At 59.3% G+C, this 57,671-nt stretch carries 46 protein-coding genes (1 of these 46 running past the window's edge); 31 read left to right on the top strand and 15 right to left on the bottom strand.

Annotation, left to right across the window (positions count from 1 at the left end; genetic code table 11):
* Window positions 1-135: 135 nt before the first annotated feature.
* On the bottom strand, window positions 136-576 hold the full coding sequence (locus AB4Z35_RS12675) for an Lrp/AsnC family transcriptional regulator (RefSeq protein WP_108231117.1): 441 nt from the start codon (window positions 574-576) through the stop codon (window positions 136-138).
* A gap of 139 nt (window positions 577-715) precedes the next feature.
* Here AB4Z35_RS12675 and AB4Z35_RS12680 point away from each other — a divergent pair, with 139 nt between their 5' ends.
* The 15 genes from AB4Z35_RS12680 (at window position 716) to AB4Z35_RS12750 (ending at window position 17,935) form a co-directional block, all read left to right on the top strand.
* On the top strand, window positions 716-3,763 hold the full coding sequence (locus AB4Z35_RS12680; protein WP_442097454.1) for an aminotransferase class III-fold pyridoxal phosphate-dependent enzyme: 3,048 nt from the start codon (window positions 716-718) through the stop codon (window positions 3,761-3,763).
* A gap of 203 nt (window positions 3,764-3,966) precedes the next feature.
* The gene (locus AB4Z35_RS12685) at window positions 3,967-4,755 is read left to right on the top strand and encodes an ABC transporter substrate-binding protein (RefSeq protein ID WP_442097367.1); all 789 of its coding nucleotides are present in this window, start codon (window positions 3,967-3,969) and stop codon (window positions 4,753-4,755) included.
* A gap of 63 nt (window positions 4,756-4,818) precedes the next feature.
* Window positions 4,819-5,466 (top strand): amino acid ABC transporter permease, encoded by a 648-nt coding sequence (locus tag AB4Z35_RS12690; RefSeq protein WP_108231120.1) that lies wholly within the window; start codon window positions 4,819-4,821, stop codon window positions 5,464-5,466.
* A 10-nt stretch (window positions 5,467-5,476) separates the two neighbouring features.
* Entirely contained in the window at window positions 5,477-6,136 is a 660-nt protein-coding gene (locus AB4Z35_RS12695; RefSeq protein ID WP_442097368.1) for an amino acid ABC transporter permease, read from the top strand.
* Window positions 6,133-6,900, top strand: coding sequence for an amino acid ABC transporter ATP-binding protein (locus AB4Z35_RS12700; RefSeq protein ID WP_442097369.1), 768 nt, complete (start codon window positions 6,133-6,135; stop codon window positions 6,898-6,900). The genes AB4Z35_RS12695 and AB4Z35_RS12700 overlap by 4 nt, the downstream gene beginning before the upstream one ends.
* A gap of 447 nt (window positions 6,901-7,347) precedes the next feature.
* Complete coding sequence (locus tag AB4Z35_RS12705) at window positions 7,348-8,688, top strand: GntT/GntP/DsdX family permease (protein ID WP_442097371.1); 1,341 nt, start codon at window positions 7,348-7,350, stop codon at window positions 8,686-8,688.
* 43 nt (window positions 8,689-8,731) lie between these two features.
* Complete coding sequence (dsdA, locus tag AB4Z35_RS12710; protein ID WP_442097372.1) at window positions 8,732-10,084, top strand: D-serine ammonia-lyase; 1,353 nt, start codon at window positions 8,732-8,734, stop codon at window positions 10,082-10,084.
* A gap of 161 nt (window positions 10,085-10,245) precedes the next feature.
* Window positions 10,246-11,214, top strand: coding sequence for a DNA-binding transcriptional regulator DsdC (gene dsdC / locus AB4Z35_RS12715; protein WP_442097374.1), 969 nt, complete (start codon window positions 10,246-10,248; stop codon window positions 11,212-11,214).
* Between the two features lie 317 nt (window positions 11,215-11,531).
* Window positions 11,532-12,512 carry a quinone oxidoreductase family protein gene (locus AB4Z35_RS12720; RefSeq protein ID WP_442097375.1) on the top strand — a complete coding sequence of 327 codons (981 nt, stop codon included), beginning with the start codon at window positions 11,532-11,534 and terminating at the stop codon, window positions 12,510-12,512.
* 13 nt (window positions 12,513-12,525) lie between these two features.
* Complete coding sequence (locus AB4Z35_RS12725; protein WP_442097376.1) at window positions 12,526-13,374, top strand: TauD/TfdA dioxygenase family protein; 849 nt, start codon at window positions 12,526-12,528, stop codon at window positions 13,372-13,374.
* A 78-nt stretch (window positions 13,375-13,452) separates the two neighbouring features.
* Complete coding sequence (locus AB4Z35_RS12730; protein WP_442097378.1) at window positions 13,453-14,505, top strand: 3-keto-5-aminohexanoate cleavage protein; 1,053 nt, start codon at window positions 13,453-13,455, stop codon at window positions 14,503-14,505.
* 109 nt (window positions 14,506-14,614) lie between these two features.
* Window positions 14,615-15,946: an MFS transporter gene (locus tag AB4Z35_RS12735; protein ID WP_442097380.1), complete on the top strand. Its 1,332-nt coding sequence runs from the start codon at window positions 14,615-14,617 to the stop codon at window positions 15,944-15,946.
* Window positions 15,943-16,605 (top strand): DsbA family oxidoreductase, encoded by a 663-nt coding sequence (locus AB4Z35_RS12740; protein WP_442097381.1) that lies wholly within the window; start codon window positions 15,943-15,945, stop codon window positions 16,603-16,605. Before AB4Z35_RS12735 ends, AB4Z35_RS12740 begins: the two co-directional genes overlap by 4 nt.
* Window positions 16,602-16,928, top strand: coding sequence for a Rieske (2Fe-2S) protein (locus AB4Z35_RS12745; protein WP_442097382.1), 327 nt, complete (start codon window positions 16,602-16,604; stop codon window positions 16,926-16,928). The genes AB4Z35_RS12740 and AB4Z35_RS12745 overlap by 4 nt, the downstream gene beginning before the upstream one ends.
* Window positions 16,925-17,935, top strand: coding sequence for a YeiH family protein (locus tag AB4Z35_RS12750; protein WP_442097384.1), 1,011 nt, complete (start codon window positions 16,925-16,927; stop codon window positions 17,933-17,935). The genes AB4Z35_RS12745 and AB4Z35_RS12750 overlap by 4 nt, the downstream gene beginning before the upstream one ends.
* 269 nt (window positions 17,936-18,204) lie before the next feature.
* Here AB4Z35_RS12750 and AB4Z35_RS12755 read toward each other — a convergent pair whose 3' ends face one another.
* Window positions 18,205-19,224, bottom strand: coding sequence for an AraC family transcriptional regulator (locus AB4Z35_RS12755; protein ID WP_442097385.1), 1,020 nt, complete (start codon window positions 19,222-19,224; stop codon window positions 18,205-18,207).
* A gap of 258 nt (window positions 19,225-19,482) precedes the next feature.
* On the opposite strand from AB4Z35_RS12755, the gene AB4Z35_RS12760 reads away from it, so the two are divergent.
* The 9 genes from AB4Z35_RS12760 to AB4Z35_RS12800 all read left to right on the top strand — a co-directional run bounded on the left by AB4Z35_RS12760 (window position 19,483) and on the right by AB4Z35_RS12800 (window position 34,053).
* A complete protein-coding gene (locus AB4Z35_RS12760; protein WP_442097386.1) occupies window positions 19,483-20,037 on the top strand; it encodes an RBBP9/YdeN family alpha/beta hydrolase in 555 nt (184 codons plus the stop codon).
* A 111-nt stretch (window positions 20,038-20,148) separates the two neighbouring features.
* The gene (locus tag AB4Z35_RS12765; RefSeq protein WP_442097387.1) at window positions 20,149-22,020 is read left to right on the top strand and encodes a DUF1302 domain-containing protein; all 1,872 of its coding nucleotides are present in this window, start codon (window positions 20,149-20,151) and stop codon (window positions 22,018-22,020) included.
* Between the two features lie 39 nt (window positions 22,021-22,059).
* Window positions 22,060-23,415: a DUF1329 domain-containing protein gene (locus tag AB4Z35_RS12770; protein ID WP_442097388.1), complete on the top strand. Its 1,356-nt coding sequence runs from the start codon at window positions 22,060-22,062 to the stop codon at window positions 23,413-23,415.
* A gap of 111 nt (window positions 23,416-23,526) precedes the next feature.
* Window positions 23,527-24,600 (top strand): WD40/YVTN/BNR-like repeat-containing protein, encoded by a 1,074-nt coding sequence (locus tag AB4Z35_RS12775; RefSeq protein ID WP_442097389.1) that lies wholly within the window; start codon window positions 23,527-23,529, stop codon window positions 24,598-24,600.
* A gap of 31 nt (window positions 24,601-24,631) precedes the next feature.
* The gene (locus tag AB4Z35_RS12780) at window positions 24,632-27,199 is read left to right on the top strand and encodes an efflux RND transporter permease subunit (RefSeq protein WP_442097390.1); all 2,568 of its coding nucleotides are present in this window, start codon (window positions 24,632-24,634) and stop codon (window positions 27,197-27,199) included.
* A gap of 6 nt (window positions 27,200-27,205) precedes the next feature.
* Complete coding sequence (locus AB4Z35_RS12785; protein ID WP_442097391.1) at window positions 27,206-28,984, top strand: acyl-CoA dehydrogenase C-terminal domain-containing protein; 1,779 nt, start codon at window positions 27,206-27,208, stop codon at window positions 28,982-28,984.
* A gap of 17 nt (window positions 28,985-29,001) precedes the next feature.
* Complete coding sequence (locus AB4Z35_RS12790; RefSeq protein ID WP_442097392.1) at window positions 29,002-30,645, top strand: fatty acid--CoA ligase; 1,644 nt, start codon at window positions 29,002-29,004, stop codon at window positions 30,643-30,645.
* Window positions 30,646-30,698: 53 nt separating this feature from the next.
* Window positions 30,699-32,810 (top strand): 3-hydroxyacyl-CoA dehydrogenase NAD-binding domain-containing protein, encoded by a 2,112-nt coding sequence (locus tag AB4Z35_RS12795; protein WP_442097393.1) that lies wholly within the window; start codon window positions 30,699-30,701, stop codon window positions 32,808-32,810.
* A 55-nt stretch (window positions 32,811-32,865) separates the two neighbouring features.
* Window positions 32,866-34,053: an acetyl-CoA C-acyltransferase gene (locus AB4Z35_RS12800; RefSeq protein ID WP_442097394.1), complete on the top strand. Its 1,188-nt coding sequence runs from the start codon at window positions 32,866-32,868 to the stop codon at window positions 34,051-34,053.
* Between the two features lie 916 nt (window positions 34,054-34,969).
* Here the strand turns inward: AB4Z35_RS12800 and AB4Z35_RS12805 are convergent.
* From AB4Z35_RS12805 to AB4Z35_RS12815, 3 genes are read right to left on the bottom strand one after another with little or no spacing between them, the layout of a single operon-like run.
* Complete coding sequence (locus AB4Z35_RS12805) at window positions 34,970-36,028, bottom strand: NAD(P)-dependent alcohol dehydrogenase (RefSeq protein ID WP_442097395.1); 1,059 nt, start codon at window positions 36,026-36,028, stop codon at window positions 34,970-34,972.
* A 59-nt stretch (window positions 36,029-36,087) separates the two neighbouring features.
* Entirely contained in the window at window positions 36,088-37,545 is a 1,458-nt protein-coding gene (locus AB4Z35_RS12810) for an acyl-CoA reductase (RefSeq protein ID WP_442097396.1), read from the bottom strand.
* A gap of 4 nt (window positions 37,546-37,549) precedes the next feature.
* On the bottom strand, window positions 37,550-38,989 hold the full coding sequence (locus AB4Z35_RS12815) for a hypothetical protein (RefSeq protein WP_442097397.1): 1,440 nt from the start codon (window positions 38,987-38,989) through the stop codon (window positions 37,550-37,552).
* 366 nt (window positions 38,990-39,355) lie between these two features.
* Between AB4Z35_RS12815 and AB4Z35_RS12820 the strand changes: the two genes are divergently transcribed.
* From AB4Z35_RS12820 to AB4Z35_RS12830, 3 genes are all read left to right on the top strand, one after another.
* The gene (locus tag AB4Z35_RS12820; protein ID WP_442097398.1) at window positions 39,356-40,507 is read left to right on the top strand and encodes an iron-containing alcohol dehydrogenase; all 1,152 of its coding nucleotides are present in this window, start codon (window positions 39,356-39,358) and stop codon (window positions 40,505-40,507) included.
* Entirely contained in the window at window positions 40,504-40,941 is a 438-nt protein-coding gene (locus AB4Z35_RS12825) for an acyl-CoA thioesterase (RefSeq protein ID WP_442097399.1), read from the top strand. The genes AB4Z35_RS12820 and AB4Z35_RS12825 overlap by 4 nt, the downstream gene beginning before the upstream one ends.
* Before the next feature lie 82 nt (window positions 40,942-41,023).
* The gene (locus AB4Z35_RS12830) at window positions 41,024-41,692 is read left to right on the top strand and encodes a TetR/AcrR family transcriptional regulator (RefSeq protein WP_442097401.1); all 669 of its coding nucleotides are present in this window, start codon (window positions 41,024-41,026) and stop codon (window positions 41,690-41,692) included.
* Window positions 41,693-41,759: 67 nt separating this feature from the next.
* Here AB4Z35_RS12830 and gabD read toward each other — a convergent pair whose 3' ends face one another.
* The 3 genes from gabD to glaH form a co-directional block, all read right to left on the bottom strand.
* Entirely contained in the window at window positions 41,760-43,208 is a 1,449-nt protein-coding gene (gene gabD, locus AB4Z35_RS12835) for an NADP-dependent succinate-semialdehyde dehydrogenase (protein WP_442097402.1), read from the bottom strand.
* 13 nt (window positions 43,209-43,221) lie between these two features.
* Complete coding sequence (lhgO, locus tag AB4Z35_RS12840) at window positions 43,222-44,490, bottom strand: L-2-hydroxyglutarate oxidase (RefSeq protein ID WP_442097456.1); 1,269 nt, start codon at window positions 44,488-44,490, stop codon at window positions 43,222-43,224.
* 95 nt (window positions 44,491-44,585) lie between these two features.
* A complete protein-coding gene (glaH, locus tag AB4Z35_RS12845; RefSeq protein ID WP_442097403.1) occupies window positions 44,586-45,563 on the bottom strand; it encodes a glutarate dioxygenase GlaH in 978 nt (325 codons plus the stop codon).
* Window positions 45,564-45,755: 192 nt separating this feature from the next.
* On the opposite strand from glaH, the gene csiR reads away from it, so the two are divergent.
* A complete protein-coding gene (csiR, locus tag AB4Z35_RS12850; protein ID WP_442097404.1) occupies window positions 45,756-46,454 on the top strand; it encodes a DNA-binding transcriptional regulator CsiR in 699 nt (232 codons plus the stop codon).
* A gap of 150 nt (window positions 46,455-46,604) precedes the next feature.
* On the opposite strand, the gene AB4Z35_RS12855 is transcribed toward csiR, so the two are convergent.
* From AB4Z35_RS12855 to AB4Z35_RS12880, 6 genes are all read right to left on the bottom strand, one after another.
* Window positions 46,605-48,032: a GGDEF domain-containing protein gene (locus AB4Z35_RS12855; RefSeq protein ID WP_442097405.1), complete on the bottom strand. Its 1,428-nt coding sequence runs from the start codon at window positions 48,030-48,032 to the stop codon at window positions 46,605-46,607.
* Between the two features lie 784 nt (window positions 48,033-48,816).
* A complete protein-coding gene (gene alr, locus AB4Z35_RS12860) occupies window positions 48,817-50,046 on the bottom strand; it encodes an alanine racemase (RefSeq protein WP_442097406.1) in 1,230 nt (409 codons plus the stop codon).
* A gap of 190 nt (window positions 50,047-50,236) precedes the next feature.
* Window positions 50,237-50,662 (bottom strand): GNAT family N-acetyltransferase, encoded by a 426-nt coding sequence (locus AB4Z35_RS12865; protein WP_442097407.1) that lies wholly within the window; start codon window positions 50,660-50,662, stop codon window positions 50,237-50,239.
* A gap of 275 nt (window positions 50,663-50,937) precedes the next feature.
* Window positions 50,938-51,993: a YkvI family membrane protein gene (locus AB4Z35_RS12870; protein ID WP_442097409.1), complete on the bottom strand. Its 1,056-nt coding sequence runs from the start codon at window positions 51,991-51,993 to the stop codon at window positions 50,938-50,940.
* A 96-nt stretch (window positions 51,994-52,089) separates the two neighbouring features.
* Window positions 52,090-52,470 (bottom strand): RidA family protein, encoded by a 381-nt coding sequence (locus AB4Z35_RS12875; protein ID WP_442097410.1) that lies wholly within the window; start codon window positions 52,468-52,470, stop codon window positions 52,090-52,092.
* Window positions 52,471-52,497: 27 nt separating this feature from the next.
* Window positions 52,498-53,634, bottom strand: coding sequence for an NAD(P)/FAD-dependent oxidoreductase (locus tag AB4Z35_RS12880; protein ID WP_442097411.1), 1,137 nt, complete (start codon window positions 53,632-53,634; stop codon window positions 52,498-52,500).
* A gap of 184 nt (window positions 53,635-53,818) precedes the next feature.
* On the opposite strand from AB4Z35_RS12880, the gene AB4Z35_RS12885 reads away from it, so the two are divergent.
* Entirely contained in the window at window positions 53,819-54,433 is a 615-nt protein-coding gene (locus AB4Z35_RS12885) for a helix-turn-helix domain-containing protein (protein WP_442097412.1), read from the top strand.
* 3 nt (window positions 54,434-54,436) lie between these two features.
* Here the strand turns inward: AB4Z35_RS12885 and AB4Z35_RS12890 are convergent, their stop codons facing one another.
* Entirely contained in the window at window positions 54,437-55,906 is a 1,470-nt protein-coding gene (locus AB4Z35_RS12890; RefSeq protein WP_442097414.1) for an efflux transporter outer membrane subunit, read from the bottom strand.
* Between the two features lie 82 nt (window positions 55,907-55,988).
* Between AB4Z35_RS12890 and AB4Z35_RS12895 the strand changes: the two genes are divergently transcribed.
* Together AB4Z35_RS12895 and AB4Z35_RS12900 are read left to right on the top strand one after the other, a co-directional pair.
* On the top strand, window positions 55,989-56,612 hold the full coding sequence (locus tag AB4Z35_RS12895; RefSeq protein WP_442097415.1) for a TetR/AcrR family transcriptional regulator: 624 nt from the start codon (window positions 55,989-55,991) through the stop codon (window positions 56,610-56,612).
* Window positions 56,613-56,733: 121 nt separating this feature from the next.
* On the top strand, window positions 56,734-57,671 hold the 5' portion of the coding sequence (locus AB4Z35_RS12900) for an efflux RND transporter periplasmic adaptor subunit (protein ID WP_442097416.1). 262 nt of this gene lie beyond the right edge of the window; only the first 938 of its 1,200 coding nucleotides appear in the window; it begins with the start codon at window positions 56,734-56,736; its stop codon lies off the right edge, out of view.

Here is a 57,671-nt window from a genome sequence, read left to right on the forward strand (position 1 = left end):
GCGTCAGCCGGACTCACGACTGCTATGCAGCCGAACGCAGCCTCGCGGGCTCGGCAGCTGCTACAAAGGGTGTCGCGGTGGCTGGCATTAGGGCTTTGGCGGGGAATCGGTCTCAAGACTTCTCCCCCAGGCACATCAGGAACTCTGCCGATCGATATCGCGCCGCAGAACGACAGCGGTGGTGATGTCTTCAACGGATTCGTGACTGGCGACTGCATCTCTGACCCGGTTCAGATCATCGATGGTTCGCGATTCGACCTCAATGACCAGGTCGAGCTGGCCACTGACCGAGGAGATGCGTCGTACCTGCGAGTTTTGCGCCAGAAGGTCCAGCAGGCCCATTGCAGGTGTGCGTTTGAGGCATACAAGAAGGATTGCGCGAATCACGTTGGCATCGATTTCGCCGATATCAGCCCGGTAGCCCCTGATCACGCCGTTGCGTTCCAGGTTGATGACCCGCTCGCTGGTAGCACTTCTTGAAAGCCCGATTCTCGCTGCCAGGGCCTTCAGGGCAATTCGAGCTTCTTTGGAAAGAATTTCGAGTATTTCGCGATCTTTCGTGTCCAGGTCGCGCATCAGAACTCCCTAATTTTGCTGCCGAAATTGTGCCGGTCGATTCCGACAATATGCAGGCGAAAGGCGACCGCATACCTACTGCCGTCCAAGGCTTTGCGTGCCAAGCTATCTGAAAAAAATGGCTTGGAAAACAACTACCATGACAAATCTTTCCCATCCTGCCCCCCGGTTCTCGACAGGGGATGCCGAAAAACTGAGTGAGCAGCTTTTCAACGTAGTCGGTACGGCCACGCCTCTGGATGGCGAGCGCGATCGTAACTACCGGCTGAATACAGGAACCGATGCAGGATGGATTCTGAAAGTCGTCAACTCGAGTGAACCGCGAGTTGAAAGCGAGTTTCAGACGGCCATTCTCAGTCATCTCGCCAGTTACAGTCCCGAGCTTACCGTGCCTTCTCTCAAGAAAAGCCTTGCGGGTGAATATCTGGCCTCTGCGGTAGCGCCCACCGGCGAAACCCATGCGGTCCGCCTGGTGAGCTGGTTGCACGGAACGCCGCTTGCCGAGGTCAAGCGTACGTTCGAATTGATGCGCAGCCTTGGCCAATCGTTCGGTGAAATAGATCGTGCACTTCAGGGCTTCATTCATCCAGGCGCGGTACGTGATCTCGACTGGGATTTGCGTCACGCCGCACGTTCGCGATCACGCCTGCACTTCGTGAAGGATCCTGGCAGAAGGGCCATTCTGGAACGGTTCATTGAGCGTTTCGAAACAACGGTTCAACCGAAGCTTTCGCGTCTGCGTGCACAAGTCATTCACAATGACGGCAATGACTGGAATATCCTCGTCGACTCGCGCAATCATCAGAAAGTCTCAGGCGTCATCGATTTTGGCGATGCGGTCCATACGATCCTGATTGCCGAAGTAGCCATTACCTGCGCCTATTCCATTCTCGACATGGAAGATCCAATCGGCGCGGCCGCGGCCCTCACCGCCGGTTTCCATGAGAGGTACCCTCTGCAGCCGGAGGAGCTTGACGTCCTCTTCAATCTCATTGCGATGCGCCTGGTCACAAGCGTCACCTTGTCGGCGTCGCGATACGACCGGACGCAAGACAATCCCTACCTTGGCATCAGCGAAGCGCCGGCCTGGCGCCTTCTGGAGAGGATGGATCGCATGAACCCTCGACTGGCGACGGCGATCCTGCGCAAAGCCTGTGGTTTTGACGCGATCGAAGGCGCTGGTGCGGTTCGCCGCTGGGTTATCGAAAACAGCAAGTCCTTCGCCGATATCGTGCGTCCATCGGCTGCAACCATGAACAAGGTGATTGCCCCGTTCGGAGATGCTTCGCATGTGATGACCATCGCTTCAGCCGAGCAGCGCCCAGCCGAGGCAGCGAAGTGGTGGAATGATTTTTCTGCCGAGCACAAGGTGCCGCTCGGCATCGGGCCATGGGGTGAGGAAAGAACCATCTACACCGACACGGCGTTCGAGTCGCGATTCATTGAAGGGCAGCGTCGGATCATTCACGTCGGTGTCGACTTGATCATGCCCGCTGGAACGCCTCTCTATACGCCTGTTGCCGGTGTGGTGCAGAGCGTCGAGGTAGAGCATGAGCCGCTTGGCTATGGTGGTTTGATCATGCTCGAGCACTCGCCACAAGGTTGCCCGCCATTCCTGACGCTGTGGGGGCACATGGCTCATGAAGCCCTGGCGCGCCTGAAGCCCGGTGACCGCCTGGAGGCTGGCGCGCTGGTGGGATACATGGGGGCGGATACGGAAAACGGCGGGTGGATCCCCCATGTGCATTTTCAGATGTCCACTGACACCGGGTTGAAGGCGGGCGAGTTCATCGGCGTGGGTGAGCGGGCTTATCTTGAGGTATGGGCCGACATTTTCCCCGATGCATCGGCTCTCGCGGGGATTCCTCCGGAAGCCTACAGCCAGGACGGACGCACCAAGGCAGAGATTGTGGCCAAGCGTAAGGAGTTGTTGCTTCCAAACCTGTCGATTTCCTATTCAGATCCGATCAAGTTCGTTCGCGGTGACGGGGTCTGGTTGATCGATAACTTTGGAAGAGCGTATCTGGACTGCTTCAATAACGTGTGCCATCTCGGCCACTCCCATCCCGATGTGGTGCACGCGCTTTCGCGGCAGGCTTCACGCCTGAACACGAACACGCGTTACCTGCACGATAACATTGTGGAGTATGCAGAGCGGCTCACGGCTACCTTGCCTGAAGGTCTGGCGGTCGCTTCCTTCGGGTGTTCAGGAAGTGAAGCAAACAGCCTCATGCTCCGTATGGCGCGCAATCACACAGGTCGTAACGACGCAATTGTGCTGGATTGGGCTTACCACGGCACTACCCAGGAACTGATTGACCTCAGCCCTTACAAATACAAGCGTAAAGCCGGTAAGGGGCGTGCAGATCATGTGTTTGAGGCGGCCGTCCCGGATGCCTACCGTGGTGTGGATCACTGGTCGTTCGAGGAACTTGGCCAGCGTTTCGCTGAAAGCGTGGCGGATCAGATCGAGATCATGCGCAAGCAGGGCAGATCCCCGGCTTTCTTTTTGGCGGAGTCCATTCCAAGTGTCGCCGGGCAACTTTTCTTCCCGGAAAACTACTTGAAAGAAGTCTATGCAATGGTTCGTGCAGAAGGCGGTCTTTGCCTGGCTGACGAAGTCCAGGTCGGCTTTGGTCGCGTAGGTAGCCACTGGTGGGCTTTTGAAACCCAGGGTGTCGTTCCCGATGCAGTATCCATGGGCAAACCCATTGGCAACGGCCATCCCATGTCGGCGGTTGTGACCACGCGCGAAATCGCAGACAGCTTCAACAATGGCATGGAGTACTTCAATACCTTTGCCGGTAGTCCGGTTTCATGTGCTGTAGGCCTCTCAGTGCTCGATGTGATTGAGCGCGATAACCTGAAGCTCAATGCACTGACCGTTGGCAACTATCTGCTCGACGGTTTCCGTAAGTTGCAGCAGCGATATGAGGCAATAGGTGATGTGCGCGGGCTGGGACTTTTTCTCGGGATAGAACTTGTCACGGATCGCAAAACGAAGGTCCCAGCCACGGAGTTGGCCAGGAAAGTAGCCGATGGTGCCAGGGAGCGAGGTGTTTTGATCGGCACTGAAGGCCCCTATGACAATGTTCTGAAAATGCGTCCATCGATGATTTTCAGTCAGACAAATGCTGATTTTCTGCTTGAGGTCCTGGACGAAAGTTTCAAGGCCGCACTCCGGTAAATCGTAGCGGTCGGGGGGTGTGCGACAAGAAGCTTGTTTGGACAATGTGGCTGCCCGACATAGTGTCGGCCAACTCCGGCAATGTGTCAGGCAGGCTGACACCTTGCCGGGTGCTTTCCACAAATGCCTATGCAAGACTTTTCATGAAGGCCAGGTGAATAACCCCAAGAAAATAAAAAACAATTCTTCCAAGGTGCCATCCAATGCTAACCAAAAAGCTCAAGGGTTTGATTGTCGCTTCTACCGTGGCCGCTGCGGCGCTACTTTCCACCTCGGTTGTTCATGCTGATGATTTGAAGTCGATCCAGGATTCCAAAGAGATCCGTATCGCAATGAGCGGTCAATACTCTCCCTTCAGCTTTGCCAACGAGCAGAACCAGATTGTCGGATTCGACGCCTCCATCAGCGAGGCACTGGCTGAGCGGTTGGGGGTAAAAGTGAAGATCATTACGACGCCGTTCGACGGGATAATTGCAGGTCTTCTCGCGAAGAAATACGACGCCATCATCGCTTCCATGACCATTACCCCGGAACGCCAGAAAGCCGTGGATTTTGTTGGGCCTTATTACCACGCTGGCCGAACGATCGTAGTGAAGGACAACTCGTCGATCAAAAGCCTTGATGATCTTAAAGATGTTGTTGTCGGCGTTACCCTCGGGGATGCACACGATAAATGGGCCAGGGCTCGTGGCAACCTGAAGGTGAGAACGTACAAGGGGCTTCCCGAAATGCTGGTCGATCTTGAGGCCGGACGTATCGACGCGATTGTGATGGACAGTGTTCCGGTGTTGGTCGCCGTCAAGGAAACAGGGCAGAAGGTTCGCATCATTACTCCACCGGATAGCGATGGTGGCATTGAAGGCATGGGCATTGCCCTGCGCAAGAATAACCCTGAGCTCAAGGCGACGATGCAGAAGGCGCTTGAAGACATGCTCGCCGATGGCACCTACGAAAAGATCTCGATGAAGTGGATTGGCAACGATATCCGCTGATTCATATTCAGCAGGGCTCGACCTGTCGTCGGGCCAGTCAATCTGACTTTTCCGGGCGTTCTCATGGATCTGACTCTCATACAGCGCACATTCCCGTTTTTCCTGGAGGCGGCCTGGATTACGGTGCAGATCTCTGTACTTGCACTTCTGCTTGGTTTTCTGGTCGCAATAGTGCTGGTTGCTGCCCGGTTGTCCACTGTTCTCGCAATTCGATGCCTTGCAAGACTCTACATCAGCGTTTTTCGCGGCACTCCCTGCCTGGTTCAACTGTTCATCATTTACTTTGGCGGGCCGCAGATCGGACTTGAGCTGGAGCCGTTTGCGGCAGGGGTAATCGGCTTGGGTCTGAACATCGCTGCCTACATGGCGGAATCCATTCGTGGCGCTATCACCAACGTTGACCCTGGCCAGGAAGAAGCTGCCCGTTCAATTGGTTTCGGGCGCGGCCAGACCTTATGGTTCATCACGCTGCCACAAGCTGCAAAGTTGATGATAAGGCCGCTGGGCGTGAATGCTGTTGCACTTATCAAAGGTTCTGCACTGGTGTCGACGATCTCTGTAGTTGAACTTTCATATACAGCGCAACGCTTTATCAGTTCAACGTACAAACCTTTTGAGATTTTCATGGTGTCTGCACTGCTTTACATCGTGATGGTCTACTCGGTCAGATTTGTTGTTGACTATCTCGATAATCGCTTCGCGGCAAGGTGAGAGCATTCAGATGCAAAGCCTGGATCTTAGTATAGTTACACCTTATTCTGAGCTGCTGGCGACGGGTCTTTGGTGGACGGTTGTGATGTTTGTCAGTTCCAGCCTATTGAGTTTGATCGCAGGAGTAGCCTTTGCACTCATCGTTCTTTATGCGCCCAGGGTTTTGGCATTGCCCGTGCGTTTTATTACGTGGCTGCTCATGGGAACGCCACTGCTTCTTCAGCTGTACTTGATTTATTATGGTCTTGTGCAAGTGGGAATCGATATTCCGGCGCTGGTGGCTGGCATCATAGGCCTTAGTTTGCACTTTGCCGTCTACAATGCCGACGTTATTCGTGCCGGGTTGGTATCAGTCGACCCGGGTCAGATTGAAGGTGCCCGCTCCATTGGTCTCAGTCGTGGACAGACTCAGCGTTACGTCATTGTGCCGCAAGCGCTTCGCAGGACCATTGCGCCGCTGGGAAATAACCTGATTGTCCTGTTAAAAGACACCTCTCTGGTTTCCATCATCGGTATTGCGGAGTTGGTGTACAGCGCGCAGCTTGCCGTGAGCGAAACCTATAGCCCGTTTGAGTTTTATCTGACTGTTGCGGTTATTTATTATGCAGCCAATCTTGTTCTCGAAGCCGGCCTGCATCTTCTCGAAAACAAGGTAGAGATGTCACGATGACCAGAAAAGAATTCATGGTTGAAGTGAAGGGCGCTCGCAAGGCTTACGGGGCACTTGAAGTACTCAAGGGAATCGATCTTTCTGTATCTCGCGGGCAGATCGTCGCCGTCATCGGCCCAAGTGGATCTGGTAAAAGCACGCTTCTGCGGTCAATCAACCACCTGGAAGTACTTGACGATGGCGAGATCTGGTTAGAGGGCGAGCAAGTCAATCGGCCATTGAAAGGTCGTGCGTTTGAACAGCATATAAACGCTGTGCGCCAGCAGATGGGCATGGTGTTCCAGCACTTCAATCTATTTCCGCACTTGACCGTGTGTGAAAACATTGCGCTTGGCCCGATAAAACTCAAGGGAGTTACGAAAAAGGCATCTCGTGAGTTGGCAATGGAATATTTGTCAAAAGTTGGATTGGCCAACAAAATCGATGAGTATCCTTCTCGCCTGTCGGGCGGTCAGAAGCAGCGCGTTGCCATAGCAAGGGCACTGGCGATGCAGCCAAAAGTCATGCTGTTCGATGAGGCTACATCGGCACTGGACCCTGAGCTTGTCGAAGAGGTCAACCTGGTCATGAAGCAGCTCGCCGCGGAGCACATGACCATGTTGATCGTCACTCATGAAATGCGCTTTGCCGGCGAAGTTGCAGACCGGATTGTCTTTATGGACGGCGGGGTTGTAGTCGAGGAAGGGGCGCCGCAAGAGATCCTGCAAAACCCTGTCCACGAACGAACCCGGTCATTCTTGAAAAAGCATTTGCACGATAGATAAGGTGCGCTTTCGCTTCTGAACGCCGAGGGCAGGGGCTTCGGTACGAAGGTGGTGATGCCCGCCTGCCCGCCTGCTCGCAGGCAAGGATTTCCAGCACCTTGTAATAGCCTCGGTCGGCTACCACCCTCGACCACTTCGGGGGTTGCCCGATCCGCCGAATCCATCGCCGCCAGATATCGATCAATGCTCTGCTCGATCTGCTGCATGCGTGCCTTCACGTTGTCCTTGCCGACTTTCGTAAATCGTTAGGCCTGGCTTGATGTGTGACGGGACCGCAGGCTCGAACTTTCATCACTTCACGCCATGCACTCACCATAGATGACCTCATGTCATCCATCCCTTGAAAATCCATCCTTTGTCAGGTCCCTGTGTTGCGCTCTCTAATGCCGAAAAGCTAAGTGACCCCGATCACTTATTTCAACAATAAAAGCTCTTTCAGGAGATTGTATGCACAGTGGTCCCACTCTATTGCTGGTGTTGTTTTCCGCCATCATTCTGATCGTTTTTCTAATCGTCAAAGTTCGTGTCCACGCATTCCTGGCCTTGACCGCAGCGAGCTTTGTGGTGGGCATCGGTTCAGGCATGCCACTTGCGCAAATAGCCTCTTCCTATGAAAAAGGTGTCGGTGGAACACTCGGGTTCCTGGCAACGATCATTGGCCTTGGCGGCATACTCGGCAAGATGCTGGAAGAGTCCGGTGGTGCGGAGCGCATTGCCCAGACGCTATTGAGCGCCCTGGGTAAAGAGCGCGCCTCATGGGCCATGATGCTTGTCGGGTTTATCGCGGGCATACCTGTGTTCTTCGAGGTTGGATTCGTTTTGCTGATTCCCCTGATCTATGTGGTCGCCAAAGAGACCCGGATCAACCTTTTGTACCTGGGTGTGCCCTTGGCCGTGTCGTTGATGGCGGTTCATTGCATGTTGCCCCCGCACCCTGCCGCTATGGCCATCACCGGGCTGTTGGGAGCCGATGTCGGCAAGGTGATTGTGTATGGCCTCATTATCGCGCTGCCTACCGCCATCATTGCCGGGCCGCTGTGGATCAAGTTGGTCTGCAAGAGTGAAGCGCCTGACACTCAAGAAGCTTTTCTGGACGAACATTGTGTTGACAGCGCAACCCGGGACTTGCCAGGCCTCGGCTTGACGCTGCTGACCATCCTGTTGCCACTGCTGCTGATGGTCGGCAAAAGTTTTGCGGCCGGACTGCCCCATGACTCCGGGCTCTTCAGCATCGTTTCGTTCCTGGGGACGCCGCTGATAGCACTGTCCATTGCGGTGGTGTTCGCTTACTGGGCGCTGGGTTTGCGCCGCGGCTTATCAATGCCTGACTTGCTCGTACACACTCAGAAGAGCTTTCCTCCGCTGGCCAGCATTCTGCTGATTATCGGTGCCGGTGGGGCATTCAACGGCATCCTGGTCGACAGCGGCGTGGGTAATGCGCTGTCCGGTTCGTTGACGCAATTGAATATGAATCCCATCGTCCTGGCGTGGTTGGTGGCAGGTTTGATGCACTTCGCCGTCGGTTCAGCGACGGTGGCAATGATCAGCGCCGCCGGCATGGTGATGCCGATGCTGAGCGCTCATCCAGCCGTGAGCAAGGAAATTATCTGCATTGCCATCGGTGCCGGCGCCATTGGCTGGACCCATGTGACGGACTCTGCCTTCTGGGTGGTCAAGGAGTACCTGGGTGTCTCGCTGGCCGAAGCGTTGAAGAAGTTCACCTCGGCCACCGTATTGGCTTCATTGATCGCGCTGGGCCTGACCCTGCTGCTGTCGCAATTCGTTTGATTCAACCTGTATTTTCAGCCTGATTGTTTAAAGGGACCACGCCATGATTTTGGGCAAGACACTTGAAAGCTGGTACGCCAGCTATCCATTGATTCGCGATCTGGTCGCGCTGCAAGAAACCACTTGGTTCAACCCTGCTGTGGCTCCCGTCGCGGAATCGATTGGCGATGTGGGATTGACGGCCGCAGACGTCGCCGATGCCAGCGCGCGACTGACACGTTTTGCTTCTTACCTGCGGCGTGCGTTTCCGGAGACGGAGTGCAGTGGCGGCATTATCGAATCGGACATTCTGCCTGTGCCACACCTGCAGCAATTGCTCGGCGAGCGCTACGGTCAGGCGTTGGAAGGGGCGCTGTGGCTCAAGCGGGACAGCCATCTGCCGATTTCGGGCTCCATCAAGGCGCGCGGTGGTATCTATGAAGTACTCAAGCATGCCGAAGACCTGGCGTTGGCGGCGAATCTGCTGACGCTTGATGACGACTACGCAGTGCTGGACAGCGATAAGGCGCGTGCCTTTTTCGGCCAATACAAAATAGCCGTTGGCTCGACCGGCAACCTTGGCATGTCCATCGGCATCATGGGGGCGGCATTGGGTTTCCAGGTGACCGTGCATATGTCGGCGGATGCGCGGCAATGGAAGAAAGACAAGTTACGCTCACACGGCGTTACCGTTATTGAGTACTCCTCCGATTACAGCGTGGCTGTTGCGCAAGGCCGTCAACAAGCGGAGTCCGATCCCGCCTGCCATTTTGTGGACGATGAAAACTCGGTCAACTTGTTCCTGGGCTACTCGGTGGCTGCCGAGCGCCTGAAAAAGCAGTTGGCAGCGGCTGACATCACCGTGGATGCGCAACACCCATTGTTTGTTTATCTGCCCTGTGGGGTGGGTGGCGCGCCTGGCGGCGTGGCCTTCGGCCTGAAGCTAGCCTTCGGCGACGCTGTCCATTGCATTTTCGCCGAGCCCACACACTCGCCGTGCATGATGCTGGGCGTCTATACCGGACTGCACGACGAAGTGAGCGTGCAAGACTTCGGCATTGACAACGTGACGGCTGCTGACGGCCTCGCCGTCGGACGTGCTTCAGGTTTTGTCGGCAAGGCCATGCAGCGCTTGCTTGATGGTTTCTACACGGTCAGCGACGAGGAAATGTACAGTTTGCTGGCACTGATGGAGCGCAGTGAAGGTGTGCGCCTCGAGCCATCCGCGCTCGCCGGCGTGCCCGGCATTGCCAGAGTCCAGGCCGACCAGCAGGGCTACCTGGCTCGCGCGCGCCTGGACCGCCAGGCCATGGCGCAAGCCACCCATCTGGTTTGGGCAACGGGGGGCAATATGGTGCCTTGCGACGAGATGGAAGCTTATCTGGCCAAGGGCCGTGAATTGCTCGCCAAAGGTTAATCAGGCCTGAATGGACCCCAATTGCCTGGACTCGACAGAGTTCTCGCTGATTTAAGCCTAAACCGAATGTGGCAAGATGAACGTCTTGCCACATTCGTTACGTTTGCCCGCTGGAAGTGCGTACAACGCAAGGCGGCTTTTGGGTTTGAGGGAAAACTGTCGTGCTCAACCTTCCTCCACGTATCAGCTCCAGGCTCAACAGCAGCCAGTTCGCCAACCTTCACACCTTTTTGGTTGCCGCTCGTCATCTGAGCTTCGCCCGTGCGGCAGAGGAACTGTGTTTGACCGCAAGCGCCGTGAGCCACCGTATAAGTCGTCTGGAAACCGCCTTATCCATGAAGCTGTTCCAGCGCCTGACCCGGCAGGTCAGCCTGACCGACGAAGGTGAGCGTATCTTCGAAATACTCCAGAATGCGATGGGAGAATTGTCCGAGGCACTTGAGCAATCGTCACAGGCAGAAATTGCCGGCTCGATCGCGCTCTATGTCAGGCCTTCCATTGCCCAATGCTGGCTGGTTCCCAGGCTGGCGGACTTTATCGAGCGATATCCCCTGGTGTCATTGGACCTGCGGGTAGGCAATGACAATGTCGATTTTCGAACCCGTAAAATCGACTTGGCCCTGTACTACGCCAATGGCGAGTTTCCCGGGCTGACGAGCCATCGGTTGATGCGAGAACGGCTGGCCCCCGTGTGCAGTCCTGACTATGCGCGACGCCATCAGCTGGAGGAGAACCCGGACAATTTAAGGAACTGCACAACCTTGCATGACTCCCTTGCGTGGGATCATGCGGCCTATGATGCCGAGTGGACGCTTTGGGCAGAGCAACACAACATGCTCACGGCACTTCCCAAACGCAGCCTGACTTTCGATCGCTCTGATTTATGTGTGACAGCAGCCATGAACCACGCCGGCATTGCGATTGGCCGTCAGCAGCTTGTGCAGAAGCGGGTTGATCGCGGCGAGCTCGTCCTGCCGCTTGCTGAATTCAGCCGCTCAGGCCACTACGATTACTATCTGGTTCACCCGTCGCTCGGCACTATCCCCAAGCGATTGCTGGTTTTCATGAACTGGTTACGAGAATGCGCACATCAATCATCACCCCTGGATGAGAACGACGACCTGTTCTGATGCGGCATGCGTAAAGGCGGGCGGTCATAAGCGGATAGGCGCAGCAGTCCGCTACCCGTCTGGTATGCGCAGACGACTGCGTATGCAAGGTGGTTTTGATGCATTCTGTATTATGGTATACCGTAATGGGCTGACTTCTCTGGCCCGCCAGCAACGCGAGTTGGTCACTCAGTCCAAAGTCTGATTGGGCGACGCCGTTTGTCATGAAATGTGCCGACGGTGTCGTCTGATGAGACGCGCTCAAAAGACCAGCAGCTTACATTCCAGTCAACGTCATCGCCGTAGTGCACCCAGAACGCTGATTGGAGAAAAAAAGCATGGCCCAAGTCGTACGATTTTACGAAACCGGTGGTCCCGAGGTTCTTCGCTTTGAAGAGGTAGAGGTCGGCGACCCAGGTCCTGGTGAGGTTCGACTTCGCCACGTAGCGGTTGGCCTCAACTATGCCGACACCTATTTTCGCAATGGCACTTACCCGATCCCGATGCCCAATGGCATCGGCGTTGAAGCCGCCGGTGTGGTGGAGGCAGTGGGCGAGGGCGTGAGCAATGTGGTGGTCGGCGATCGGGTCACCTATACCGGCTTTATCAATACCCTCGGCGCCTACAGCACCGAGCGACTGATTGCGGCCGCACCGTTGATAAAGCTGCCGGAAGATATTTCGTTCGAGACCGCAGCGGCCATGACCATGCGCGGGCTGACCTCGGCGTACCTGATGCGTCGCATCTATGACTTCAAGGCCGGTGACAGCATCCTGCTGCACGCCGCCGCCGGCGGTGTCGGCCTGATCGTTTCGCAGTGGGCCAAGCTGCAGGGCCTGAACGTGATCGGCACCGTGTCCAGCGAGGCCAAGGCTGAACTCGCCCGGGCTCATGGTTGCGACCATGTGATCAATTACAGCCACGAGGATGTGGCCAGGCGTGTGCGTGAATTGACCGACGGTGTGGGTGTCAACGTGGTGTTCGATAGCGTTGGCAAAAGCACGTTCGAGGGCTCGCTGGACTCTCTCAAACGTCGTGGCCTGATGGTTTGTGTCGGCACTGCATCCGGTCCGATTCCGCCTTTCAGCCCGGCGCAACTGGCGATGAAAGGCTCGCTGTTCATGACTCGTCCGGCCCTGGCTGATTACATTGCCGACCCGGCAGAGAAGGCTGACCTGGCCGGTGAGGTGTTCGGCCTGGTCGGCAGCGGCAAGATCAAGATCGAGATCAACCAGCATTACTGCTTGCAGGACGCCGTGCAGGCTCACCGTGATCTGGAGTCGCGCAAGACCACCGGTTCATCGATCTTCGTCATTTAAGAGGTCTGCCGCCATGCAAGTCGAACAACTTACCTGCAGCATTGGCGCAGAGCTGACAGGCGTCAATCTTGCCGATGCCGTCCATGACGACGGCCTGTTCGCCGAGATCCGCGCCCAGTTGCTCAAGCATCGCGTGTTGTTTCTGCGCGACCAGGACATCAGTCGCGCCGAGCATGTGGCCTTTGCCCAACGCTTCGGCGAACTGGAGGATCACCCGGTCGTCGGCAGTCACCCGGAATATCCCGGCCTGGTGCAGGTCTACAAGAAACCGGACAGTCCGGTGGACCGTTACGAGAACTCCTGGCACACCGACGCCACCTGGCGCGAGGCGCCGCCACTGGGGTGCGTGCTGCGCTGCCTGGAGTGCCCGCCAGTCGGTGGCGACACCATGTGGGCCAATATGGTGGAGGCTTACAAGCATCTGCCGGACGACGTGAAAGTCAGGATCGAAGGTCTTCGCGCCCGCCATAGTATCGAAGCGACCTTTGGCGCGGCGATGCCGATCGAAAAACGCCTGGCGATCAAGGCCCGGTACCCGGACGCCGAGCACCCCGTGGTGCGCACTCATCCAGAGACTGGAGAGAAGGTGCTGTTCGTCAATTCGTTCACCACGCACTTCACCAACTTCCACACCCCGGAACGGGTGCGTGTCGGCCAGGATTTCACCCAGGGTTCGTCCGAGTTGCTGCGCTACCTGACCAGCCAGGCCAACATCCCGGAGTATCAGGTGCGCTGGCGCTGGAAGCCCAACAGCATCGCCATCTGGGACAACCGCAGCACACAGCATTATGCCGTGATGGATTACCCCGCCTGCCATCGCAAGATGGAACGCGCCGGGATCATTGGCGAGAAGACCTACTGAGCAACCTCACCTGCACCCAAGCCAATGCCTGCTCCGTACAGCCTGTCGGGCAGGCAAAAACAAAAACAGGAGATAAACATGCAGTTTTTCGACGATTCCCTGCACCCGGACACCATGGAAAAAGTGGTGATTACCGTCGCCCCTTACGCTCCACAGTGGATGCCTGGCGACTTCCCGGAAGATATTCCGCTGACCATGGACGAACACGTGCAGGCGGCTGTCGACTGCTATGAAGCCGGCGCCACCGTGCTGCACTTGCATGTGCGCGAACTGGACGGCAAAGGGTCCAAGCGCCTGTCCAAGTTCAACGAGTTGATCGCCGGTGTGCGTGAAGCCGTACCGGACATGATCATCCAGGTTGGCGGTTCGATTTCCTTTGCTCCTGAAGGCGATGGCGCCGAAGCCCTGTGGCTCTCCGACGATACCCGGCACATGCTCGCGGACCTGACGCCCAAGCCGGATCAGGTCACCATCGCCATCAACACCATTCAAATGACCATCACGGAATTGCTGTATCCGGAAGGCATTGAAGGCACCTCCCTGCTTGAGCCGGCCACCCATGCCGCCTATAGCGAAATGACTGTACCGGCAGGTCCTGCCTGGGTCGCAGAGCACCTCAAGCGCCTGCAGGCGAGCAATATCCAGCCGCACTTCCAGCTGACCGGTATTCATGCCTATGAAACCCTCGAGCGTCTGGTGCGCAAGGGTGTCTACAAGGGGCCGTTGAACCTGACCTGGATCGGCATTGGTGGTGGTTTCGACGGCCCGAACCCGATGAACCTGATGAACTTCATCAATCGTGTACCGGATCGGTGCACCTTGACGGCCGAGTCGCTGCTCAAGAACGTACTGCCGCTTAACACCATTGCCCTGGCGATGGGCCTGCACCCACGGCTCGGTAATGAAGACACCATTATCGATCAACACGGCAAGCGCTTCTCTTCCGTAGAGCAGGTCAAGCAGACGGTGCGCATCGCCCACGAGTTGGGTCGTGAAGTCGCCACCGGCAAAGAGGCGCGCGACATCTACCGTATCGGTGTGCAGTACAAGACTGTTGAAGAAACCCTGTTGGCCAACGGCATGGCGCCGAACCGCAAACAGGGTCAGAAGGGCGTACCACAACGCGGGTAATTCAGATGGCGGGGCAGGGCGCCAATGGTGTTCTGCCCCTGCCAGTCCGAACGCGTGAGCAAGACCAAAAAACAATAACAAAACGGGTGCTAGACACCGAGGAGGCAGCATGGCGTTTCATCACAGTACTGTGGCCGATGAAATGGATACTTCGATTGGCATTCCGCGCCGGTACGCCTGGATTGTGTTTGTGCTGACCTTTGGCCTGTTGATTTCCGATTACATGTCACGGCAAGTACTCAATGCCGTGTTCCCGATTCTCAAGAATGAGTGGACGCTGAGCGACGGCCAACTCGGCCTGCTCAGCGGCATTGTCGCACTGATGGTTGGCCTGCTGACGATTCCCCTGTCGCTGCTGGCCGACCGCTTTGGCCGGGTCAAGAGTCTGGCGCTGATGGCCATGCTGTGGAGCCTGGCCACCCTGGGCTGCGCCCTGGCACAGAACTACCCGGAAATGTTGTTTGCGCGCTTCATGGTGGGCGTCGGCGAGGCTGCCTACGGTAGTGTCGGCATCGCCGTGGTGGTGTCGGTGTTTCCCAAAAGCATGCGTGCGACCCTCGCCAGTGCCTTCATGGCGGGTGCCATGTTCGGCTCGGTGTTGGGCATCTCCATCGGCGGGGCGATTGCGGTCAAGCTGGGCTGGCGTTGGTCGTTCGCCAGCATGGCGCTGTTTGGCCTGCTGCTGGCGGCGCTTTACCCGATCATCGTCAAGGAAGCGCGTATTGCCCCGCAGCGCCTCGCCACGGTCGGGAGCAATGCCAAAACGGCGGTCAAGCGTCCGCTGAGTACCTTGTACGGCACTCGTTCGGTGATCGCCGCTTATGTCGCCAGCGGCCTGCAGACATTCGTTGCCGGTAGCATGATTGTGTGGATGCCGAGCTATTTCAATCGCTATTACGGGTTGGGCGAGGGCAAGGCCGGGGTTGTGGCGGGCGTCATGGTGCTGTGCTGCGGCGCCGGGGCGATTCTGTGCGGCATGCTCAGTGATCGCCTGTGCCGTCAATCTCCATTGCGCAAGATCGAGATGTCCATGGTTTTCTGCCTGGGCAGTTGCCTGCTGATGTCGCTGGCCTTGGTTCAGTCGACCGGTCCTGTGCAGTTGGGGCTGATCGGCCTGGCCATGCTATTGGTGACGGGCGTCAACGGCCCGACCATTGCCACGATCGCGAACCTGACCCACTACAAAGTGCATGGCACTGCTTTTGCCACCCTGACCCTGGTCAATAATTTGCTCGGCCTGGCCCCGGGGCCCTTCATCACCGGCAAGGTGTCGGACCTTATTGGCCTGCACGGAGCCTTCCAGCTGGTGCCGCTGATGAGCATCGCGGCAGCGGCGGTGTTCTTCTTTATCCGCTGTCACTATCTCGACGACATTGCCCGTGTGCAGGGTGAGGAGGTCGAAGAAGCGCCAACTAAAGCGGTGATGGAGGTGTCGTCGTGACGAGGGTATTGCGTATTGATGCGTTCTTTGACTTTATTTGCCCCTGGTGCCTGATTGGCAAGCGTCAGCTCAATCGCGCACTCACGAAGCTGCGCGCCAGCCACCCGGAGATCGAGTTGGAGCTGGTCTGGCATGGCGTGCAACTGCTGCCGCACCTGCCGGCGCAGGGCGTGCCTTTTGTCGAGTTCTACCAAAAGCGCCTGGGCAGCGCCGAGGCCGTGCTTGCGCGCCAGGCGCAAGTCCGGCAGGCCGCGGCGGCCGTGGGCCTGAGCATCGACTTCAGTAGCATCAACACGATGCCCAATACCGCCGATGCCCATCGCCTGTTGGAGTGCGCCACTGAACTGGGGAGTGTGGCGCAGCGCGACGCCTTGCTGGAGCAGATGTTCGCCGCCTATTTTCATCGCGGCAAGGATCTCGGAGACAGTGCCACCTTGCTGGCGATCGCCGAGTCCTGTGGCTATCCACGCGCGGCCTTGGCCGACTGCCTGCTGGGTGCTCGCTGCCCCTTCGATGATGGTGGGATGGGCGCCCGGGGTGTGCCCTATTTCATCTTCAACCGTCGCCAGGTGGTGTCCGGTGCGCAGCCGGCCGAGGTGCTGTTGCAGGCCATGCACCAGGCCCTTGCGCAGGACGTGACCGGGAGTCAATCGGCATGAGTCGGCGCATTGCAGTACCGGCAGAGAAAGTCCCGACACCAGGCATGCGCTCGCTGTTCGAGCCTGAGGGAAACAGCCTGGCGCTGTTCAATGTCGCCGGCCAGCTCTACGTCATCGATGACAGCTGTCCGCATCAGGGCGCCTCGCTATGTGGTGGCCGCCTTGAGGGGCGGGTGATCCAGTGCTGTGCCCACGGCCTGCGCTTCGACCTGGCGAGTGGCTACCTGCTCAACTCAAACAGTATGAAGGTCGGCAACTACCCGGTCGAGGTGGTCGACGGCCAGGTGTTCATCGTCATCGCTGCCAAGGAACCCGCATCATGAGTGCCATTGCTCTGGCCTATGTTCACTGCCGTGTACAAGACCTGGCCCCCGGTTTTATCGTCAGTCTGATTGTTGCCGCAGCGGCGAGTTTTCTTTCCGAGCACTATGGTGCGCCGGTGATGTTGTTCGCGCTGCTGCTCGGTATGGCCCTGAATTTTCTTGCTGGCGACGGCAAGTGCAAGGCTGGTATCGAGTTCACTTCACGTACCGTGTTACGCATCGGCGTGGCGTTGCTGGGTATGCGCATCACCCTCGAACAGATCGCCGCGCTGGGCTGGAAACCGGCGGCCCTGGTGGTGATCTCGGTGGTGGTGACCATCCTCGTCTCGATGGTGGCGGCCAAGGCCTTGGGGTTCCAGCGTCTGTTCGGCATGCTCACCGGCGGCGCCACGGCCATTTGCGGCGCCTCCGCAGCATTGGCATTGGCAGCGTCTTTTCCCAGCCATCCACAGAAGGAGCGTGCCACGCTGTTCACGGTGATTGGCGTGTCGGCGCTGTCGACCCTGGCCATGATTCTCTACCCGATGATCGCCAACTGGCTCGAGCTGAATCCGCAGATGGCCGGGGTGTTCCTGGGGGCCACCATTCACGACGTTGCCCAGGTGGTGGGTGCCGGTTACAGCCTGTCTACCGAGACCGGCGATACCGCCACCGTGGTCAAGTTGATGCGTGTGGCCATGCTCCTGCCGGTGATCGTTTGCGCGGCGATGATTGCCCGCAGGCAGGGCGTCGACCCGACTGGCAAACGACCGCCGTTGCTGCCCTGGTTCGCGGTGGGCTTTCTGATTCTCGCGTGCGTCAACAGTACCGGCTGGGTCGTACCGGCCGTGCAGGGATTCACCAACGAACTGTCGCGCTGGTGCCTGGTCATCGCCATCAGCGCGCTGGGCATGAAGACCCAGCTCAAGGAGCTCGCTGCGGTAGGTATCAAACCCATCCTGCTGATGGTGGGGGAGACTGTCTTCCTGGTTGTTCTGGTGCTGTTACTGATGCACTGGGGCCTGTAAACAGACGCGTTATCGCTCAGCGGACAGCTTGAGCGTGACTCAAGCGTCGTACCCCGGATGTGCTCCTTTTTGCGGTCGTCTGTTTCGGCAGATGGCCGTTTTTTTTTGCACGATCCCGGTGTCCGCATTCCCCTATAGGAACCAGCTTGCTGGCGATGGACTCAAGTGCCCCGCGTTTCACCAGTCCCTACGCGTTATCGTTAACGACCATCGCCAGCAATCGAGCGTCGACCGGCTGCTCCTGCAGGTATTGCGTTACCGGTGTTTCATCAACCGTCTTTGCGCGGCACGATCTTGTGTTCGCTGCGCCATGCGGCTGGCGGCATGTCGAACTGGGAAACGAACCAGCGAGTGAATGAGTTGGGCATGGAGTAGCCAAGCATGTCGGCGATCCGTCCCAGCGAGTACCCGGGGTTCTCCAGGTAGCGAATCACCAGGTCGCGGCGCACGCTATTGATCAACTCGCTGAAACTGGCCCCTTCTTCGTCCAGGCGGCGCTGCAGGGTGCGCACGTTCATGCCCTGGCTCTGAGCAATTTGCGCAATGGTCGCGCGACCCATGGGGAGCAACAGGTAAATGGATTTGCGCACCTCAAACGCCACGGAATGGTCGTTTTTGCCCAGCAGCGAATCCATGTAGCGCTGCGCATGTCGGGCCATGGCCGCATTGGCCAGAGGATTGGCGGCGTCGAGGTTGGTGGCGGGACAAACGATGCCGTTGAACTCGCAGCCGAACTCCACCTTGCAGCCGAAGATCCGTCGATGCACGGAGAGATCTGCCGGAGCGTCGTGGGAGAAACAGACATTGATCGGGTGCCAGTGCGCGCCGAGCATTGCGGCGCAAAAACGGTGCATTACGGCAATGGCCAGTTCGATGGATTGGCGGTTGTTCGTGCCCATGTCGGTCACCAGTTCTTCGCGAATGATCACCGTACTGCCGCTTTCCTCTACGAAAATCGCCAGTGACTCATTGATCTGCTGACGGTAATGCACGATCACATTCAGCGCATCGCGAAGCGTGTTCTGGTGACTGAGCAGCAGGCTCACTTCACCAAAGTCCGCGAGTTGACGCAGCTCGGCCATACGCAGGCCGAGGGTTTCACAACCACTCAGGCGCGCCGACTTCTCCAGCAGGATGATGCTCGCGGTGGCCGGGATGCGTTGGCTCGGATCGCTCAGAAGCGCGGGACTCAAGCCCACCTCGGCTAACAGCGTGATCGCGTTCAGCCGTAGATGGTGAGCCACATCCAGGTAGTTGGTCAGTACGGCGGTTCGTGCTTGTACGGGCATGGCGTGCATACATTCCATGTTGTGACAAATGAGATCTCGTTGTCGCAGTTGCCAGCCAGTTATAGAGACTTGATCGTGAAATGAAAAGCGCCGGGTGCGGTAAATCCAACCGGGCCGACTCACGGACGCTGTCATCAAAAGGGAAGTGGCTGACGCTAAATGTAACCCGTTCCGACAAGGCGAATCCTACTGTGCTGCTGGCAGGGTTCGAAACATTCGCGGACCCGCTCGATGGATTGTTCAAGGGTGAGTAGCGCGATGAATGACACCACGATTTTGATAGTTCCGGGCTTGCGCGATCACGTGCCAGCGCATTGGCAAACGCTGCTGGAAGCCAGGTTGGACAAGGTCCGCTCAGTACCACCACTGGAAGAGAACAAACTCAGTCTGGCAGCACGGGTGGATGCGATCCAGCGCGAGCTGGAGCAGATTTCCGGTCCGGTGATCCTGGTGGCCCACAGTGCCGGTGTGTTGATGGTGGTGCACTGGGCCGCCTGTCATGACCGCCCGATCAAGGGCGCTTTGCTGGCCGCACCACCGGACCTCGAGGCCAAATGGCCAATCGGTTATCCGACCGCTGAGAGCCTGCGGGCCAATGGCTGGGACCCGCTGCCAAAAGGTCCGCTGCCGTTCCCGTCGATTGTCGCGGCCAGTACCAACGACCACCTTGCGAGCCTGGAGTCGGTGACCCAAATGGCCCGTCAATGGGGCAGTGAACTGGTCAACCTCGGTGCTGTAGGCCACCTCAATCCAGCCGCCGGCTACGGCGAGTGGCCGCAGGCCGAAGACTTTATCCGCACGCTGGATCGCTAGACGCAAACATCTGAACAAAACCACCTGAAGAAGCTCGCATCACTGCCAGGACCTGATGTGAGCCGTTGTTAGAGCCAAAAAACAAAAACAACAAAAAACGGAGACAACGTAATGCACACCACGACAGGGCATAGCCCTTTGCGCCGCAGCATGCTGGCTACCGCCATACTGCTCGCCTCCATGCCGGCTGCCCATGCCTTTGAACTTGGTAATGGCAGTGAAGATTGGGCGGTACGCTTCGATAACACCCTCAAGGCCAGTTACGGTCAGCGGGTGCAAGGTCAGAATTCGAAGATTGCCAACGCCGCCAACTACAACGACGGCGACAAAAACTTCAGTGTCGGCAGTGCAGTGACCCAGCGGATCGATCTGCTGACCGAGCTTGATGTGGTCTATCAGCGCAAGATGGGCTTTCGTGTCAGTGCCGCGAGTTGGTATGACCATGCCTATGACGATGTCGGGTCCAACTCCAACCCTTTTCCAGGGCAGGCGGGCAATGCAGGTAACCTGGTTGCGGCGCGTCAGTCCGGTGCCATTCAGCCGGGCGACTCGCTCAATGGCCATGTTGCACGCAAGCATGGGCTGAGCAACTACACCGACCGTTATTACAACGGACCTTCCGGTGAGATCCTTGATGCGTTTGTGTTCTACAGCACCGAGGTCGGCGAGGAGTCGATGTTCAGCACCAAGCTCGGCAGGCACAACATGTTCTGGGGCGAGACCCTGTTCAACGCGGCCAACGGTATCAACTACGGTCAGTCGGCCCTGGACCTGGCCAAGTTGTACAACGTGCCGGGCACCGAAACCAAGGAACTGTTCCTCCCGCGCAACCAGCTTTCCATGTCTTTCACGGTCAATCCGCAACTGACCCTGGGCGCGCAGTACTTCCTGGAGTTCCGCAACACCCGTCTGCCTGAGGGTGGGACCTACATGGGTGGCTATGACATGTTCGGCGAAGGCGGGGATGTGTTCTGGCTGCCAGTGCCGACGGCGCTGGGCGGGGCCGGTGCTTTTTTTGGTACTCCGCGCGGGCATGACGTCAAGCCGCACAACACTGGTGACTTCGGGCTCATGGCCAAGTGGAGCCCGCAATGGCTGGACGGCACCCTGGGCTTCTACTACCGCAACACCTCGGACCCGATGCCAGTGGTGCTGGTCAATGCGCCCAACCTGCAACAGCCAGGCCTGCCGGGGCTTGCGGGCGCTGAATACCTGGCCGCTTATGCCGATGACATCGACATTTACGGCATCAGCCTGTCGAAAAACGTGGGGCCGGTCAGCGTCGGGCTTGATGTGAACTATCGCGAAAACATGCCGCTGCTGAGCAACTTCACCACTATCAACCCGACATTGAGTGCACAGGCTGCGCAGGGGCTGGTCAACGGCGACAACCTTATCGGTGCCGTGCCGGGCAGAGGTGACACCGGAACGGCCCGTGGCAAGACTTTCCACGTGGTACTCAACGGTCTGGTGAGCTTTGGCAATACCCCGTTGTGGGACTCATCCTCGTTGGCTGTCGAAGGATCGATGACCCATCTGGTCAGCGTCGACAAGGGCCAGCAGTCCTTCAAGGGCAACTCCAGTTACCAGGGCGTCGACAAAGTCGACACCAATGCCTACTCCATCACGACCAACTTCACCCCGACCTGGTTCCAGGTGTTCCCGGGTGTGGATATGTCCATGCCCGTTTCCTACAACGTCGGCCTCAAGGGCAACTCGGCTGTCCAGCTCGGTGGTAGCGAAAACGCCGGCAGCTACTCCATAGGCGTCGCTGCGGACGTCTATCAAAAGTACAAGTTCGACCTGAAGTACGTGGATTCTTTTGGTCCTTTCAATACCTGTGAAACCGGGTTCGATAACAACACCCCCGGCAGTAGTGGGCAGTACCGCTGCATTCCCGGCCAGATCACTTCGCAGGCCGGCCTGGCGCCGCTGCTCAAGGATCGCGGGATGCTCACGGCCTCGTTCAAAACCACCTTCTGACTGACGCTCGGATTACAAAAACAAGTGGAGAGAATTCAGATGAGATTGCTAAATAGTGTGTTGGCAGCTTCCCTGGCAGCTGTCATTGCCGGTCAGGCCCAAGCGGCCGTATCGGCTCAGGATGCCGCCAAATTGGGCTCCAGCCTGACCCCTGTGGGCGCCGAGATGGCGGCTAACGCCGATGGTTCGATTCCAGCCTACAAAGGCGGCCTGACCACTCCGCCAGCCGGCTTCAAGGCGGGCGACGGCATGCGTCCGGATCCGTTTGCCGACGAGAAGCCGCTGCTGGTCATCGATGGCAAGAACCTTGACCAGTACAAGGGCCAGTTGACGGCCACCACGGCAGAACTTGCCAAACGCTATCCCACGTACCACATCAATGTGTATCCGACTCATCGCACTGTTGCCCTGCCTCAGGCGGTGCTGGATAACAGCGTGAAAAATGCCACCGGTACCAGGTCCCTCGATGGCGGCCTGGCCATCGATAACCTGTTGCCTGGCGTGCCGTTCCCGATCCCGACCTCCGGCAGTGAGGCCATGTGGAACCACCTGCTGCGCGTCGGCGGCAACCGTAACGTCAAGTATGACTCCTGGAACGTCGACTCGGCGGGTGTGCCGACACTGTCCACCACGGCGCTGTCGTTCTCGAATTATCCGATCTACGACGACATGTCGAAGCCGTTCAACAGCACTGACGTGTTCTTTCAGATGAAGCTGTATTACACCGGTCCCGCGCGTCGTGCGGGAGAGGCGATCATGCTCAAGGACACCGCCAACCCATTGGCGCAGCCACGCCGCAGCTGGCAGTACCTGCCTGGTCAGCGGCGAGTGAAGCTGGCGCCAGACCTGGCCTACGACACGCCAAATCCCGGTACGGGCGGCGCCGGAACCTACGATGATGTATTCGTCTTCAATGGCGCGTTGGACCGCTTCGACTGGAAGCTGGTGGGCAAGCAGGAAATGATCATCCCCTACAACACCTACAAGCTGACCTACGCCGTGGACGCCAGGCAGCTTACGACCCCCAACCACATCGCGCCTGACTATGTGCGTTGGGAGAAACACCGCGTCTGGGTGGTGGAGGGCACGCTCAAATCCTCTGCGCGGCACATCTACCAGAAGCGCCGCATGTACCTGGATGAAGACAGCTGGATCGCTCTGGCCTCTGACCAGTATGACTCGAGCGGCAAACTCTACCGTGGCTCCTTCGCCTTCCTCAGCCAGAGCTACGACAAAAACATTCCTGATGTCTCGCCTTTCATGATCTACGACCTGGTGGGCGGCTCCTACAACATCAACGGCATCACGGGCGCGTATGGCGGCATCAAGTACATCGAGTCTCTGTCGAAGGCGCAGTGGGCGCCGGATGCGCTGGCAGCTTCCGGTATCCGCTAGGTGTCAGGCGACAGAAGTCCGGGGTGAACGGTAGAGATCCCCCGGTTACCGACTCCGGCGCCGGACTGCACCTCGTGTGCTGTGCGGTGCCGTTTTCCTGGAAGGTGCGGTATGGGTTCCTTGAAAAATTTCGTGCTGGCGCTGCTGTGTTCGATGCTGGCGCTATTGCAGGGTGTCGCTCAGGCGGCCGGTTATGTCGATGTGCTGGATCTGCCAGCCAAGCCGAGTCCCTTGGCCATGCGTAGCCCCTTGATCGGCGTCGCTCGCGCGGGTGAGCGCCTGGTCACCGTTGGCCAGCGTGGCCATATTCTTTATTCCGATGACGCTGGCAAGCACTGGCTACAGGCTGGCGTCCCGGTCAGCAGCGATTTGACCGCGGTGTTTTTCCCTTCCGCCAAACAGGGCTGGGCGGTCGGTAACGACGGTGTCGTGCTGCATAGCAGCGATGCTGGTGCGACGTGGCAAAAGCAATTGGACGGTCGTCAGATCGGCGCCTTGCTGGTCAAGCATTATGCAGCGCTGGCCAGTGCCCAGCCGGCCAACGAGCAATGGCCGCTGCAGGTCGCTGAAGGTCAGCGCCTGGTCGAGCAGGGCGCCGACAAGCCGTTCCTCGATGTGTGGTTCGCCAACGACAAAACCGGCTATGTGGTCGGCGTGTTCAACCTGATCCTGCGCACCGACGACGGTGGTCAGAGCTGGACGCCGTTTCAGGATCGCACCGACAACCCGCAGGGTTTTCACCTCAATGCCATCGCCTCAACGGGCGACGCGTTGTACATCGCCGGCGAGCAGGGTCTGTTGCTCAAGTGGGACGACAGCGCCCAGCGTTTCGCCGCCGTGTCGACGCCTTATCAAGGCAGCTTCTTCGGCGTGCTCGGCAAGCCCGGGGAAGCGCTGGTCTACGGCTTGCGCGGCAATGTGCTGCGCAGTACCGATGGTGGTCTGAGCTGGACCCCGCTGGACAGTGGCCTGCACGTCAGTATCACCGCCGGCCTCGTCGATGCCCATGGCGATTACCGCTTGTTCACTCAGGCCGGGCACACGCTGATTGGCCAAGCGAGTGGCAAGCGCTTGCAGGTGTTGCCGCACCAGGACCTGCCCCCCGTGGCCGGTGCCACCTTGGCCGCCGACGGTTCGCTGGTGGTGGTGGGTAGCCGCGGTGCACAGGCACTGTCCGTTGAATAAGACCTCGAAAAATTAGAGCGAGTACCTGGATATGGGCAACATAAAACAAGACGCCATGCCGGTGATCCGCGAGCTGCGTGACTTCGATCGGTGCTCCGGCAACCGGCTGGAGCGGCTGGTGTTCAACTTCCGCCCGCTGTTCATGCTGCTGATGGCGCTGGCCACGGTGGTGCTGGGCTACATGGCGGTGACTCGCCTGGAGCTGCGCCCCAGCTTCGAGAAGATGATTCCCCAGAGCCAGCCGTACATTAAGAACTTCCTCGAGAACCGCCAGTCGCTACGTGGTCTGGGCAACTCGGTGCGGGTGGTGGTGGAGAACACCCGGGGCGATATATTCGATCCCGGTTACCTGGACGTACTCAAGCAGATCAACGACCAGTTGTTCCTCACTGAAGGCGTCGACCGCTCCTGGATGAAGTCGCTATGGAGTCCTGGGGTGCGCTGGACTGAAGTCACTCAGGAAGGCTTCCAGGGCGGCCCGGTGATGCCCGATGCCTACCAGGGCAAGCCCGAGCAAATCGAACAGTTGCGCCAGAACATTTCCCGCGCCGGTATCGTCGGCAGCCTGGTGGCCAGCGACTACAAGTCGAGCATGCTCATCGTGCCCCTGCTGGACAAGGCCTCGGCCACTGGCCAGCGCATCAACTACCACGCCTTCTCGCAGATGCTCGAAGAGCAGTTGCGCGACAAGATCGAGTTCGCCGGCGACAGCGCCGCGCGCAAGGCCGGGGCCGAGGGCAAGGGCCCGTACAAGGTGCGGGTGATCGGTTTCGCCAAGCTCATGGGCGACCTGATCGACGGCCTGATTCAGGTGATGATGTTTTTCGGTCTGGCGGTGGTCACCTCGTTGGCCATCATCTACGCCTACACCCGTTGCGTGCGCAGCACTCTGCTGGTGGTCGGCTGCTCGCTGATTGCGGTGGTCTGGCAACTGGGCATCGTCGCCTGGCTCGGGTACGCCATCGATCCGTACTCGGTGCTGGTGCCGTTTTTGATTTTCGCCATCGGCGTGTCCCACGCGGCACAGAAGATGAACGGCATCATGCAGGACATCGCTCGGGGCACTCACAAGCTGATCGCTGCGCGCTACACGTTCCGCCGGTTGTTCATTGCCGGGGTTACCGCGTTGCTGGCTGACGCGGTGGGTTTTGCGGTGTTGATGCTGATCGACATTCCGGTGATCCAGGACCTGGCGATCACTGCCAGCATCGGCGTCGCCGTGCTGATTTTCACCTCCTTGCTGCTGATGCCGGTGGCGCTGTCTTATATCGGTGTTGGGCGCCAGGCCGCCGAGCGGGCGCTGAAGATCGACACGAGAGCGGCGGGGCATAACGGCGTCGGCAAACTGTGGGACCTGCTCGATCGCTTCACCACGCGCAATTGGGCCACGGGGGCGATCCTGGTGGCGACGCTGATGGGTATCGGCGGTTTCATGGTCAGCCTGCAACTGAAAATCGGCGACCTCGACAGCGGGGCGCCGGAGTTGCGTGCCGACTCGCGCTATAACCGCGACAACGCCTACATCACCAGCCACTACGCCCTGTCCAGCGATATGTTCGCGGTGATGATCAAGACCGCACCGGAAGGCTGCCTGAACTACCAGACCCTGGTCCTCGCCGACCGTCTGGCCTGGGAGCTGCAGCAGTCCCCAGGGGTTCAGGCGACGTCTTCGCTGGTCAACGCGGTGCGCCAGATTACCGCGGGCACCTACGAGGGCAATCCCAAGCTCAACAGCATCCAGCGCAATCAGGACGTGCTGAACTACGCCGCGCAGCAGGCCTCGGTCAACTCCCCGGAGTTGTTCAACAACGACTGCTCGCTGATGCCGGTGATCGCCTTTCTCAAGGACCACAAGGCTGAAACCCTGGACGCGGTGGTCGCCATCGCTGACAGGTTCTCCAAGGAAAACAGTACCGCCAGGGAAAACAGCACCCAGGATCGTCAGTTCCTGCTGGCTGCCGGCAGTGCCGGCATCGAAGCCGCGACCAACATCGTGGTGCGCGAGGCCAACCGCACCATGCTGTTTTACGTCTATGCGGCGGTGACGCTGTTCTGCCTGATCACCTTCCGCAGCTGGCGCGCCACGTTGGTGGCGCTGCTGCCGCTGGTGCTGACCTCGATCCTCTGCGAAGCCTTGATGGTGGTCATGGGCATCGGCGTGAAGGTAGCGACCTTGCCGGTGATCGCCCTCGGCGTGGGGATAGGTGTCGACTACGCGTTGTACTTGCTCAGCGTTCAGCTGTATCACCAGCGCCAGGGGCTATCGCTGGCGGATGCCTACCGAAAAGCGGTGTCGTTCACCGGTCGGGTGGTGGGACTGGTGGGCATCACCCTGGCGGCCGGCGTGGTGTGCTGGGTCTGGTCACCGATCAAATTCCAGGCGGACATGGGCATCCTGCTGACCTTCATGTTCCTGTGGAACATGCTCGGCGCGCTGATCCTTATTCCTGCCCTGTCGTACTTCCTGTTGCGCGGTCCCTCGCTGAACCGTCGGACTGCCGCGGATGAGCCAGTGGTGCATGAGTCGCTGCTGCCCGTCAGCGAGACCGGCCATTCCCAAAAAACAGGCATACCGCATTCCCTCACATTGACCGAGTAACCCACCATGTCTGATTACAAAGCCCCCTTGCGCGACATGCGCTTCGTGCTCAATGAAGTCTTTGAGGTCCCCAGGCTATGGACTCAACTGCCCAGCCTTGCCGAGGTGGTCGACGAAGAAACGGCCGCCGCCATCCTCGAAGAGGCCGGCAAGATCAGCGCAGGCAGCATTGCCCCGCTGCGCCGCAGTGGCGACGAGCAAGGTTGCTCCTGGGACAACGGAGCGGTGAATGTCCCGGATGGATTTGTCGCGGCGTACCAGGCCTTTGCCGACGGCGGCTGGGTCGGTGTCGGCGGTGATCCGCAGTACGGTGGCATGGGCATGCCCAAGACGATCGCCGCCCAGGTCGAGGAGATGGTGACCTCGGCCAACCTGTCTTTCGGCACCTACCCGATGCTGACGGCGGGTGCCTGTCTGTCGCTCAACGCCCACGCCAGTGAGGCACTCAAGGAGCGCTTTCTGCCGAACATGTACGCTGGCGTCTGGAGCGGCTCCATGTGCCTGACCGAGGCTCATGCCGGCACCGACCTGGGCCTGATCCGCACCAGGGCCGAACCCCAGGCCGACGGCAGCTACAAGATCAGCGGCAGCAAGATTTTCATCAGCGGTGGCGAGCATGACCTGACCGAAAACATCATTCACCTGGTACTGGCCAGACTGCCGGATGCACCGGCGGGGCCGAAAGGCATTTCGCTGTTCCTGGTGCCCAAGGTACTGGTCAATGACGACGGTTCGCTGGGCGAGCGAAATTCGCTGTCCTGCGGTTCCATCGAACACAAGATGGGCATCAAGGCATCCGCCACCTGCGTGATGAACTTCGATGGCGCCACTGGCTGGATCGTCGACGCGCCGAACAAGGGCCTGGCGGCGATGTTCACCATGATGAACTACGAGCGTCTGGGCGTGGGCATACAGGGCCTGGCGCAGGGTGAACGCTCTTATCAGAGCGCCGTCGCGTACGCCCGTGACCGTCTGCAAAGCCGCGCACCGACCGGCGCGCAGCACAAGGATAAGGCGGCCGATCCGATCATTGTGCACCCGGACGTACGCCGCATGCTGCTGACCATGAAAGCCCTGAACGAGGGGGGGCGTGCGTTTTCCAGCTACGTGGCCCTGCAACTGGACACGGCCAAATACAGTGAGGACGCACCGACTCGCCAGCGCGCAAACGAGCTGGTGACCTTGCTGACGCCGATCGCCAAGGCGTTTCTCACCGACATGGCGCTGGAAACCACTGTGCACGGCCAGATGATTTTCGGCGGCCATGGTTATGTCCGTGAGTGGGGCCAGGAGCAACTGGTGCGCGATGTGCGCATCACCCAGATCTACGAAGGCACCAATGGCATCCAGGCGCTGGACCTGGCCGGGCGCAAGATCGTCGGCAGCAGCGGGGCGCTTTATCGTCTGTTTGCCGCCGAGGTTCGCCATTTCACCGCCAACGCCAGCGCCGACCTCGGTGAGTTCACCCAACAATTGAACGCCGCCGTGGATACCCTCGACGAACTGACGTCGTGGTTGCTCGACCGAGCCATGAACGACCCGAACGAAATCGGCGCCGCCTCGGTCGAGTACCTGCAGGTATTCGGCTACACCGCGTATGCCTACATGTGGGCCCTGATGGCCAAAGCGGCGCAGGGGAAACAGACCGAGGATGACTTCTACGCCAGCAAGCTGGGCACGGCACGTTTCTACTTCGCCCGTCTGCTACCGCGTATCCATTCACTGAGCGCTTCGGTCATGGCCGGTAGCGATAGCCTCTATTTGCTGGATGCGGCGCAATTCTGAACCAGGAAGTCACGACCATGCTGAAGACAAAAATAATTCCGCCAGCACAAGGCGCCTACACCTACCCGCTGCTGATCAAGAGCTTGTTGCTGTCGGGAGTGCGATACGAGCCCGCCAATGAAATCGTCTACGCCGACAAGCTGCGCTACAGCTACAAGACCCTCATCGAGCGCATCCACCGTCTGGCCAATGCGCTGACGGTGGCCGGGGTCAAGGCCGGGGATACCGTGGCCATGCTCGACTGGGACAGCCACCGGTACCTGGAATGTTTCTTTGCCGTGCCAATGATCGGCGCGGTATTGCACACGGTGAACATTCGCCTGTCGCCGGAACAGGTGCGCTACACCATGAATCACGCCGAGGACGATCTGGTGCTGGTGCATGATGATTTCCTGCCCATGATCGAGCAGATCCATGCTGGCCTGAACACCGTCAAGGGCTACATCCGGCTCTCTGACGACGTCGCGACCAGCACCGGACTGCCCGTGTTGGGGCAGTATGAAAGCCTGCTGTCCCAGGCGGCTGGCCATTACGACTTTCCCGACTTCGATGAAAACTCTGTGGCGACCCTGTTCTACACCACGGGCACCACGGGCGACCCGAAAGGCGTGTACTTCACCCATCGCCAACTGGTCCTGCACACCCTGAATGCCGTGGGTACTTTGGGTGCCTACCAAAGCTTTGCGCTGTTACGTTCCGACGACGTTTACATGCCGATCACGCCGATGTTCCACGTGCATGCCTGGGGCGTGCCCTATGTCGCGACCCTGATGGGCATCAAACAGGTGTACCCCGGGCGATACGAGCCCAATAGCCTGGTTCGGCTTTTTCGAGAAGAGAAGGTCACCTTTTCTCATTGTGTGCCCACGATTCTGCAAATGATCCTGGGCTGCGACGAAGCGGCGCAGACCTCTTTCGATGGCTGGAAAATGCTCTTGGGAGGCAGTGCGCTGACCTTGGCAATCGCCAGCCAGGCGAGCGCCAAAGGTATTCAGGTGCACAGCGGGTACGGCATGTCCGAGACCTGCCCGATGCTGTGTTCGACTTATCTGCGTGGGCAGGAGCTTGAACAGTGCACGCAAGCGCAGTTAGCCACTCGTATCAAGACCGGCATGCCCATATCGATGGTCGATTTGAAAATTATCGATGCCAGAGGCAATAGCATTCCTCACGATGGTGAGTCCCTGGGCGAGATCGTTGTGCGTGCCCCCTGGCTGACGCAAGGCTATTTGAAGGCGCCTGAAAAAGGCGCCGAGCTGTGGCAGGGCGGTTGGCTGCATACCGGCGACCTGGCCTCTATCGACCCTCTGGGCGGGGTGGAAATCAAGGACCGGATCAAGGATGTGATCAAGACGGGCGGGGAGTGGATCAGCTCGCTGGAGCTGGAGAACCTGATCAGCGAGCACGTGTCGGTCACGTCCGTCGCGGTGGTCGGCATTGCCGATGAGCAATGGGGCGAACGGCCCATGGCCCTGGTGGTGTGCGAGCCTGGACAGTACATCGATAAAAAGATGCTCGAAGACCACCTGCAACAGTTTGTGGCGCGTGGCCGGATCAACAAATGGGCAATCCCCAAGCAGTTCAAGTTCGTCGCCGAGATCCCCAAGACCAGCGTCGGAAAAATCAACAAGAAGCTGATTCGGCAAAGCGAGTCGAGTTGAGGCAATAGACCCATTGCGTGGCGTTCACTTCTTTATCCGACGAGAAAACCTCCATGAATACTCTCATCCATTATCACTGCGAAGGTCCTCTGGTCCTGATCGGCCTCGCCCGTGCCCCTGTCAACGCCCTCGGCCAGGCGCTGCGCGAAGAACTGCTGGAGGCCTGTGAACGCGCCGCGGCGGACGCCAGCGTGAAAGCGATTGTCCTCCACGGTGAGGGCCTGGTGTTTAGTGCTGGCGCGGACATTTCCGAGTTCGGTAGCGCAGCTTCGTTCGCCACACCGGACCTGTCGAGCCTGCTGGCCCGGCTCACCGAACTGGACAAACCGCTGATCGCCGCCATCGGTGGTCTGGCGTTGGGTGGTGGGCTGGAGCTCGCCCTGGCCTGCGGCTACCGCGTGGCTGAAGCCGGCGCGCGCCTGGGCCTGCCGGAAATCAAGCTGGGCCTGCTGCCCGGCGCCGGTGGCACTCAGCGCTTGCCGCGCCTGATCGGTGCCGCCGCGGCGCTGGAGATTATTGCTTCGGGTCAGCCGATCAGTGCGGCGCGGGCACTGGCGTTGGGGCTGCTCGACCGTGTGGCGCAAGACGCGCACAGCCTGCTGGATACAGCCAGGTGCATGGCCGAAGAGCTGATTGCCCGGCAGGCGCCGGCTCGTCCGGCCTGGCCGCAAGCGAACCCGGGAGCAGCCCTGCCGGCGAATTATTTCGCCGACTATCGTGCTGCCAACCAGGCTCGCTGGAAAGGCCAGAACGCGCCGCAGCGGGTGGTAACGGCGATCGAAGCCGCGTGCAGCTTGCCATTGGCCGAAGGCCTGGCCAGGGAGCGCGAGCTGTTCCAGGAGGCCGAGGCATCCAGCGAGTCCCGGGCCTTGCGCCATGTATTCTTTGCCGAGCGTGAAGTCGGCAGGCTGCCGGGGCTGGACGCGGGCACGCCGATTCGTCCGATTACCCGGGTCGCGGTGATAGGTGCCGGCACCATGGGCGGCGGGATTGCCATGAACTTTGCCAATGCGGGCATGGCGGTGACGCTGCTGGAACTGAAGGCCGATGCCCTGGCCCGAGGCCTGGAGCTGATCGGCAAAAACTACGAAACCAGTGTCCAGCGCGGCAAGCTCACGGCCGAACAGATGGACGAGCGCCTGGCGCTGATCCACGGCACCCTGGACTACGCCGATATCGCCGACGCTGACCTGGTGATCGAAGCCGTGTTCGAGAACCTGTCGATCAAGCAGCAGGTGTTTCGTACCCTGGACGAGGTGTGCAAGGCCGGAGCGATTCTCGCGAGCAATACCTCGACCCTCGATGTCGACGCCATTGCTGCTGTCACTCGCAGGCCACAGGACGTCGTCGGCCTGCACTTCTTCAGCCCGGCCAACGTCATGCGCCTGCTCGAAGTAGTCCGCGGCACGGCCACGGCCCCCGATGTCCTGGCCACTACGCTGAAAATCGCCAAGCGCATCGGCAAGATCCCGGTGGTTTCCGGGGTGTGCTTCGGCTTCATCGGCAACCGCATGCTTGAACCCTATTCCCGCGAGGCTCACCGCCTGCTGCTGGAAGGGGCTACACCCGCGCAGATCGACCGGGTGCTCACTGGCCTTGGTCTGGCCATGGGGGTGTTGGCCATGCACGACCTGGCGGGCATTGATGTCAGCTTCCTGGTGCGCGAGTCGCGCCGCGATGTCATTGCCCACGATCTCGGCTACTGCAAGCTCGCCGACGCGCTCTACGCCCTCGGCCGTTTTGGTCAGAAGACCAGCCGCGGCTATTACCTCTATGAAGGCCGCGAGCGCAAGGATGACCCGCAAGTGGTCGCACTGGCCGAACGGATCGCTGGCGAATCGGGTATCCAGCGCCGCGCCATCAGTGATCAGGAAATCCACGACCGCTGCCTGTTGATGCTGGTCAACGAAGGCATCCAGTTGCTCGACGAAGGCATCGCCCAGCGCAGCAGCGACATCGACCTGGTCTGGATCAACGGCTACGGCTTCCCGGCCTGGCGCGGCGGCCCGCTGCACTACGCCGAAGGGCTGGGACTGGCACAGGTGCTGGGGCGTATCAGCCATTACCGCGAGTCACTCGGCGCCTACGGCGCGATGTGGTTCCAACCGGCAGCGCTGCTGGGGCGCCTGGTGGCCTGCGGCAAGACCCGCATCGAACGCATCTGACCATCCGGCGGCTTCTCCAGGGCGGCCGCCCACCTATTTCGCAAGGACCTCTACCATGAAAGAAGCTGTCATTCTCTCCACGGCCCGTACCCCTATCGCCAAGGCATTCCGTGGCGCGTTCAACACCATCAAGTCGCCCACCATGGCCGCTCATGCGATCCGTGCGGCGGTCGAACGCGCCGGCATCGAAGCCGGTGAAATCGAAGACCTGGTGATGGGCACCGCACTGACCAGCGGCACGGCGGGCTTGAACCTCGCGCGCATGGCCGCCCTGGCCTCGGGTTTGCCGTTGTCGGTCAGCGGGCAGACCCTGGATCGTCAGTGCGCCTCGGGCCTGATGGCCATCGCCACGGCCGCCAAGCAGATCATGGTCGACGGCATGCCGGCCGCGATCGGTGCCGGCCAGGAAAACATCAGCGCCGTGCAGAATCGCCACATGGAATGGGCGTACGCCGAGCACGATCCGCAGGTGGAGCGCAATGCCATCCACGCCTACATGCCGATGCTGCAAACCGCCGAACGGGTCGCCCGGCGCTACGGTATCAGTCGCGAGGCGCAGGACGCCTACGCCCTGCAATCACAACTTCGTACCGCAGCGGCACAGCGGGCCGGATTGTTCGACAGTGAAATCGTCCCGGTCACCAGCATTCGGCAGGTGATCGACAAAGTCACTGGCGAGACGCGCCTGGAAGAAGTCACTCTGCGTTTTGATGAAGGCAACCGTCCGCAGACCCGCCTGGAAGATCTGGTCAACCTCAAGCCGGTAATCGACGGAGGCTGCATCACCGCCGGCAACGCCAGCCAATTGTCCGACGGTGCCAGCGCCTGCGTGCTGATGGATGCGCGACTCGCCGAGCAACGCAACCTCAAGCCGTTGGGCTTGTACCGTGGTATCGCCGTTGCCGGCCTGGCCCCGGAAGAAATGGGCATCGGTCCGGTGCTGGCGGTCCCCAGGCTGCTCAAGCAACACGGCCTGAAGGTTGACGATATCGGCCTGTGGGAGCTCAACGAGGCGTTCGCCTGTCAGGTGCTCTATTGCCGCGACACCCTGGGCATCGACGACGCCCGCCTGAACGTCAATGGCGGTTCCATCGCCATCGGCCACCCTTACGGAATGAGTGGCGCGCGGATGGTCGGGCATGCCCTGCTGGAAGGTCGGCGGCGCGGCGTGAAGTATGTGGTAGTGACCATGTGCGTCGGCGGCGGGATGGGCGCGGCCGGACTCTTCGAGGTGTTCCAGTGAACGAAGCCTGGGTAGCCTTTATCAATAGACTTTTGCATCACGGCAGCGGTTGTGCGCCGGGCTCACGCCCTTGCGCAATCGCTGCTGGCGAGTCACTTTGAAAAACGTAATGCCGCCCAGTGCAAAGTAATCAAACGTTCTTGGCCCTTTCGTTCGGTGTCTCGCTGGCGCTCGGCATGCGCTCGAAGGGGTAAAAAGATCAAAATCAAAAGCGCGCGAGGCGGTCTTATAGCCGATCTGACGTCTAGTTCGAGCCTGTCATCGGCGGTGAACCGTGAACACCAATCCCATGCCCGGCACAGTTGCCTGTGGGAGCGAGCCTGCTCGCGATGGCGGCCTGACAGCCGACGTGGTTTATTTCAGGTGTACATATCCATTCCTGCGGTAACGGCTTCTATTGGTTTCGCTCTTACAGCGAGTCACTTTGAAAAGCCCAAAGTAACCAAAGGCTCTTGCCCCTGACGTTTGGTGCCTCGCCTAGGCTCGGCATACCCTCGCTCCGGTCCTGCTCCGTGGGCCCGCCGCCATCGGCCATCCATGGCCGGGGGCGGCTAACCCGGCATCCATGCCGGGTTGCCCACTGCGCAGAACCTGCGCTCGGCCTCTCGATGGGGCGTGTACCGCAAAAGCTGAAGCCGAGGCGGCCTCCGGGCCGACCTGAGCCTCAAGCGGGCGCGCTTCGCTTATTTGAGCATGCACAGACTCTGAACTGACGCAGATCCCTGTGGGAGCGGCGGTGCATGACATGGGTGTTCACCGCCGATGACGGGGTCGAACTAGACGTCAGGTTGGCTCTCAGGTCGCCAATCGCGATAAGACGGACAGTGAGATAGTCGTGGATGCGGGGCACTTGTGCAGCAAGTTATAGGTCGGCAAGAAGGCGCTGCGGTGATGAGCACCGCAGCGTGGGACTTCATTACAGTGCTATGTCACGCATGCTGTTCATGTCGATCACGAAGCGGTACTTCACGTCGTTGTTTTGCAGGCGGTCAAAGGCCGTGTTGATGTCCTTGATGTCAATCATTTCGCAGCTGGGCAGGACCTGATGTTCGGCGCAGAAATCCAGCAGTTCCTGGATCGCCTGGATCCCACCGATGAGCGAGCCGGCGATGGTGCGGTTGTTGCGAATCAGTAAGCCACCATGGATGGGTTCCAGTGGTTCGATGGCACCGACCAGCACCAGTACGCCTTCGCGACCCAACAGCATCAGGTAGGGGTTGACGTTGTGGCGGCTGGGAATGGTGTCGATGATGAATTCGAACGCATTGGCCGCCGCCGTCATTGCCGGCGAATCGTTGGACAGCAGCACATGATTGGCACCCAGGGCGCGGGCATCATCGGCCTTGCCCGGTGAAGTGGTGATCACGGTCACCTCGGCACCGAGCGCCACGGCCAGCTTCACCGCCATATGCCCGAGCCCGCCGAGGCCAACCACCGCGACTTTCGAACCCTTGCCTACGCCGTAGCGGCGCATCGGGTTCCACACGGTAATGCCGGCGCACAGCAGCGGTGCGGCGAAACGCGGATCGAGGCTTTCGGGCATACGCAGAACGAATTGCTCACGGACGACGATATGCTCGGAGTAACCACCATAGGTGATCTCGCCGGTGTGACGATCCTTGCCATTGTAGGTGGGCGTCGGACCATGGGCACACAGTTGTTCCTGATGCTCCTCGCAAGGTGCGCATTGCAGGCAGCTGTCGACCTGACAACCGACGGCGACCCGGTCACCGACCTTGAAACGGCTGACGTGACTGCCGACGGCAGTGACATGCCCGACGATCTCGTGGCCGGGCACGATGGGATAGACCGTGTTGTTCCAATCGTTATTTACCTGATGGGCATCGGAATGGCAGACACCGCAATAGGCGATATCGATGGCGACGTCATCGTCGCGCAAGGCCCGGCGCTCGAAACGAAACGGCGCGAGGGCGGAATGGGCCTCATGGGCGGCAAATCCCAGGCAAGTGGTCATGGGTAAGTCCTGTAGGAATCAAGGCGTACCCCCGGCAATGGCCGGGGGTAAAGGAGGGGTTAGATCGACGGGCGCAACCAGGGCGCCGGGGTCATTTCCGGCGAGGCGATCTGGTTGACGATCCACTTGCCCATGCGCCGCAGCGGCTCGATGGAATCTTGCGGACCCGCCCATTTCAGCCCCGCTGCGTAGCCCAGCGAAACGATTCGCTGAGCGCCATACAGCGGCAGAATGTCCTTGAGATCTTCCTTGATGCTTTCCGGATAGACGCCGACGGTCTGGGTGTAGGCATCCACGGCATCCATCATCTCGTGCAGGTCATCGACCGGCACCAGGTTGGCGGTGCGGTCGTCGAGCCGGGTGGCAAAGGACACCGACTCCGGTATCTGCGAGCAGATGACCGCGCCTTCACCGTCCTGGCCGCCAATCACCTGGTACCACTCATCATCCAGGCGCAGCGCGTCGACTTCGGCCTTGAGGCCCTGGTCGTAGCGTTTGGGCACAGTGCTGAGGGTGTTGGGCAGGGTCTGCATGGCGTCGTAGACATACCGGCCGAAGGTGTTCAGATTCGCCAGGCCGGCCTCGTCGGTGCCGCTCTGCACATAGACCACCCTGGCGCACACGCACGCCTTCTGGTTCAGTGCACCGATGTCGCTGGCCAGGCGCAGGGCGGCCTCGCGCATGGTCTCTTCAGTGTCGAAAGCGCCCTTGCCGATGATGCTGGCGCTGCGTTTCGGGTCGAGGGAGATCAGCTCCAGACCCGGCTGGATGTAGCGAGTGACATGCTTCATCGAATTGAAGCCGCCCCAGGCGACGATCTTCTCCAGGTTCTGTGGTTGATACAGGCGTTCTTCGAAAGCCTGGTCGCCACCTTTCCAGTAGGCGACGCTGAGGTGTTTGGTCAGCGGATGGTCCGGCGCCATCTCGACCATGGTGCGGGCGATGGCCAGGGCCGTGAACGGGTCGTTGGACGGCGCCTTGATGATCGCGTCGCTGCGCAGCACCATGTTGCGCAGGATGGTCAGCAGGGACAGCCCGGTCGCGTTGCCGGCGACGATATGCAGCGTGCGGGCGCCGAAGCAGCGCACATCCAGTTCGGTGCCGTCGATCAAGCGTTGCTTGACCCAGCCTTCCAGGTACTTGACGCCCACCGAGTTCTCCACCTGTTCGGTGACGGACTCACGGGTGAGCATATGCCGCAGCCCCATGTAGCTGCCCTTGACCATGCTCGGGGTGACGGGCGCCGTCAGGTACGACAGCTCGCAGGCTTCCTGCAGGTAGGGGTTTTTGTCGAACTCAAGACGTTCACCGAGGGCTTCGGCGTAGTCGAGGATATCCTTGAAACTGAGGGTGTACAGGTCGGCCAGCCGGGCCGGATTACCCAGCGGCAACTGGTCGATGTACTTGTGCGCATCCGGGGTCTGGAACACCAGGTCGCCGCCACGGCCGCCTACGTCGATCAGGTTGTCGGTGATGACTTTGCCGCGGATGATCATTGGCGCAATCGGTTTGCTCATGGGGTTAACCCTCTAATGTGTTCAGGAAATCCATCGCCTGGCGATGGGAGTCTTCTGTTGCTGCGCAGGTAATCTTGTCGTCGCCGCCATTGAGTTCGCTGTAGCGCTGGATCGGCCCGACGACGTAGCAACTCGGCCGGCCGCACGCGCAGGGTTTGTCCCATTCGACGGTGATTTCATCGCCGGTGATAAAGCCGCCCCAACGGATCTCGGCGCCGAGGTCGAAGAAGGCTGCACGACCGGTCACGCGACCTGTGCGGGGCAGCGGCTTGCTGGTCTCCGGATCGAGCAGGTAAGGGATGACCGTGGGGGCGAAGTGGAAATGCCCCGCTTCGCAGCGCGCATGAGCGCCGCCGACGATTTCGGACATCGCATAGGATTCGTTGAGAGTCTTGGCACCGGTGAAGCGCAGCACGTCTTCGCGCCAGCCCTCGGGTTGGACGACACCCTTGCCGCCACCGGCGGTGTGCACGAACGAGTCAGGGTGGAAGACACCTTCCAGGCCTCGCTCCAGACCCGCTTTGGCCATGCTGTGCAACAGGTTCCAGGTCGCGCCGATGTACACGCGCTGGCCCTTGAGCTTGGTGGACATATGATCGAAGAAGGTCGCCAGGTGCTGTGGCATCTCGGCCTGCAACTTGTCGAAAGCCTTCTTCTTTTCCAGCAGTTCCGGGCTGATCACCAGGCGATCGAGGGTGCCTTTGGACTGTGCCGCACGCAGCTTGGCGCCCAGGTGGAGCACGTCGGTGCTGAGGGTAGTCGGGTAAGCCGCATGGAAATGCGATTCGTCCGGCAGCAGCGCTGGAATCATGGCGGCGTGGACACGCACATGACTCAGGTAGCCCTTGCGGTAGTAAGGGTAAATCGTGTGCAGGTTGGGCTCCGGGGTGTCCGGCCCCTCCATGTTCCACACCATCATCTTGCGCAGCTGAGCGAATTTTTCCCACTCATGTACGCCTTGGGGCAGGAACGACAAGGTGCCGGACGTGCCCGAGGTGTGACTGATGCGCAGTTGCGGCACGCCTTCGTCCATGGTCTCGAACCAGTCATCCAGGCCCTGGCAATCGCTGACATTGACCGCGGCGATGGCCTCGGCTACCTCTGGCGTCACCAGTTTGCCCAGCCACTTGTTGATCTGGCCGAAGCTGCGCTTCTCCAGCAACGATGGCGGGTAGGACTTGTAGACGGTGTGTTCGAACAGCAGCGGTACCACGTCGTCGAGTTGCTCGATCTTGTCCACGCCTTGGGCGTCGGCAAGCTTCTTGAGTACCGGTATGCGCTCGCGAAGTTCTGCGAAGCGTTGCTTCAGGGCATTGAGCTGTAGCGCGTCGATTTCGGCGCGGGGCAAATGGTTCCAGGCTTGCTGGGAATAGTTGACCAATTCTGCCGGGTTGTTCAGCAGCTGCTGGGTTTTTTGTTCTATCGACAGTTGTGCAGTGGGCATTTTCTGGCTCGCTACTCGACTAGTGGGAACCGGCCAGGCCGGGGGAGGTGTGGCTCAAGTATGGGGATGCCGAGGTGAATTTTGTTCCGGATTCCGATACTCGAATGTATGACTCAAGTAGCTGAAAAATAAGTAAAAAAACTGAAGTTTCGAGGTGCTTCCGGAGGTCTTTCCGGATTCGGGGCGGGTGACCGGATTTCAGGCGGGATCAGGTGGTTGGCTGGCATACACTCGGTCTCGCTCACTCATATCAATGGGGGAGCGAGCTGCCACTCAGACCACTATTTGTGAGGGGCTTGCGGTTGGCGCATGTGCTTTGCAATCGCCAGAAAAACTCAGCGCAAAACACCTATTCGTGAGGCTTCCATGTTGAAAATGGTATTTCAAACCACTCCATCAATGATCATCGAGCGCGGTGCTTCGACCCGGCTCGCCGCTCATGTTCGCGCCATGGGCTGCAAATCGGTTTTATTGGTGACCGATGCGGGGGTTATTGCGGCCCGGCTACTGGATGCGGTGCTCGCCGGCTTCGAGGGCCAGGAGATAGCCGTCACCGTGTTTTCCCAGGTACAGGCCGACCCGCCGGAGTCGGTGATTCTGGCGGCGGTGGGTGCCGCCAAAGCCTGTGGCGCCGAGTGCGTGGTGGGCTTGGGTGGCGGCAGTTCGCTGGATGCCGCCAAGCTGGCCGCGCTGCTGGCGCGCAGTGGCGAGTCCTTGAGCGAGGTCTATGGCATCAACCAGGCCAAAGGCCCGCGTCTGCCGCTGATTTTGGTACCCACCACGGCAGGGACCGGTTCGGAAGTGACTTCGGTCTCGGTCGTGACCACCGGTGCGGGTGAGAAGAACGTGGTTTATTCGCCAATGCTGCTGCCCGACCTGGCTGTACTGGACGCGGAGCTGACCCTTGGCCTGCCGCCCCACGTCACCGCCGCGACCGGTATCGATGCCATGGTCCATGCCATAGAGGCCTATACCACTAAAAACCTGAAGAACCCGATTTCCGATTGCCTGGCACGAGAGGCGTTGCGTCTGTTGTCCGGCAGCCTGTTCCAGGCCTGCGTGGACGGTAGCAACCTGCAAGCGCGGGAGAACATGTTGCTCGGTGCTTGCCTCGCGGGCATGGCGTTCGCCAACGCCCCGGTGGCGGCGGTGCATGCCCTGGCTTATCCCCTCGGCGCACGTTTCCATATACCACACGGTCTTTCCAATGCCCTGGTGCTGGGGCCGGTGATGCGCTTCAATCTTGAGACGGTGGCGCCGCTGTATGCGCAACTGGCCGACATCGTCCTGCCTGGAATCCTGGGTACCGATATTGAAAAAGCCTCTACCCTGGCCAACTACCTCGGCACCCTGGCCGGTGAGCTGGGCCTGTCGACCCGCTTGCGTGACCTGGGCATCGTCGAGTCCGACATCGAGGCGCTGGCTCTCGATGCGATGAAGCAGCAGCGCCTGCTCGGCAACAATCCCCGGGAGCTCTGCCTGGCCGATGTGCGCTCGATCTACAGGGCGATTCTATGAGCAACAGGCTCAAGCGGCCGTGCCGGGACGAGTTTCGCCATTTCACCCAAGTGCCGACACGCTTTGGTGACAATGACGCCTTTGGGCATGTGAACAACGTGGTCTATTACTCTTACTGTGAGTCGGCGATCACGGCGTTCCTGGTCGAACAGGGCACCCTGGACATTGCCAACAGCCCGGTGATCGGGTTGATCGTCAATTCGGGTTGCACCTATTTTTCGTCCATCGGCTTCCCCGACCAGATCACTGTCGCCATGAAAATATCCCGCCTGGGTAACAGCAGCGCACGCTACGAGCTGGCACTGTTTCGCAACGATGAGCACGTAGCGGCCGCAGCGGCCCATATCGTCTATGTGTACGTCGACCGCGCCAGCAACACCTCGGTGCCCATGCCGCAAACGGTGCGTTCTGCACTCGCCAGACTCGCTGACTAAGCGAGCCGCCTCGGTCATACTCCAGTTTGCTGCCTGTCGGTTCTGCCGCAGTGGCAATGAGCAGCACTCTGGAGAGGACACTATGATCAAACCAACCCCTGACAAACCCGGTGTGCAGGTCGAGATACCTGCCCAGCCGCGCAAGGAACCGCGCCAGGCACGCTCGATTGCGCTGGTTACGGCTGTGAAACAGGCCGGTCGGCAAATTCTCGAAAGCGAGGGGCGGGAAGCCTTGAATGCCATGCGCCTGGCCGAAGACTCAGGGGTGGCGATCAGTTCGATCTACGAGTACTTCCCGACGATGGAGGCGTTGATCGCTGCGGTGTTTGATGATTACCGGACTGAAGCCCGCATCGAACTGTTCGCCGACATTATGGCGCTGCCGCCTGGCACCAGCCTGCTGGACGGGATTTTGCTGGCCTTGCGGGCGGTATTGGCCGCCCATCACAAGAAAACCTTGTTCGATCCGGCGTTCAGTGTGCGTTCCACTCATTACGACGAACTGGTGCGACTGGATGTGGTCAAGGCCAAGCAACTCTGGACCGCCACGGCGAGTTCAGCCTTGATGAAGCGCTTCGCCAGCGACATCCGGGTGAAGGATCGGGAAAAGGCCGAGTTTCTGGTTTACCAGACATGGACGGTGCTTCCACGGGCCATGCTGTTGGAAAGACCGGGCTACCTCACTGATGAGGACACGCCCAGGATGATGGCGCGCATGCTGCACGCACTGTTGACTGACCCGAACGCTTGAACCGCGGAAAGAACGACGCCCCGCAAGCGGGGCGTCAGGTGTCAAGCCGTGCAGGCGGCGTGGATGCTCAGATGCCGATGCACAGGTACTTGATTTCCAGATAGTCCTCGATGCCGTATTTGGATCCTTCGCGGCCCAGGCCTGAGGCCTTGATGCCACCGAACGGCGCCACTTCGTTGGAGATGATCCCGGTGTTGACGCCGACGATGCCGTACTCCAGCGCTTCGCCGACCCGGAACACTCGGCTCAGGTCGCGGGCATAGAAGTAGGAGGCCAGGCCGAATTCGGTATCGTTGGCCATGGCGATCACATCAGCTTCATCCTTGAAGCGAAACAGCGGTGCCAACGGGCCGAAGGTTTCTTCCTTGGCGACGGCGGCGTTGCGCGGTACATCGACCAGCACCGTTGGCTCGAAGAAGGTCCCGCCCAGGGCGTGTGGCTTGCCGCCGGCGACCACGCGAGCCCCTTTGCTGACGGCATCGTCAATGTGTTCCTGGACCTTGGCCATGGCTTTGGCGTCAATCAGGGGACCGGTGGTGATACCGTGCTCCAGGCCATTGCCGATGGTCAACCTGGCTACGGCGGCGGTGAGTTTTTCGACGAAGGCATCGTAGACACCGTCCTGGATATACAGGCGATTGGCACAGACGCAGGTCTGGCCGTTGTTGCGATACTTGGAGATGAGCGCGCCGTCGACGGCGGCGTCCAGGTCGGCGTCATCGAACACGATGAAGGGGGCATTGCCGCCCAGTTCCAGCGAAACCTTCTTGATGTCCCTGGCGCACTCGACCATCAGTTGGCGGCCGATTTCGGTGGAGCCGGTGAAGCTCAGCTTGCGCACGATCGGGTTACCGGTCAGTTCGGCGCCGACTTCGCCGGCACTGCCGGTGACCACGCTGAATACGCCTTTCGGAATGCCGGCGCGCTCGGCCAGCTCCGCCAGGGCCAGGGCCGAGTAGGGCGTTTGCGAGGCCGGCTTGAGGACCATGGTGCAGCCTGCGGCCAGGGCCGGACCGGCCTTGCGGGTGATCATCGCCGACGGGAAGTTCCACGGAGTGATAGCTGCGGTGACACCGATCGGTTGCTTGAGCACCATCAGGCGCTTGTCGACCTGGTGGCCGGGAATCATGTCGCCATAGACGCGCTTGGCTTCTTCGCCGAACCACTCCAGAAAGGAGGCGGCGTAAGCGATTTCGCCACGGGATTCGGTCAGCGGCTTGCCTTGTTCAAGGGTCATCAAGCGGGCCAGGTCTTCCTGGTTGGCGATCATCAGATCGAACCACTTGCGCAATTTGTTCGCGCGTTCCTTGGCGGTCAGGGCGCGCCAGGCCGGCAGCGCCTTGTCGGCGGCTTCGATGGCCCGACGGGTCTCGGTCGCACCCATCTTCGGCACGCTGCCGATGATTTCACCGGTGGCCGGGTTGTTGACCTTGAGGGTCTGGCCGTTGTCGGCATCTACCCATACACCGTCGATATAGGCTTGTTGGCGGAACAATTGGGGATCATTGAGTTGCACGCGAAATTCCTTCTTATCGAGTTGCGACGGCAGCCGCCAGAGGAGCTGGCCGAGCGGAGTTGACGGATTTGACGAAACTGACGCCGGAGCTTGTGAGCTGCTCGCGGACCTTGTCGACGATGTGTGCACCGATCGGGATGGCCGAGGTGGCGGCAGGCGATGGGGCATTGCAGACGTTGACACTGCGGGCGGTGTTGACGAACACGAAGTCTTCGATCAGCTTGCCGTCCAGCGACACGGCCTGGGCGCGTACACCGGCCGGGTAGGCGGTGAGGTCGTTCTTGTTGATGCTCGGGCAGTACTTCTGCACTTCCTTCAGGTAGCCGCCCTTGAACAATGAGTTTTTCATTTCGATCAGGCCAGGGCGCAGATTCTTCATCAGTACCTTGAGTATGCCCGGGGTGGTCAGGGTTTCGAACATGTCCGACAGCGAGAAATCAGTCTTGCGATAGCCTTCGCGCTTCATTGCCAACACAGCATTGGGGCCGACGGTGACGGTGCCGTCGATCATGCGGGTCAGATGCACACCGAGAAATGGCATGGCCGGATCGGGGATCGGGTAGATCAGGTGGTTGACGATCTGGTTGTGTTGCTTGGGCAGCAGGTAGTACTCGCCACGGAACGGGCAGATGATGAAGTTGGGCTTGATCCCGAGCATGCGCACCACGCGGTCGGCCATCAGACCCGAGCAGGTGATCAGGAAGCGCCCGTGGTGCTCCAGGGTGTCGGTGCGGACCACCACTTCATCGGGACGCTCGTCGATGGCGACCACTTCGCTGTCGTAGCGGATCTCGCCACCGGCGGCTTCGAATTCACGGGCCATGGCTGCGGTGACCTGGGCGTAGTTCACGATGCCGCTTGAAGGCACGAAAATTCCGCCCAGGCCGACGATGTTCGGCTCGCGCTCGCGCAGCTCGGCGGCCGTCAGCCAGTCACGCCGGATGCCATTCGCTGCAGTGCGTTCCCACAACGCGCGCATGCGCTCCATTTCCAGCTCGTTGGTGGCCACCAGCAGCTTGCCGCACTCGTCAAACGGGATGCTGTGCTTGTTGCAGAAAGCCTTGGTGGCTTTGTTGCCTTCCAGGCAGAAACGCGCTTTCAGGCTGCCCGGGGTGTAGTAGACGCCGGCATGGATCACGCCACTGTTGTGGCCGGTCTGGTGCCTGGCCGGGCCGGACTCTTTCTCCAGCAGGAGGATTTTTGCTTCCGGGTAAACCTGAGTCAGTTGCATGGCCGTGGACATGCCCACAATGCCGCCACCGATGAGGATGAAGTCGTACACAGCCATTGGTTTGCACCCACCTGAATTACGTATTTGTTGGAGGCACGACGAGGGCCTTGCGAGGTGGCCCTGGTCGGTTCAGCGCTTGGCAAATTTCATTGGCCGCGCTGGTACAAGGTTTTCTGGTAGCTGATGTAGCCACGCTGACGCATCAGTTCACGACGCAAGCCCTGGTGAGCGGTAAAGCGGTCACGGCCGTGCAGCCAGAACATGTTGTTGACCAGCACGAAACTGCCGACCGGCACCGGTACCGACAATTTCTGCGAGCTGCCTTCCAGGGACTCACTCAGGGCGTTCAACCAGATGCCTTCCTCATAGTCCTTGGGCTGCACGAACTGGTCGATGTAGCGCATGGTCGGGCGACCTTCGGCATCGTTGTCAAACACCGCGTGGAACACATCTTCACGTACGTTCTTGCTCGGTGGTGCGGTGAAGCGCATTTCACGACGGGCCAGTGGGTGAGTGTAGTAGTGGTGCAGATCTGCCCAGTCATCCAGGTGCAGCAGCAGGGAGTTGCCGCCTTCCATGTTCTGCTCGTCGATCTTCATCATCATCACGTAGTCGGTGCGCTCCTGGACGAAGGTGCCGTCGTTGTGCAATTCCATGACCCGGTGTGGCTGGCGCAGGTAGCTGTCGGAGTTGTCGGTATTAGCCACTACAAAGCGCGCGTAGAACTGGCCGCTCATGGCATCGAAGTTGGAGCGACCGATCAGGTGCGCGACGGCCGAGGAGAACTTGACCATGTCATCGGCCTGGGTCACGTCGCACAAGCCTTCAGGGGTAATCAGCATGCCACCGGTGGCGCGGTCCAGAATGGTATTGACCAGCACCGGGCGCAGAGTGCCCTCGCACAGCTCGTCGAGGATCTGGGCGACGCGGAAACGCAAGAACGACTTGTACTCCAGAGCCTGGACCGGCCACTCGCTCACCGCCTTGACGAAAGCGTCGACGATCTCCTTGGAAAATTTCAATTCCAGCAGACGCGCAGACTGCTCAGAGGGGGTGAGGGTGAAGCCTTTGCACTCCGAAGGGAGCGGCATCACAAGGTCCTGAATTTTCGTAAAGGCGTTCATGGCGACTCCTGGCAGAAGGTAATGGTCAGCGCCGTCCAGCACTCGTGTGGATCGGGTAAGTGAAAAATATCGCCACTAATAAAAAATATCTACATTTTATTTATAAATCGACAAAATAAGATTTCGTCGAATGTTTTTCGTCTGATAGATGTTTGGGTATGATTGAGGTTTGGCAAGTTTTGGAGCAGCCCCTTGGATAGCCTCACCCCCAGGCACAACTCTGCATTCAGTGGGTATGAGCGGCTCAAGCTGGACATCATCCGTGGCGTCTTCAAGCCCGGTGAAAAACTCCTCATGAGTGGGCTCAAGGAGCGTTATGACCTGGGTGTCGGCCCGCTGCGTGAAGCACTTTCGCAACTGGTGGCAGAGCACTTGGTGGTAGTCATCAGTCAAAAAGGCTACCGCGTAGCTCCCATGTCGCTGCAGGAGATGCAGGACATCTATGACGCACGTGCCAATCTTGAAGCGATGATTGTGGGCCTGGCCATCGAGCGGGGTGATGATGCGTGGGAAGCTCAGATCGTGGCCCAGTCTCATACCTTGTCGAAGGTCATGGACGTGACAACCCGCGAGAAGGTGCTCGACGTTTGGGATGAGCGGCACAAGGCCTTCCACAGCGCCATCGCGGCGGGTTGTGGTTCCAAGCAATTACTTCAGGCGCGTACTTACCTGTTCGACCAGGCCGAGCGCTATCGTCACTTGTGGTTGACGCAAACGGTATTCTCCGAAGAGGCCCTGGCGCTAAAACGCAAGGAACATGCCGCGCTGGTCGAAGCCATTCTTGCCCGCGATACCGTTCGGGCGACAACCATGATGCGCACCCACCTGATGACGCCAGTACCCATCATTGTCGAGGTGATGCAGCGCGACGAGTGGGCGAAGCGTTCCTGACAATGGGCAAACCCGCAAAATCGGTCGAAGCCAGGCGCAGCCTGCACGTTGTGAAAGGAGCGCTCCGAATGTGCAGATCGAATAACGCCCCATGCTGTGGCGCATAGCCGGGTATCGGTGCCGACGCTTTCAGCGACTTCGAGACGATAGTCAGGGCAGAGGTTGAAGGCTGGTTTTGATGCTAGTGACCACACGGTTACGGCCTTCGTGTTTAGCGTGATACAGGCGTTGATCGGCTGTACGCAGAATTGCCCCGATGGTGTCGCCGTCGCTGCCGGATTGCGATACGCCGATGCTCACTGTGACCGCGGTTGACCGCTGCAGGCCATGAAAAGAATTATTAGCAACGGTGCCTCGCAGACGCTCAGCGATTACGTGCGCGCCTTCAAGTGAAGTTTGAGGCAGCAGTATCATGAATTCTTCCCCGCCCACTCGGGCTACGCCGTCATACGGCCGGATCGAATCGAGGCATATCTCCACGAAACTCTTCAGGATGTCATCGCCAACCTGATGCCCGAAGCGATCGTTGATGGACTTGAAATTATCCAGATCGAGTGCCAACACGGAGAACGGCGCACCGCCGCGTAGGGTCCGGCCAATTTCGACTTCGACCCGCTCCATGAACCGACGCCGATTATCAGCGCCTGTCAGTGGATCGGTCGCTGCAAGGTGTCCGAGTTCCTGATTGGCGCGCTGGAGTTCCTGCAGGGCGCTCTCGGTATACGCCATCGATTCGGCAAGACGCACCATCAACTCCTCTTGGCTGTAAATTTTCGAGAACGACCGTGTGGTGAGGAACGCTTGCACTACCCCATAGCTCAACATGAAGAATCCACCGGCGAAGATCGCATGAGCGAGCCACCACATATGGTTCCACGGACGTGCAAGGATGAAGGCAAGAGATGACAGCGCGAACGCGGTGACCGAGATGACAAAAATCATCATCAGCGGCGAACGGATACGGCGCAGCAAGAGCATTATCACGGTCAGTGTGGAAAGAACCAGGGCACCACCTTCCATCGAGAGGCGCACCGCGAGATTGCCGGCGATCGGCGAATTCGCGACGTACGCCACTGCCACGTCAACCAGCAGGAACAGTCCTATCCAGATCAACCAAAAGCGGGCCTTCATCCGTTGGTCCGCGGCATCAGGTGGGCGGTGGTACGACAGCATTCCGACTAACAGCAGAATCGACATGACCAGTCGAGAGGCCGGTCCATAAAGCAGGAAGAGCCAGATATTGTGGTGTGCAAGCCCGGTGAACGCACCGTGCAACGCGTAGATTAGTACAAAACCGAGAAAACCAAGCGTCATCCATCGCAGTAGCGGATCTCCCGATGACTGATAGCAGCGCCACGTTACGTAAGTAACAAACGAGCCTGCCAAGGTGGCTGCCGTGATCGCAACTATATGGAACAGGTGATTCTCGAATGTAAGCGATGGGTCCTGAAAGAAGTATAAGTAGCCAATCAGATAGGCCGGAACAAGCGCAAAACCTGCGAGCAGCAAGAAGGCGTAAACCTTGACCATGAGGCGAACGGCTTCAGGTGGCTCGCCAGTGGCGATGAGATTGCTCATGGTTCCCTCCAGGTCTGAATCCATTTAGCCAACACCGGCCCGGTGTTGGAGCCACCTGCATGCCAACGGTCCCTCGCATCATTACGCAAACAAGGGATGGAGCGATCTATAGCATTTCAATATTAGACTCCTTACCAATTTATGCTGCAGAAGCAGGTAAAAATGTTCACGCGAACGCAATTAACTAATAATGAATGTCTCGTTGTTTTCATCGGCCAAGGGCTAGCTGTCCTTCCTCCAAATCAGGTGGACACCATGCCTGGACGAGTCAGCCAGATGACTTTGCCGGATGCATACAGTTAACTGGCCTTCAATGTGTCCACCGGACGGCTGTCTATGACTGACAGATTCCATTTTTAATGCAAAGAATTCTAATAGAAGTGAAAAGTCATCAGTTCGTTCTCATTTCCAATGAACCGTAACGGTTAGGCTGAAGCACAACTGCCTCTTCGTGTAGGCCCGAACACTGGTGGACGTTTCGCTTGATCCATGTGTAACGGCGTTTCCTGGCAGGTTTGATTTTTCTTTTGAGCGAGGCGGTAGGAATTTGTCCAGAGGGTGCCGAACCAGGCTGTTCACCGCCATGGCGCAGTAGTGAATATCTCAGGCAACTGCGCCGTCACCGGCGATACATTGAGTCAGCGCGGAAAAAAAATAATGGTCACCTTCCGACAAGAGAGTGCGACCTCTCTCCTGTCGGTCCCTGCCATACATTTGAGCTTTTCCGCGCTTGGCAAAACTGTGCCCGAATGAGCGCGCCCTGTAATTTACGATGGTGGCGGGATTACTTCTCGACCAGTATTTTCGGGTTGGCACTGCCCCAGACGGTGTAGAGGTCGGCCAGAAGCGCGCCGTTGATCTCTTCGACTTCAGCCTGGCTGACTTCGCTTGCGCCTTGCTTGCCAAACAGCACTACTTCATCACCTGCCTTGACGTCGGGTGCATCCGAGACATCGACCATCACGGTGTTCATCGAAACCTTGCCCACCACCGGCACGCGATGACCATTGATCAATACCACGCCTTTATTGGTGAACACGCGGCGATACCCATCGGAGTAACCGACCGTGATGTTGGCAAGTTTCGAATCACGTGTCAGGGTGAAGGTGCGGTCGTAACCCACTGTGTTTCCAGCGGGATAGTTATTGACCGAGGCCACATGCGACTTGAATTGCATCACGCGCCGATACTCAGTGCGCGAAATGACGGTATCGCCAAACAACGCGCCGCCCGTGCGCACCATGTCCAGGCGCGATTCGGGTACTTCCAGTGTGGCGAAGGAGTTGGCCGCGTGCAGGGTGATTTTCTTGCGATCGAGCTGGGCCACGTCCATCAGCCAGGCCGCTTGTTCATTGAAGGTTGCCAGGCCCTTGCGTACGTCGTCCTTATCCTCCACCGCGAAGTGGGTCATGATTGCGACCACTTCCAGATTCGGTACCTTTGTGATTGCCACGGCGTCTTTCTTGCCCTGTTCGGTGGCCATTTCCACGCCGTTACGGCTCATACCGCTTGAGTTAAGGCCGATGTGAACCTGCAGTTTGCGACCGTGTCTTTGTGCAAGATCGGCCGCCTGGCGGGCGAAATCGAGGTTGCCAACCAGTTCCTCGACGTTGTACTGCAGAGCATTTTCCAGCTCCCCCAGGGAAGCGGTGCGAACACGGATTAACTGGCCTTTAAAGCCGCTTTCGCGAACCACTCGCGCCTCTTCGTTACTGGCGACCGCCACACACGGTACACCGAGCGCGATCACCGAAGGCATCACCAACCCGATACCATGACCATAAGCATCGGCTTTCAGTACCGCACAGAGTTTCGACTTGCCGGCCAACTCGGCTTGCAGGGTACGGATATTGTGCTCTAACGCGGTCTTGTCGATTTCAATCCAGGCATTACTGATTTGCGCAGTCAGGTCGGAGTTGCCGTTAGTGAGCGACAGCGGCGGCGCCGCCTGGGCCTGGCTCTGCAAAAAAAACAGGCCGAGGGACAACGCTAGAACAGTACGGGTAAAGGGCATTTGAAACTCTCCATGTAATCGGTCTTTTTATTATTCCGATACCGATTATTGGAAGGCGATGTAAGTTGCCGTTGTACGCAGCGTTCGAAGATGTAAAAACATGTAAGGAATTTGTTCGCGGCCGTTGTGGGTGCCGGTGTCTGCAATGTGCAAGTCGGGGATCGCTTCGCCTGTAGCTACATTAGTCAGATCAGGCGACCCAGCGCATCACCTTCTCAAGGTGGCCAGTGTGCGCGTCCAGTTGTTCATTGAGAACTACAAAGCCCTGGTTCTCATAGAAATGGATACTACGCGCATTCGCCGAATACACAGTCAGCTGTAGAGTTGACTTGGATGCCRTGGCGTCCGCGAGAAGCCGCGTACCTATACCGTCCCCCTGACGTTCAGGCGATACGAATAGCGCGGCAAGTGTGTCTCCATATACAGAGCAGAATCCTGCTACCGTCCCGTCTGCCTCAAACACTCGGGACATGGCGCCGGGCAGGTATACCTCACGCATAGCATCAAGCTGGCTATGCCAGAATTCGGGGGCTATGAAGTGATGCGCCTGGATTGACGCTCGTAGCCAAATGTCCAATACGGGCTCCAGGTCAACGTTTCGAAAGTCGCGGATCATGAGGCCTCAACGATAGAGTCAGGAAGAAAACATTGTGCCATATGCGTGCTCCGCGCAACGGTCCTCCGTTTGCAGATCTGCCTGGCACTGATTCTGATCAAACAGCAATACATGGCGCTGGAACTGTGACCGCCAACGCCAGCACCGGTTTGCTCTGGGCGTTGACAGTCTGTTTGGGCCGCTGGCATGAGTATCGCCCCGTACGGCCTGCCGATTCCGTTGGCGGTCATGGTTGCACTGATCGTTTTTTTGCTCAGCACGCTACTATCGGCTGATCAAGCCTGGGCCAGGCGTCCTACGCGTAACCAGCCAACGACCACTGCGCCAATCAGTAAAAAGCCCAGGTAGCCAAAGAGTGGATAGACCTGACCCACCAGGCTGACAAACCCGACCAGGCTGCCGGCGAAAGCCAGCACGCCAGCGGCCGCAGAGCCGATGCGGAATTTGCGAGTGCCTGCCGGCAGTAGCCGGGCCGAAAAGGAATACAAGGTACCGACGGCCGTGTTGACGATCATCAGGAAAATGATCACCGCCATCAGCAGGCCGAGGACCGGCGAAACCTCCGTGGCGATGGACAGCATGGGCATTGGCAAATCCGCCACGCTGTCCAGGCGTGACAGCAATCCCAGGCTCATCACCAGCATCAGCAGCCCCAGCAACGCGCCACCGAAGATGCCACCCCAGATGGCCTGCTTCTCGGACTTCGCGGCACCGCCCATGATCGCCAGAAACGGCACCCCGGCCACGATGTTGTAAGACACGTACAACAACGCTCCCAGCAGCCAATGGTTTGCGCCAGCGTCTTGCTGGCTGGCCAGTTGATTGAGTTCACCGAAACTCAAGCCTCGGGTGGCGACGCCATACAGGGCTACCGCTACCGCCGTCAGGATCAGCAGCGGAGTGACGGCGCCGATCATGCCAATGACTTTCTGCACATCCAGGCACACGATGGCGACCACGATCAGGGTCACCGCCACGCTGCCGAACATGGCGGGAATGCCGAACTGTTGTTCCAGCAAGGCGCCGCCGCCGGCCAACATGACCACGGTCACCGCAAACATGAAGAAGGTGATCATCAGGTCGACAAAGGTGCCCAGGTAGCGTCCGCACAGTGCATACACTACGTCCTTATGGGACCTTGCCCGCAGTCGGCTACCCATGCCCGCCAATGCCATCCCGAGAAAAGTGAAGAGCGCGGCGCTGACCACCGCCCCGAGCAGTCCCCATACGCCGAAATCCACGAACATCAGCAGCAGCTCCCGACCAGAAGCGAACCCGGCGCCGACAATCACTCCGACAAATGCTCCGGCTATTTTCAGACTTTCTTTCATGACGATTTCCCTCGAATTGTTTTTGTTATGGCTTATGGGGACGACCACTGTTCATGGCCATCCCGGGGCATCGCACTGGCAAACAGCAGAGGTGGGTCAGCGGGCGCCGACCCAGGCCTGGACTTCGATCTCCACATCGACCCCCAGCGCCAACTGGGCGCCGCCGACGGTGGAGCGCACCGGGAAACCATTCTCGAAGTGGCGCTTGTACACCTCGTTGAAACCGGCGAAATGTTGCATGTCCGTCAGCCACACCGTGGCCTTGACCACCTGGTCAAAACCCACGCCGCATTCGGCCAGGGTCTCGCCGATGCGGGCCATGGCGGCTTCGGTTTGCTCGCGGATATCACCGAGCACCACCTCGCCCAGAGGGTTCATTGGTACTTGCCCTGAAAGGAATAGAAAGTCGCCGACCCGAATGGCCTTGGAGAACGGATAGGGCAGGTGGCTGGGGTAACGCTGGAGATTGTCAGACATGGTAAGGAACCTCGTTGGGATAAATGATTAACGCAAGCGGCCAGGGGCCAGGCGATGTGGCTCGACGCCCTGGCGGCGCAGTGTTTCGGGGAGGGGTTGATCGAGCAATTGCGCGCAGGCCAGTTGCGATACGCCGGCCGCGGACTGAATGCCATAACCGCCTTGGGCCGCCAGCCAGAAGAAGCCTTCACAGTGATCGTCCCAGCCGACCACCAGATCGCCGTCGGCGACGAACGAGCGCAGGCCGGCCCAGCTGTGGCGTGGGCGGCGGATGGTCAAGGAGGTGGCGGCTTCGATGTGGTAGATCCCGGTGGCGATATCCAGCTCTTCGGGCATCACGTCCTGTGGCGGGACGGGATCGGCGTTGGCCGGCGAGCCAAGCAGTTGGCCAGCGTCCGGTTTGAAGTAAAAACTTTCGTCGATGCCGATCACCGCAGGCCATCGTGAGAAGTCCATGCCCTCAGGGCCGTCGAAGGTAAAGGCGGTGCGGCGGCAGGGCTGCATCCCAATGGGCTTCACACCGCATTGCTGCGCCACCTGGTCGGCCCAGGCACCTGCGGCGTTCACCAGATTGCGCGCGCGCAACTGGCGGCCGTCGGCCAGCGTCAGGTGCCAGTGTCGACCTTCGCGGGTGGCGACGCTCAGTTGGGCGTCGCACTGCAGTACGCCACCGGCTCGGCGCATGGCCCGCAAAAAACCTTGGTGCAGCGCGTGGACGTCCAGGTCACGGGCGTCGGTTTCGAGCATCGCCCCGACAATCGCCTCCGGGCGCAGGCACGGCACCAACGCGAGGGCGTGCCCGGTATCAATCAATGAAACATTGCCAGCCTGTGCCCGGCTGACTTCGAAGGTTTGTTTCAGCAGGGATTGCTGCCCCTCGCCTGCGACGTACAGGCAGCCGCGAGGTTCCAGCAGCGCATGCTCGGTGAAGTCCGTTGGCGGTTGCTCATAGAAGTCCCGGCTGGCGCGGGTCAATGCCTGGATCTGCGGTGTGCCATAGCTTTCCATGAACATCGCGGCGGAGCGTCCGGTGGCGTGATAACCCGGCTGGCTCTCACGCTCGAGCACCACAACGCTGGCTTGCCCGGCCAAGCGATAGGCCAGGGAGGCCCCCGCAATACCACCGCCGATGATGGCGAAATCGAAACATTCGCTGCCGTGCATATCGAAGTACCTCCTGTCTCTGGGGACGGGGAAGAAATGTTCTTCCCTCTATTTTTATAATTCTCAGATAAGAGAAATGTAAGATATGAGAATTTCCCAGTCAACCCATTACCTTGAGGTATTATTCCAACCCTTGCCTTGGCTCAGCCCCAGGCACCGTTTTTCGTACGACAGAGAAGTTTGCATGAGTTCCGATCGAGTCTCGTGTCCCACGGACCATCCCTTGATAGATCGCGCCCAGGTCGGGGCGCGCCTGCGTGTCATCCGCAAAAACCAGAAGTTGACGCTCAAGCAACTGTCGCAGCGTTCAGGCGTGGCGCTGTCGACCTTGTCGAAGATGGAGCTGGCGCAAGTGTCGGTGAGTTACGAAAAACTCGCAGCCGCAGCTCGGGCCCTGAGTGTGGACATTTCCCAGCTTTTCAGTCCGGCCAAGGCGAGCGTCAGTGCTGTACAGCCCACGGTGGTCAGCACCGCCATCGACAGTGCGGCGGGTTACAGCACGGGCAATTACGAATATCACCCGATGGCGGGGGATTTCCCCGGGCGTAGTATGACGCCCATGTACGCGCGGATCTGTGCGCGCGAACTGAATCAGTTCGAAGACTACATCCGTCACCCCGGACAAGAGTTCGCCGTCGTCCTTTCAGGTCGTGTGCGAATTCAATTCGAAACGGGTGAATCCCTCAGCATCGGCTGCCGCGAAACAGCGTATTTCAACAGCTCAATTGGTCATATTTATCTGGCTGAAAGCGAGGATGGCGCCGACGCTGAAGTGATGGTGGTGATGTCGGAGTACTGACACCTAATGAGCTGGCTCCAGACTCGCTCCGCCGACAGCCTTGTATAGCGCGACCACAGCCAGTGCCTGCTGCTCGACAACCTCCGCGGTGCTCAGTTGAGCCTCGCGCAAGGCCGTCGCCGCGTCGAGACGATCGAGCAGGTCCGTGATGCCGTGTTGGTACAGCGTATCGGCATGGGTGACCGTGCGCTGGGCGGCGGCGAGACGAATCTCTTCCTCCATGGCTTTGCGGCGTCCGACATCAATGGCTGTGAGTGCATTTTCGGTATCCTCGATGCCTTCAAGCACTGCCAGGCGGTACGCAAAGATTGCTTCCGTCAAACCCGCTTCGCGCGCACTCACGACCGCGCGGCGTGCACCCCAGTCCAGCAATGGGATGTGGATTGATAGCCCTGCGGATGCATTCGTCGCGCGTTCAGCCAGAGGTGTGCCGAGCAGGCTGCCATTGGCTGTGATGTCTCCTGCTAGCGTCATGCGCGGGTAGAGATCGGCGACAGCGATACCCAGCTCCGCGCCGGCTTGTGCAATCAAGCGTTCTGCACGCTGGATTTCCGGGCGTACGCGCACAAGATCGGCAGGTAGAACACGCAGTGCCAAGCGTTCGGCCACGGGTTGTGGCATCGGCTTCAGTAAGTACGAGTCGATGGTGGCTTTACCGGTCAACACGGCGATGCGCTGGGCGGACTGCTGTATGGATTGTTCGAGCAACGGCAGTTGCGCCGATGTCTGCGAGGCTGCCGTGAGGCTGCGATCAATATCGAGATCGCCCACGATGCCAGCGGCGCGGCGGTCACGCGTCAGCGCTACGAGACGGTTTTGATCCTTGAGATTTTCTCTCTGAAGAGCCAGGCGGCGCTGCGCGCTGCGTAATTCAATGTAGCTGCGCACCACTTCGGCGACCACGGAGACACGCGCCATTCGCGACTCGGCCAGCGCGCTACCTGCTGTCGCGCGGGCGGCTTCTTCGGTAGCCGCAAGGCGCCCGAACAGATCAAGCTCCCAGGACGCATCAAATCCCGCTTGAAAGTAACTGCTGGTTCGCGACCCGGCAGGAGGCTGTAGATCATCTTCCAAGGTGCGCTCGAAGTCACTTTCGGCGGGGCCGGACAAGCGCTTCTGGCGACGGCCTTCAGCGGTTGCGTCCACCTGAGGCAAGCGTTGAGCCTCGGTCGTTCGCACCAGCGCCCGGGCGGCTTGCAAGCGATTGCTGGCCTGCAACAGCGTCAGATTCTGTTCAAGCGTCTCTGCAACCACTGCATCAAGCACCGGTTCATCAAACGCTCTCCACCACTGAGCCGGGTCGACGCTCGGTGCGCGGGGCACGGTGCCACGGTTCACCCAATCGGTCGCAACGGGCTGTACGCTTTCTGGTTGCGGGCCAAGCTTTGCGCATCCCGCAAGCGCGGTGGCCATGACCATGGCCGCGAATAAATGCGGCCTTTGCCTGGCATGAGAGGTTGCCTGTCGGTTCATGGAAAGATCCTTTCGTATCGTTGCTTGACTGTGCCTGGGGTTTTCTCAATACTAGACTAAGTAGTCGATCTAATGAAGGGGGGTGCAGTTCAGCACCTGCCTCTATGGAGAAGAAATGAGAAAAGTTGATCCTGAGAAACACCAGGCCAAGCTGCACCAGATCCTCGAAGCAGCTGTCATGTGCTTTGCCGAAAAAGGCTTTCGCGGCACTTCGACCAACGAGATCTGTGCTGCTGCGGGCATGAGCCCTGGCAACCTGTTTCACTATTTCCCCAATAAGCAGGCAGTGATTGAGGCCATTGCGGAGGAAGACCGACGCGAAATGAGCGGGCGCTTTGCCCAACTGGCCGATGAACCCGATGCCATTGTGGCTGTTGAGCGATTGGCAAAGGATCTCTTGAAGCAATGCGCCGATCCTGTCTACGCCAAGATCGGGGTAGAGGTCGTTGCCGAGTCCATGCGCAACCCTGAAATGGCCACGTTATTCGCTGCCAGCGAGGCTTCGATCAAGGGCGATCTGGTAGCGCTGCTCCAGCGGGGGATCACCCAAGGTCAGATCGATGCGACCCTGGATCCGAAGATCGCTGCTACCTGGCTCATCGCTCTTATTGACGGCGCGGTCTCTCGCTCTGTGCTGGATCGGGATTTCAAGCTCAAAGCCTATACGCCAACGCTGATGCGCATGATCCGTCGATTTCTTGAATAGATCGCTTCACTAAGTCCATTGCCTATGCGCCGTCCCTTCTCCAGTGAAAGCTGGAGCCGCATGGGTGCGCGCCAAGCTCAGGGTTCTCCTTCGTTCCGACACGCTTTTTCGGACTACCTCAATGAAAACTCCGATGAACCCCACCCCCGCCATTCCTGGTGTGCCAAGACCCGGCAACCTGAAGCTTTGGGCGGGTGTCTTCCTGCTGCTGGTCAGCTTGGGCGCATGGTTGCTTTGGCCTTCCAGCGAGCCCGTAGCCTCCGTAGCGCCCCCACTGCGTGTCAGCACTGTCACGGCTGGCCCGGCGATGCTCGATCGTTCTGTGCAGGTGAATGGAACACTGGTTGCCCGCGAGGAAATCGCGATCAGTTCATCCGTGCCGGAACAGCGTGTGGCAGAGGTGAAGGTGGAGGAGGGCGACAGTGTCCAGGCTGGACAGTTGCTGGCTCGACTGGAAACGCAAGGGCTGGACGCGCAAGTTCGCCAGGCGCAAGCGACATGGGCTCGTGCGCGTGCGGCAGTCGACCAACAGGAAGCTGTCACAGTTGAAGCACAAGCCAGCTTTAAGCGCATCGAGCCGCTGGGGGGAAGTGGGACGGTCAGTGAGCAGCAGGTAGATGAGCGTCGCGCCCAGGCGGACTCAGCAGCGGCCAGTCTGCGTGCTGCACGCGCAGAAGTTGACCAAGCGCTCGCGCAACTTGCCGACGCTCGCCACCAGCGGAGCAAGGCTGACATCCAGGCGCCCTTTGCAGGTGTCATCGCGGAGCGCGCGGCACGTGCCGGCTCGCTGAGCGGTGGTGACCCCATGTTCCGGCTTGTTCGAGAGGGGCTCATCGAACTCGAAGGGGAAGTGGCGGAAACCGATCTGATCGACATCGCGCCAGGACAAACGCTTCGCGTCCAGATTGCCGGGATTTCTTCTCCCATGGAGGGCACGATTCGACTGGTGGTCCCCAAGGTTGATGCTCGATCCCGACTCGGTCGCGTACGCATTGCGTTGGGCTCTTCCCCTCTGCTTCGCGCCGGCACCTATGCCCAGGCGACGCTGGGTCTGGAGCG

Source organism: Pseudomonas sp. KB_15, from assembly GCF_052114525.1.
Taxonomy (GTDB): Bacteria; Pseudomonadota; Gammaproteobacteria; order Pseudomonadales; family Pseudomonadaceae; genus Aquipseudomonas.

What these genes read in the sequence shown, in the direction of transcription:
- AB4Z35_RS12675 (WP_108231117.1), bottom strand. Translation starts at nt 576, where the DNA reads ATGCGCGACCTGGACACGAAAGATCGCGAAATACTCGAAATTCTTTCC.
- AB4Z35_RS12680 (WP_442097454.1), top strand. Translation starts at nt 716, where the DNA reads ATGACAAATCTTTCCCATCCTGCCCCCCGGTTCTCGACAGGGGATGCC.
- AB4Z35_RS12685 (WP_442097367.1), top strand. Translation starts at nt 3,967, where the DNA reads ATGCTAACCAAAAAGCTCAAGGGTTTGATTGTCGCTTCTACCGTGGCC.
- AB4Z35_RS12690 (WP_108231120.1), top strand. Translation starts at nt 4,819, where the DNA reads ATGGATCTGACTCTCATACAGCGCACATTCCCGTTTTTCCTGGAGGCG.
- AB4Z35_RS12695 (WP_442097368.1), top strand. Translation starts at nt 5,477, where the DNA reads ATGCAAAGCCTGGATCTTAGTATAGTTACACCTTATTCTGAGCTGCTG.
- AB4Z35_RS12700 (WP_442097369.1), top strand. Translation starts at nt 6,133, where the DNA reads ATGACCAGAAAAGAATTCATGGTTGAAGTGAAGGGCGCTCGCAAGGCT.
- AB4Z35_RS12705 (WP_442097371.1), top strand. Translation starts at nt 7,348, where the DNA reads ATGCACAGTGGTCCCACTCTATTGCTGGTGTTGTTTTCCGCCATCATT.
- dsdA (WP_442097372.1), top strand. Translation starts at nt 8,732, where the DNA reads ATGATTTTGGGCAAGACACTTGAAAGCTGGTACGCCAGCTATCCATTG.
- AB4Z35_RS12720 (WP_442097375.1), top strand. Translation starts at nt 11,532, where the DNA reads ATGGCCCAAGTCGTACGATTTTACGAAACCGGTGGTCCCGAGGTTCTT.
- AB4Z35_RS12725 (WP_442097376.1), top strand. Translation starts at nt 12,526, where the DNA reads ATGCAAGTCGAACAACTTACCTGCAGCATTGGCGCAGAGCTGACAGGC.
- AB4Z35_RS12730 (WP_442097378.1), top strand. Translation starts at nt 13,453, where the DNA reads ATGCAGTTTTTCGACGATTCCCTGCACCCGGACACCATGGAAAAAGTG.
- AB4Z35_RS12735 (WP_442097380.1), top strand. Translation starts at nt 14,615, where the DNA reads ATGGCGTTTCATCACAGTACTGTGGCCGATGAAATGGATACTTCGATT.
- AB4Z35_RS12745 (WP_442097382.1), top strand. Translation starts at nt 16,602, where the DNA reads ATGAGTCGGCGCATTGCAGTACCGGCAGAGAAAGTCCCGACACCAGGC.
- AB4Z35_RS12750 (WP_442097384.1), top strand. Translation starts at nt 16,925, where the DNA reads ATGAGTGCCATTGCTCTGGCCTATGTTCACTGCCGTGTACAAGACCTG.
- AB4Z35_RS12755 (WP_442097385.1), bottom strand. Translation starts at nt 19,224, where the DNA reads ATGCCCGTACAAGCACGAACCGCCGTACTGACCAACTACCTGGATGTG.
- AB4Z35_RS12760 (WP_442097386.1), top strand. Translation starts at nt 19,483, where the DNA reads ATGAATGACACCACGATTTTGATAGTTCCGGGCTTGCGCGATCACGTG.
- AB4Z35_RS12765 (WP_442097387.1), top strand. Translation starts at nt 20,149, where the DNA reads ATGCACACCACGACAGGGCATAGCCCTTTGCGCCGCAGCATGCTGGCT.
- AB4Z35_RS12770 (WP_442097388.1), top strand. Translation starts at nt 22,060, where the DNA reads ATGAGATTGCTAAATAGTGTGTTGGCAGCTTCCCTGGCAGCTGTCATT.
- AB4Z35_RS12775 (WP_442097389.1), top strand. Translation starts at nt 23,527, where the DNA reads ATGGGTTCCTTGAAAAATTTCGTGCTGGCGCTGCTGTGTTCGATGCTG.
- AB4Z35_RS12780 (WP_442097390.1), top strand. Translation starts at nt 24,632, where the DNA reads ATGGGCAACATAAAACAAGACGCCATGCCGGTGATCCGCGAGCTGCGT.
- AB4Z35_RS12785 (WP_442097391.1), top strand. Translation starts at nt 27,206, where the DNA reads ATGTCTGATTACAAAGCCCCCTTGCGCGACATGCGCTTCGTGCTCAAT.
- AB4Z35_RS12790 (WP_442097392.1), top strand. Translation starts at nt 29,002, where the DNA reads ATGCTGAAGACAAAAATAATTCCGCCAGCACAAGGCGCCTACACCTAC.
- AB4Z35_RS12795 (WP_442097393.1), top strand. Translation starts at nt 30,699, where the DNA reads ATGAATACTCTCATCCATTATCACTGCGAAGGTCCTCTGGTCCTGATC.
- AB4Z35_RS12800 (WP_442097394.1), top strand. Translation starts at nt 32,866, where the DNA reads ATGAAAGAAGCTGTCATTCTCTCCACGGCCCGTACCCCTATCGCCAAG.
- AB4Z35_RS12805 (WP_442097395.1), bottom strand. Translation starts at nt 36,028, where the DNA reads ATGACCACTTGCCTGGGATTTGCCGCCCATGAGGCCCATTCCGCCCTC.
- AB4Z35_RS12810 (WP_442097396.1), bottom strand. Translation starts at nt 37,545, where the DNA reads ATGAGCAAACCGATTGCGCCAATGATCATCCGCGGCAAAGTCATCACC.
- AB4Z35_RS12815 (WP_442097397.1), bottom strand. Translation starts at nt 38,989, where the DNA reads ATGCCCACTGCACAACTGTCGATAGAACAAAAAACCCAGCAGCTGCTG.
- AB4Z35_RS12820 (WP_442097398.1), top strand. Translation starts at nt 39,356, where the DNA reads ATGTTGAAAATGGTATTTCAAACCACTCCATCAATGATCATCGAGCGC.
- AB4Z35_RS12825 (WP_442097399.1), top strand. Translation starts at nt 40,504, where the DNA reads ATGAGCAACAGGCTCAAGCGGCCGTGCCGGGACGAGTTTCGCCATTTC.
- AB4Z35_RS12830 (WP_442097401.1), top strand. Translation starts at nt 41,024, where the DNA reads ATGATCAAACCAACCCCTGACAAACCCGGTGTGCAGGTCGAGATACCT.
- glaH (WP_442097403.1), bottom strand. Translation starts at nt 45,563, where the DNA reads ATGAACGCCTTTACGAAAATTCAGGACCTTGTGATGCCGCTCCCTTCG.
- AB4Z35_RS12855 (WP_442097405.1), bottom strand. Translation starts at nt 48,032, where the DNA reads ATGAGCAATCTCATCGCCACTGGCGAGCCACCTGAAGCCGTTCGCCTC.
- alr (WP_442097406.1), bottom strand. Translation starts at nt 50,046, where the DNA reads ATGCCCTTTACCCGTACTGTTCTAGCGTTGTCCCTCGGCCTGTTTTTT.
- AB4Z35_RS12870 (WP_442097409.1), bottom strand. Translation starts at nt 51,993, where the DNA reads ATGAAAGAAAGTCTGAAAATAGCCGGAGCATTTGTCGGAGTGATTGTC.
- AB4Z35_RS12875 (WP_442097410.1), bottom strand. Translation starts at nt 52,470, where the DNA reads ATGTCTGACAATCTCCAGCGTTACCCCAGCCACCTGCCCTATCCGTTC.
- AB4Z35_RS12880 (WP_442097411.1), bottom strand. Translation starts at nt 53,634, where the DNA reads ATGCACGGCAGCGAATGTTTCGATTTCGCCATCATCGGCGGTGGTATT.
- AB4Z35_RS12885 (WP_442097412.1), top strand. Translation starts at nt 53,819, where the DNA reads ATGAGTTCCGATCGAGTCTCGTGTCCCACGGACCATCCCTTGATAGAT.
- AB4Z35_RS12890 (WP_442097414.1), bottom strand. Translation starts at nt 55,906, where the DNA reads ATGAACCGACAGGCAACCTCTCATGCCAGGCAAAGGCCGCATTTATTC.